Origin of the sequence: Dysgonomonas sp. PF1-14 (assembly GCF_029892965.1) — a bacterium.
Lineage (GTDB): Bacteria > Bacteroidota > Bacteroidia > Bacteroidales > Dysgonomonadaceae > Dysgonomonas.
This window is the reverse complement of the sequence record NZ_JARXWN010000001.1, coordinates 57,672-115,342: the sequence shown is the minus strand read 5'-3', so window position 1 is coordinate 115,342 and position 57,671 is coordinate 57,672. Positions and strand designations below refer to the sequence as shown.

Annotated in this window: 48 protein-coding genes (2 of these 48 cut by a window edge); 23 read left to right on the top strand and 25 right to left on the bottom strand. The window is 41.5% G+C overall.

The genetic code is table 11. The annotated features are described in order from the left end of the window. A protein-coding gene (gene ffh / locus M2448_RS00490) for a signal recognition particle protein (protein ID WP_280644278.1) crosses the window boundary here: on the bottom strand, window positions 1-29 show its 5' end (the start). The gene continues 1,291 nt to the left of window position 1, outside the view; the window shows 29 of its 1,320 coding nt (coding positions 1-29); its start codon is at window positions 27-29; the stop codon falls past the left edge of the window. A 113-nt stretch (window positions 30-142) separates the two neighbouring features. Beyond that, the gene (locus M2448_RS00485; protein WP_280644277.1) at window positions 143-1,135 is read right to left on the bottom strand and encodes a PhoH family protein; all 993 of its coding nucleotides are present in this window, start codon (window positions 1,133-1,135) and stop codon (window positions 143-145) included. Window positions 1,136-1,358: 223 nt separating this feature from the next. Here M2448_RS00485 and mutS point away from each other — a divergent pair, with 223 nt between their 5' ends. The 4 genes from mutS (at window position 1,359) to M2448_RS00465 (ending at window position 6,412) form a co-directional block, all read left to right on the top strand. Continuing rightward, window positions 1,359-3,941 carry a DNA mismatch repair protein MutS gene (mutS, locus tag M2448_RS00480; protein ID WP_280644659.1) on the top strand — a complete coding sequence of 861 codons (2,583 nt, stop codon included), beginning with the start codon at window positions 1,359-1,361 and terminating at the stop codon, window positions 3,939-3,941. Window positions 3,942-4,038: 97 nt separating this feature from the next. After that, window positions 4,039-4,980 (top strand): UDP-glucuronic acid decarboxylase family protein, encoded by a 942-nt coding sequence (locus tag M2448_RS00475; protein ID WP_280644276.1) that lies wholly within the window; start codon window positions 4,039-4,041, stop codon window positions 4,978-4,980. Between the two features lie 17 nt (window positions 4,981-4,997). Next, entirely contained in the window at window positions 4,998-5,687 is a 690-nt protein-coding gene (locus M2448_RS00470) for a porin family protein (RefSeq protein WP_280644275.1), read from the top strand. Between the two features lie 8 nt (window positions 5,688-5,695). Continuing rightward, the gene (locus M2448_RS00465; protein ID WP_280644274.1) at window positions 5,696-6,412 is read left to right on the top strand and encodes a glycosyltransferase family 2 protein; all 717 of its coding nucleotides are present in this window, start codon (window positions 5,696-5,698) and stop codon (window positions 6,410-6,412) included. 4 nt (window positions 6,413-6,416) lie between these two features. On the opposite strand, the gene M2448_RS00460 is transcribed toward M2448_RS00465, so the two are convergent. From M2448_RS00460 to M2448_RS00440, 5 genes are all read right to left on the bottom strand, one after another. Next, the gene (locus tag M2448_RS00460) at window positions 6,417-7,544 is read right to left on the bottom strand and encodes a glycosyltransferase (protein WP_280644273.1); all 1,128 of its coding nucleotides are present in this window, start codon (window positions 7,542-7,544) and stop codon (window positions 6,417-6,419) included. Next, a complete protein-coding gene (locus tag M2448_RS00455) occupies window positions 7,541-8,581 on the bottom strand; it encodes a glycosyltransferase family 9 protein (protein ID WP_280644272.1) in 1,041 nt (346 codons plus the stop codon). Before M2448_RS00455 ends, M2448_RS00460 begins: the two co-directional genes overlap by 4 nt. Before the next feature lie 42 nt (window positions 8,582-8,623). Continuing rightward, a complete protein-coding gene (locus M2448_RS00450) occupies window positions 8,624-9,235 on the bottom strand; it encodes a DUF4254 domain-containing protein (RefSeq protein WP_280644271.1) in 612 nt (203 codons plus the stop codon). 26 nt (window positions 9,236-9,261) lie between these two features. Continuing rightward, window positions 9,262-10,806: a YifB family Mg chelatase-like AAA ATPase gene (locus M2448_RS00445; protein ID WP_280644270.1), complete on the bottom strand. Its 1,545-nt coding sequence runs from the start codon at window positions 10,804-10,806 to the stop codon at window positions 9,262-9,264. Between the two features lie 70 nt (window positions 10,807-10,876). Continuing rightward, the gene (locus tag M2448_RS00440) at window positions 10,877-12,010 is read right to left on the bottom strand and encodes a TlpA disulfide reductase family protein (protein WP_280644269.1); all 1,134 of its coding nucleotides are present in this window, start codon (window positions 12,008-12,010) and stop codon (window positions 10,877-10,879) included. Between the two features lie 261 nt (window positions 12,011-12,271). Here M2448_RS00440 and M2448_RS00435 point away from each other — a divergent pair, with 261 nt between their 5' ends. The 6 genes from M2448_RS00435 to M2448_RS00410 all read left to right on the top strand — a co-directional run bounded on the left by M2448_RS00435 (window position 12,272) and on the right by M2448_RS00410 (window position 23,868). Next, window positions 12,272-14,485, top strand: coding sequence for a S9 family peptidase (locus tag M2448_RS00435; RefSeq protein WP_280644268.1), 2,214 nt, complete (start codon window positions 12,272-12,274; stop codon window positions 14,483-14,485). Between the two features lie 304 nt (window positions 14,486-14,789). After that, on the top strand, window positions 14,790-15,365 hold the full coding sequence (locus tag M2448_RS00430; RefSeq protein ID WP_280644267.1) for an RNA polymerase sigma-70 factor: 576 nt from the start codon (window positions 14,790-14,792) through the stop codon (window positions 15,363-15,365). Window positions 15,366-15,404: 39 nt separating this feature from the next. After that, entirely contained in the window at window positions 15,405-16,394 is a 990-nt protein-coding gene (locus M2448_RS00425; RefSeq protein WP_280644266.1) for a FecR domain-containing protein, read from the top strand. A 144-nt stretch (window positions 16,395-16,538) separates the two neighbouring features. Next, window positions 16,539-17,741: a carboxypeptidase-like regulatory domain-containing protein gene (locus tag M2448_RS00420; protein WP_280644265.1), complete on the top strand. Its 1,203-nt coding sequence runs from the start codon at window positions 16,539-16,541 to the stop codon at window positions 17,739-17,741. A gap of 155 nt (window positions 17,742-17,896) precedes the next feature. After that, entirely contained in the window at window positions 17,897-18,910 is a 1,014-nt protein-coding gene (locus M2448_RS00415; RefSeq protein WP_280644264.1) for a GldM family protein, read from the top strand. Window positions 18,911-18,945: 35 nt separating this feature from the next. Further along, the gene (locus M2448_RS00410; protein WP_280644263.1) at window positions 18,946-23,868 is read left to right on the top strand and encodes a SusC/RagA family TonB-linked outer membrane protein; all 4,923 of its coding nucleotides are present in this window, start codon (window positions 18,946-18,948) and stop codon (window positions 23,866-23,868) included. Window positions 23,869-23,966: 98 nt separating this feature from the next. Here the strand turns inward: M2448_RS00410 and M2448_RS00405 are convergent, their stop codons facing one another. Then, window positions 23,967-24,377 carry a hypothetical protein gene (locus M2448_RS00405; RefSeq protein WP_280644262.1) on the bottom strand — a complete coding sequence of 137 codons (411 nt, stop codon included), beginning with the start codon at window positions 24,375-24,377 and terminating at the stop codon, window positions 23,967-23,969. Window positions 24,378-25,149: 772 nt separating this feature from the next. On the opposite strand from M2448_RS00405, the gene M2448_RS00400 reads away from it, so the two are divergent. Both M2448_RS00400 and M2448_RS00395 read left to right on the top strand, forming a co-directional pair. Then, window positions 25,150-28,185 (top strand): valine--tRNA ligase, encoded by a 3,036-nt coding sequence (locus tag M2448_RS00400; protein WP_280644261.1) that lies wholly within the window; start codon window positions 25,150-25,152, stop codon window positions 28,183-28,185. 95 nt (window positions 28,186-28,280) lie between these two features. Further along, entirely contained in the window at window positions 28,281-29,012 is a 732-nt protein-coding gene (locus tag M2448_RS00395; protein ID WP_280644260.1) for a lysophospholipid acyltransferase family protein, read from the top strand. A gap of 24 nt (window positions 29,013-29,036) precedes the next feature. Here the strand turns inward: M2448_RS00395 and M2448_RS00390 are convergent, their stop codons facing one another. Next, window positions 29,037-29,606, bottom strand: a complete 570-nt coding sequence (locus M2448_RS00390; RefSeq protein ID WP_280644259.1) for a hypothetical protein — start codon at window positions 29,604-29,606, stop codon at window positions 29,037-29,039. Between the two features lie 190 nt (window positions 29,607-29,796). Continuing rightward, window positions 29,797-31,020, bottom strand: coding sequence for an S-adenosylmethionine:tRNA ribosyltransferase-isomerase (locus M2448_RS00385; protein WP_280644258.1), 1,224 nt, complete (start codon window positions 31,018-31,020; stop codon window positions 29,797-29,799). An 87-nt stretch (window positions 31,021-31,107) separates the two neighbouring features. On the opposite strand from M2448_RS00385, the gene M2448_RS00380 reads away from it, so the two are divergent. Genes M2448_RS00380 through M2448_RS00370 form a run of 3 tightly spaced genes read left to right on the top strand, consistent with a single transcriptional unit; the run spans window position 31,108 to window position 33,083 of the window. Beyond that, window positions 31,108-32,151, top strand: coding sequence for a DUF2027 domain-containing protein (locus tag M2448_RS00380; protein WP_280644257.1), 1,044 nt, complete (start codon window positions 31,108-31,110; stop codon window positions 32,149-32,151). Between the two features lie 31 nt (window positions 32,152-32,182). Continuing rightward, the gene (locus tag M2448_RS00375; RefSeq protein ID WP_280644256.1) at window positions 32,183-32,770 is read left to right on the top strand and encodes an LEA type 2 family protein; all 588 of its coding nucleotides are present in this window, start codon (window positions 32,183-32,185) and stop codon (window positions 32,768-32,770) included. Between the two features lie 25 nt (window positions 32,771-32,795). Further along, window positions 32,796-33,083: a GNAT family N-acetyltransferase gene (locus M2448_RS00370; RefSeq protein ID WP_280644255.1), complete on the top strand. Its 288-nt coding sequence runs from the start codon at window positions 32,796-32,798 to the stop codon at window positions 33,081-33,083. 52 nt (window positions 33,084-33,135) lie between these two features. Here the strand turns inward: M2448_RS00370 and M2448_RS00365 are convergent, their stop codons facing one another. From M2448_RS00365 to M2448_RS00335, 7 genes are all read right to left on the bottom strand, one after another. Next, on the bottom strand, window positions 33,136-34,269 hold the full coding sequence (locus M2448_RS00365) for a YARHG domain-containing protein (RefSeq protein ID WP_280644254.1): 1,134 nt from the start codon (window positions 34,267-34,269) through the stop codon (window positions 33,136-33,138). Between the two features lie 5 nt (window positions 34,270-34,274). Next, window positions 34,275-34,916 carry a DUF3256 family protein gene (locus M2448_RS00360; protein ID WP_280644253.1) on the bottom strand — a complete coding sequence of 214 codons (642 nt, stop codon included), beginning with the start codon at window positions 34,914-34,916 and terminating at the stop codon, window positions 34,275-34,277. 22 nt (window positions 34,917-34,938) lie between these two features. Continuing rightward, window positions 34,939-35,844 carry a DMT family transporter gene (locus M2448_RS00355; RefSeq protein WP_280644252.1) on the bottom strand — a complete coding sequence of 302 codons (906 nt, stop codon included), beginning with the start codon at window positions 35,842-35,844 and terminating at the stop codon, window positions 34,939-34,941. A 693-nt stretch (window positions 35,845-36,537) separates the two neighbouring features. Then, window positions 36,538-37,536, bottom strand: coding sequence for a malate dehydrogenase (locus tag M2448_RS00350; RefSeq protein ID WP_280644251.1), 999 nt, complete (start codon window positions 37,534-37,536; stop codon window positions 36,538-36,540). A 79-nt stretch (window positions 37,537-37,615) separates the two neighbouring features. Next, window positions 37,616-38,209 (bottom strand): sugar O-acetyltransferase, encoded by a 594-nt coding sequence (locus M2448_RS00345; protein WP_280644250.1) that lies wholly within the window; start codon window positions 38,207-38,209, stop codon window positions 37,616-37,618. Window positions 38,210-38,307: 98 nt separating this feature from the next. Next, complete coding sequence (locus tag M2448_RS00340) at window positions 38,308-40,290, bottom strand: transglycosylase SLT domain-containing protein (protein WP_280644249.1); 1,983 nt, start codon at window positions 40,288-40,290, stop codon at window positions 38,308-38,310. Between the two features lie 182 nt (window positions 40,291-40,472). After that, complete coding sequence (locus tag M2448_RS00335; protein WP_280644248.1) at window positions 40,473-41,777, bottom strand: anaerobic C4-dicarboxylate transporter; 1,305 nt, start codon at window positions 41,775-41,777, stop codon at window positions 40,473-40,475. Between the two features lie 277 nt (window positions 41,778-42,054). Between M2448_RS00335 and M2448_RS00330 the strand changes: the two genes are divergently transcribed. From M2448_RS00330 to M2448_RS00305, 6 genes are all read left to right on the top strand, one after another. Beyond that, entirely contained in the window at window positions 42,055-42,840 is a 786-nt protein-coding gene (locus tag M2448_RS00330) for a hypothetical protein (RefSeq protein ID WP_280644247.1), read from the top strand. Between the two features lie 140 nt (window positions 42,841-42,980). Beyond that, window positions 42,981-43,649 (top strand): DUF2625 domain-containing protein, encoded by a 669-nt coding sequence (locus M2448_RS00325; RefSeq protein WP_280644246.1) that lies wholly within the window; start codon window positions 42,981-42,983, stop codon window positions 43,647-43,649. Window positions 43,650-43,668: 19 nt separating this feature from the next. Beyond that, on the top strand, window positions 43,669-45,063 hold the full coding sequence (locus M2448_RS00320) for a nucleobase:cation symporter-2 family protein (RefSeq protein ID WP_280644245.1): 1,395 nt from the start codon (window positions 43,669-43,671) through the stop codon (window positions 45,061-45,063). Window positions 45,064-45,180: 117 nt separating this feature from the next. Beyond that, window positions 45,181-45,750, top strand: a complete 570-nt coding sequence (gene xpt / locus M2448_RS00315; RefSeq protein ID WP_280644244.1) for a xanthine phosphoribosyltransferase — start codon at window positions 45,181-45,183, stop codon at window positions 45,748-45,750. A gap of 19 nt (window positions 45,751-45,769) precedes the next feature. Then, window positions 45,770-46,861, top strand: a complete 1,092-nt coding sequence (locus M2448_RS00310; RefSeq protein ID WP_280644243.1) for a hypothetical protein — start codon at window positions 45,770-45,772, stop codon at window positions 46,859-46,861. 13 nt (window positions 46,862-46,874) lie between these two features. Further along, window positions 46,875-47,579 carry a 16S rRNA (uracil(1498)-N(3))-methyltransferase gene (locus M2448_RS00305; protein WP_280644242.1) on the top strand — a complete coding sequence of 235 codons (705 nt, stop codon included), beginning with the start codon at window positions 46,875-46,877 and terminating at the stop codon, window positions 47,577-47,579. A 3-nt stretch (window positions 47,580-47,582) separates the two neighbouring features. Here M2448_RS00305 and folP read toward each other — a convergent pair whose 3' ends face one another. The 8 genes from folP to M2448_RS00265 form a co-directional block, all read right to left on the bottom strand. After that, window positions 47,583-48,425 carry a dihydropteroate synthase gene (folP, locus tag M2448_RS00300; protein WP_280644241.1) on the bottom strand — a complete coding sequence of 281 codons (843 nt, stop codon included), beginning with the start codon at window positions 48,423-48,425 and terminating at the stop codon, window positions 47,583-47,585. 165 nt (window positions 48,426-48,590) lie between these two features. Further along, the gene (locus M2448_RS00295; protein WP_280644240.1) at window positions 48,591-49,025 is read right to left on the bottom strand and encodes a hypothetical protein; all 435 of its coding nucleotides are present in this window, start codon (window positions 49,023-49,025) and stop codon (window positions 48,591-48,593) included. A gap of 86 nt (window positions 49,026-49,111) precedes the next feature. Next, window positions 49,112-49,438 carry a hypothetical protein gene (locus tag M2448_RS00290; protein WP_280644239.1) on the bottom strand — a complete coding sequence of 109 codons (327 nt, stop codon included), beginning with the start codon at window positions 49,436-49,438 and terminating at the stop codon, window positions 49,112-49,114. Window positions 49,439-49,463: 25 nt separating this feature from the next. Beyond that, window positions 49,464-49,892 (bottom strand): hypothetical protein, encoded by a 429-nt coding sequence (locus M2448_RS00285; RefSeq protein ID WP_280644238.1) that lies wholly within the window; start codon window positions 49,890-49,892, stop codon window positions 49,464-49,466. Between the two features lie 55 nt (window positions 49,893-49,947). Next, on the bottom strand, window positions 49,948-51,123 hold the full coding sequence (locus M2448_RS00280; RefSeq protein ID WP_280644237.1) for a Xaa-Pro peptidase family protein: 1,176 nt from the start codon (window positions 51,121-51,123) through the stop codon (window positions 49,948-49,950). 4 nt (window positions 51,124-51,127) lie between these two features. Continuing rightward, a complete protein-coding gene (gene nadD, locus M2448_RS00275; protein WP_280644236.1) occupies window positions 51,128-51,709 on the bottom strand; it encodes a nicotinate (nicotinamide) nucleotide adenylyltransferase in 582 nt (193 codons plus the stop codon). Next, window positions 51,706-52,269: a guanylate kinase gene (gene gmk / locus M2448_RS00270; protein ID WP_280644235.1), complete on the bottom strand. Its 564-nt coding sequence runs from the start codon at window positions 52,267-52,269 to the stop codon at window positions 51,706-51,708. Before gmk ends, nadD begins: the two co-directional genes overlap by 4 nt. A 38-nt stretch (window positions 52,270-52,307) precedes the next feature. Then, the gene (locus M2448_RS00265) at window positions 52,308-53,180 is read right to left on the bottom strand and encodes a YicC/YloC family endoribonuclease (RefSeq protein ID WP_280644234.1); all 873 of its coding nucleotides are present in this window, start codon (window positions 53,178-53,180) and stop codon (window positions 52,308-52,310) included. 150 nt (window positions 53,181-53,330) lie between these two features. Here M2448_RS00265 and M2448_RS00260 point away from each other — a divergent pair, with 150 nt between their 5' ends. Both M2448_RS00260 and M2448_RS00255 read left to right on the top strand, forming a co-directional pair. After that, complete coding sequence (locus M2448_RS00260; protein ID WP_280644233.1) at window positions 53,331-53,690, top strand: arsenate reductase family protein; 360 nt, start codon at window positions 53,331-53,333, stop codon at window positions 53,688-53,690. Between the two features lie 73 nt (window positions 53,691-53,763). Beyond that, window positions 53,764-57,671 carry the 5' portion of a translocation/assembly module TamB domain-containing protein gene (locus M2448_RS00255; RefSeq protein WP_280644232.1) on the top strand. Its footprint extends 682 nt past the window's final position, so 3,908 of the gene's 4,590 nt are visible here — the first part of the coding sequence; it begins with the start codon at window positions 53,764-53,766; the stop codon falls past the right edge of the window.

The following is a 57,671-nucleotide window of genomic DNA, read 5'->3' as shown; positions in this document are numbered from 1 at the left end:
TCCAGTCTATTACTTAAGCTTTCAAACATATTGTATCGTTGTTATTTATTATCAAGATTATACGGGAGCACAAAGATATAAACTTTTGCTATAAAGTGAAAAACTGATTGTGGTTTTCTTGTTCTTTATCCTTCTGTTAATATCATTTGTCTGTACTCTTCTCTACACTCTCCTTTTTCTCCAATCTGATTTTATTCTCTCTTTTATCCTCTTTTTCGTAAGCATCAACTATGCTCTGAACCAGTTTGTGACGGACTATATCGGCTTTGTCGAATTCGACACGTCCGATACCTTTCACGTCTTTCAGTACGCGCAGGGCATGTTTCAGTCCCGACATTTGCGACGGAGGAAGGTCAATCTGTGTAATGTCGCCTGTAATGATCATTTTGGCGTTCATCCCCAAACGGGTAAGGAACATCTTTATCTGATGAGTGGTCGTATTCTGAGCTTCGTCGAGTATAATGACAGCATCACTCAGCGTACGTCCGCGCATAAAGGCGAGAGGTGCTATCTGTATCGTTTTATTCTCGATGTAGTCCTTTAGCTTGGCAGGAGCTATCATATCTTCCAGTGCATCATACAAAGGTTGCAGATACGGGTCTATCTTGTCTTTCATATCGCCGGGAAGAAAGCCAAGTTTTTCGCCTGCTTCTACTGCCGGGCGGCTGAGTATGATCTTTTTCACCTCTTTATTCTTGAGAGCTTTTACTGCTAATGCAATGGCCGTATATGTCTTCCCCGAACCCGCAGGACCAATGCCGAATACCATATCGTTTTTATGGAAGCTGTCGACCAGTTTTTGCTGATTGGGTGTGCGTGCAAAGATAGGCTTACCGTTGATACCGTATATAATGAGGTTGTCCTGTTTTACGACATTGGGCGATTTGCCTTTTACTATATCTATAATGTCTTCTTCGGTAAGCTTGTTTCGCTCGGTCGAATAGTTTTCCAGTTCTCTGATCTTTTCTTCAAAGAGCGGCACATCTTCGGCATTGCCAATCACTTTTATGGCATTACCCCGGGCGACGATACGTAGTTTAGGAAAAAGAGTTTTTAATAGCTGTATATTGGAATTATTGACGCCGAAGAACACAACGGGATCAATATGTTCTAAAATTATTATTTGTTCTATCATTCAATTCTATATCAACAAAGTACCATAATGAATTTAATTTGGTTTGTCGGGTGTTTTGTAATGGAACACAAATATAGGTATAAAATTTATATTTGATTATGCTTGTCTGATAATCAATTCACTTTCACTTATTTTTTTTATCTTTGCTTTCTTGTAATTTAACTATATAGAATACATCTAAATAACACCGGCTGTGGCAAAGAAAGTAGCAGAAACCCCATTGATGAAACAATATTTCGAGATCAAGAGTAAGCACCCCGATGCTATACTATTGTTTCGGGTAGGCGACTTTTACGAGACTTTCTCCCAAGATGCGATAGATGCTTCCGAAATACTGGGGATAACGCTTACCCAACGCGGTAATGGTACAGCTCAGTTTGTAGAACTGGCAGGATTTCCTCATCACGCACTCGACACATATCTGCCTAAGCTGGTAAGGGCAGGCAGGCGCGTTGCCATCTGCGACCAGCTCGAAGACCCGAAGCAGACCAAGACACTTGTAAAAAGAGGTATTACGGAGCTTGTAACTCCGGGTGTTTCTATCAACGATAATATACTGAACCATAAAGAGAATAACTTCCTGTGTGCTATTCATTTTGCAAAAAATAATTGTGGGGTATCATTTCTCGATATATCTACAGGGGAATTTATGGTAGCAGAAGGAACTAAAGAATATGTAGATAAGCTGCTTACAAACTTTTCACCTAAAGAGGTCTTGGTGGAACGAAGCAAGAAGAAGCTGTTTGAAGAATATTTTGGCACGCGTTTCTTTATCTTCGAACTCGAAGACTGGGTGTTTACGGAAGATACAGCACGTACACGTTTGTTGAAGCACTTTGAAACACGCAATCTCAAAGGCTTCGGCGTGGAGCATCTGACGAACGGTATAATAGCAGCGGGGACAATCCTGCATTATCTCGATGTCACGCAACATACACAGATAGGGCATATTTCCACACTTTCGCGTATAGAGGAAGATAAATATGTCCGTCTCGATAAATTTACTGTTCGCAGTCTGGAGCTTATCTCTACAATGAATGAAGGCGGTAAAAGCCTTCTCGATATACTGGACAGGACTGTTTCGCCAATGGGTGCACGTATGCTTCGCCGGTGGATGGTGTTTCCTTTGAAGGACGCCAAGCCTATAAACAGCCGGTTGTCGGTTGTCGAATATTTTTTCAAAGACATAGAGCTTAAGCAGCTACTCGAAGAGCAGTTGACGCTGATCGGCGATCTGGAGCGTATTATCTCAAAGGTAGCAGTAAACCGTATTTCGCCACGCGAAGTAGTGCAGCTTAAAGTAGCATTAAAGGCTATCGAGCCTATTCGCAATGCCTTTCTGGCATCGGACGAACCGAGTCTGCGGGAAATAGGGGAAAAGCTCAATCCTTGCCCTGTCATCCGCGACCGCATAGAAAAAGAAGTACAACCCGACCCGCCCGCTTTGCTGAATAAAGGAAATGTAATCAGGAAAGGAGTAAATACAGCTCTTGATGAATTGAGGGATATTGCTTTTTCGGGGAAAGATTATTTATTGAAAATACAGCAGCGAGAGACGGAGGCTACAGGCATATCGTCACTCAAAATAAGTTTCAACAACGTATTTGGATATTACATAGAGGTGCGCAATGCCCATAAAGACAAAGTGCCTGCTGAATGGATACGCAAACAGACACTGGTAAATGCCGAACGATATATTACGCAGGAGCTAAAAGAATATGAAGAGAAAATTCTGGGAGCCGAAGAAAAAATATTAGCACTGGAAACCAGCATATTCAATGACCTTGTACATAGCCTTGTAGAATATATCCCTACCATACAGGTGAATGCCAGCCTGATAGCACAAACCGACTGCCTGCTGTCATTTGCCAAGACGGCGAAGGAAAACAAATATATCCGCCCTGAAATAAACGATTCGGATACGCTGAATATCAAAAACGGACGTCATCCGGTGATCGAGAAGCAACTGCCGCTGGGTGAGTCCTATATAGCGAATGATGTTCTTCTCGATAACGAAAAACAACAGATCATCATCATAACAGGGCCTAATATGGCAGGTAAGTCGGCATTGCTCCGTCAAACAGCTCTGATCACACTCATGGCACAGGCAGGTAGTTTTGTTCCTGCCGAATCGGCGCAAATAGGGCTTGTAGATAAAATATTTACGCGTGTAGGGGCATCCGATAATATTTCATTGGGCGAATCTACCTTTATGGTGGAAATGAACGAAGCTTCAGATATATTGAACAACCTTTCGTCGAAAAGTCTTGTGCTGTTCGACGAACTGGGACGCGGAACAAGCACCTATGATGGTATCTCCATTGCGTGGGCTATTGTGGAATACATACACGAACATCCGAAGGCTCGGGCCAAAACGCTTTTTGCTACACACTATCATGAACTGAATGAGATGGAGAAGTCCTTTAAGCGTATAAAGAACTTCAATGTATCGGTCAAAGAAGTGGACAATAAAGTAATATTCCTGCGTAAACTTGTGAAAGGTGGCAGCGAACATAGCTTTGGTATTCATGTGGCTAAAATGGCAGGAATGCCGCAAAGCATTGTGAAAAGGGCGAATAATATATTGAGCCAACTGGAATCAGATAGCCGTAAACAGGGTATCTCCAAGCCGATAAAAGATATTAAGGAAAACAGGGAAGGTTATCAGTTAAGCTTCTTCCAACTGGATGATCCTGTATTGAGTCAGGTGCGCGATGAGATAAAGTCGCTTGATGTAAATAACCTGACCCCGATGGAAGCCCTGAATAAGCTAAATGATATAAAGAAGATTGTTTCCGGTAAATAAAATGTTAATATATTGCATTTTACTAAAGATTTTTCATTCCTTTGCAGTCTGAAACAGACTTACAACATCTATAAACTTGGAAAAATAACTCATAAAAATGAACCACAAGAAAATACTGGTTACCGGAGGAGCCGGATTTATAGGCTCTCATTTGTGCGAGAGGCTACTGAATGAAGGAAATGAAGTCCTTTGTCTCGATAACTATTTCACCGGATCGAAAGATAATATTGTTCACTTATTAGACAATCCTTATTTTGAACTGATACGGCACGATGTGGTTCATCCTTTTCATGTAGATGTAGATGAAATATATAATCTGGCATGCCCTGCATCTCCCGTCCACTATCAGTACAATGCGATCAAAACCATTAAAACGTCAGTGATGGGAGCTATCAATATGCTGGGGCTGGCAAAACGTCTGAAAGCGAAAGTGCTTCAGGCTTCTACTAGTGAAGTGTATGGCGATCCGCATGTACATCCGCAACCCGAATCGTATTGGGGAAATGTGAATCCGATAGGTATACGTTCATGTTATGACGAGGGAAAGCGTTGTGCCGAGACATTGTTTATGGACTATTACCGTCAGAACGGAGTGAGAATTAAGATTGTGCGTATATTCAATACTTATGGTCCACGTATGAATCCGGAAGACGGACGCGTGGTTTCCAATTTTATCGTTCAGGCACTGAAGGGTGAAGACATTACAATATACGGAGACGGTACGCAGACGCGCAGTTTCCAGTATGTAGACGATATGGTGGAAGCGATGGTACGTATGATGGCGACCGATGATTCGTTTACAGGCCCTGTAAATACAGGTAATCCGGGAGAATTTACCATGCTCGAACTCGCCAATCTGGTATTGGATCTGACCGGATCGAAATCGAAACTTATATTCATGCCTTTGCCGAGTGACGATCCGAGACAGAGAAGGCCGGACATCACACTGGCTAAGGAAAAACTAAACTGGGAGCCTAAAATACAGCTGAGAGACGGGCTGGTAAAAACGATAGAATATTTCGATAAAATATTAAAATAAATAAATACCTTACTCAAATGAAAACAAGGATTAAATCAATACTATTGAGTTGTCTGTTGATAACGACAATGTCGGTAAGTGCGCAATATCAGAATGTTTATGATTATGAAGACAAGCCTGTGGTCTTCGGTGTAAGAGCAGGGGTGGCAATGTCGGGACAATATAATCAGGATAGCGAGAAGTCTAAATTAGGAATAGATATCGGATTTACGGTCGATTTTCGCCTTGCCGATAAATTATATTTACTTACAGGCCTCGATTATGTAGTGAAAGGAACTAAGACAAAAGAAGGACATGAATGGGAGAGAGTTCATGATGGTAACGGGAGAGAATACAAAGGCTCTTTGGTTCGCAATCCGGCCTACCTCCAATTACCATTGCGCGTAGGTTATAAATTACCGGTGGCCGACAAATTTTATATTATGCCTTATGCAGGTCCTTACATCGCTTATGGGCTGGGAGGGAAAACAAAATATACATATACATACTTGGACAATGGAGATATTGAAACAGAGAAAAGAGATAGTTTCGATGGTAATGTAAACCGTTTCGACTATGGGCTGGGACTGGGAGTAAGCTTCGAATATAGCCAGTTTGTTCTTACTGCAGAATACGATTGGGGATTGCAGCGATATGTAAAAAAAGAACATGGTTATAATGATGCGAAGAACAAATGTCTTACTATAACATTAGGATATAAATTTTAATTTAATATATGAAATTATCTATTGTCATTCCGGCATATAATGAGGCCAGAACTATCCATTTGATCTTAGATAAGGTAATTGCAGTTGAACTGATTGGTAATTTCGAGAAGGAAATTATCATCGTCAACGATTGTTCAAAAGACGACACAGTGGCGGTTGTACAGGCTTATATTGCCTCTCATCCGCAAGCGGATATGAAGCTTTTCGAACAGCCTGTAAATATGGGAAAGGGAGCTGCCCTCCACAGAGGTATAGCCGAAGCTACAGGTGATTATATTATCATACAGGATGCCGATCTCGAATACGATCCTGAAGAATATAATATACTATTGAAACCGATTGTCACCGGATTTGCCGATGTAGTATATGGTTCGCGCTTTATGGGAGGAAATCCGCACCGCATCCTCTTCTTCTGGCATTCGATAGGCAACCGGATACTTACCTTTGTATCTAATATGTTTACCAATCTGAATCTGACAGATATGGAAACCTGCTATAAACTTTTTCGTGCCGATATAATCAAGTCTATTCCGCTTCAGGAAAGACGCTTCGGATTCGAACCGGAAGTGACAGCAAAAGTTTCCAGATATCCTAATGTAAGGATATACGAAGTTGGGATATCCTACTACGGACGTACATACGAAGAAGGTAAAAAGATTGGTTGGAGAGATGGAGTAAGAGCCTTTATCTGTATGCTTAAGTACGGATTGTTCAGAATGAAGTAAAAAATCAGGACGCAACTATTTCAGATAAAAAAGACTCGGTAGACATGGCAAAATTATTCCACGACAATCGGGTCTTTTCTTTTTTCAGGTTCACCAGATAGGTTCCGGACAGATCGGAAGAAAAGTATTCCTTTATGCCTGCGGCTATTTCCGGTGCCGATACAGCATCTATTACCATGCCAGTTCCAGAATCTCTTACAGTAGTACCCAGCGCCCCCACATTGGTTGCGATCATAGGTAATTCCATCTGATAGGCAAGAGCTACCACACCGCTTTGTGTAGCCGACCGGTATGGCAGTACCAATACATCCGATGCCGAAAACAGAGTAGAAACCATATCATCGGGAATGTATTGCTCGTAAACAATTATATTATCTTTCAGCAATGACCTGTCTATGGCCTCCTGATACTTGTCAAAACTCCCATAACATTCGCCTGCGATAATCAGTTGATACGAATCGTCCAGTTCCTGCATGGCTTCGATGAGTATATCAAGTCCTTTATAATCGCGTATAAGACCGAAGAACAGAAGGTTCTTTTTGTTGTCTTTTATACCCAGTTTGTGGCATGCCGATAGTTTATCGGTACGTTCGGCATACTGGTCATATATAGGATGTGGCTGTAGCTGTATTTTTGCATTCGATTTCAACGATAGCAGGCTGTCTCTGACCGGTTCGCTCATTACGATGAAAGCGTCGCACCTGTTGAAAAAAAACTTCGCCAAAGGCTTATCTATTACAGTCCGTTCGTGCGGTATAGCATTGTGCACAAGAGAAACAATCTTTATTTTCTTGTTCAGAAACAGGCAGACTGCACCGAATGCAGGAGCCAGAAATGACATCCAGTATGGTATGATCAGTATATCGGGCAAAAATTTGTTGATCCGCTTTGCTGTCCGTATATAACTGAACGGGTTGATGCTGTTCAATACCCTATCGGCTTCGATAACGGTGGCTGTGTCATCGTCCGACACATATTGCGTCTTTCCCGGGAAAAGAAAATTTGGATATAAGGTAGTAAAAGTGAAAGCTTTCACCTCATTGCGTACCGATAATTCAGTATAGAGGCGTGCATTTAATTGTGCCAGACCGCCCCTGTAAGGGTAAAAGGGTGAAAGAATTGCTATTTTCATTTATTCGCTTTTTCCAAAACAGCCTGAATCTTCTCAACTACAGACTGTTCGCTTATCTGATACATACAGGCATAGTCTCCTCTTTGGCAGGGTAGCTCTCCATATACAGAACATGGGCGGCAATCCAGATTGTTTATCTGTACGGTGTTCTCTGGATCCTGATTGAAGCCATAGAAACCCAGAGAAGGATGTGTTGCTCCCCAGACAGATACTACAGGCACCTGCACTAATGATGCCAAATGCATATTTGCCGAGTCCATAGACAACATTACGTCCAGATAAGAGATTAGCAATAACTCTTTATTGAGATTGAGTTTTCCTACAGGGTTGATCGTATTCGGATACTTGGCACTCCACATCGACAATACCTTTTGCTCCTCTCTGCCCGAACCGAAAAGAAAAAGTGTCGTATCCTCTTCTGCTGATAATATTTCTACGACTTTCTCCATTTTTTCCAGCGGATATATTTTCCCTTTGTGCTTTGAAAACGGAGCTATCCCTATCCACCGCCCTTTCTTTTCGGTTGCAACAGATCGAAGTTGAGAGAAATCTCTCGGGACAAAATCGAACAGATTATTGAATATCATCTGAGCCGGAAATCCCAATTGGTTGAAAACATCCTGATACCTTTTTATTGTATGTTCTAAGGGATGTGAGAGATTTTTATTCTCTAGCATCATTTTTTTTTCTTTCCTGCCCTTGTCTATGCAGGCTACTTTCCTGCCAGTCATTTTCATAAATATGCGTAGCCCTTTCGATCTGAGTACATCGTGCTCGTCCGCAACATGCGAAAATCCCTGAGTGGAAATTCGCCTCAGTGTGCGGAATAGCCCGACAATACCCTTATGCCTGCCGTTTACATCCAGAGGTATAACATTGACGTTGAAACCAAGATTCTCAAATAGCGGGGCAAAGGCTTTACGTGTCATTACAGAAAATCGGTCTTGTGGATATTTAGATGCCACAGAGAATACGACAGGCACAAGCATTGCCACATCTCCGAAAGACGATATTCTGATCACCAAAACTTTAGCCATAGTTAGAGTTTAAATTGTATATTTGTATGTTTGCGTGTTGTGTCATTTCTGTGACTTGGCATATAAAACCGGATTGAGTGCCGGGTCGTTATACATTTTCATCTGCTTGTAGACTTTCATGTATTTTGCACCCGACTCTATATCTTCCAGCAATTCTTCTATTGCAGTAGATAAATCTTCTCGCTGGGTGAGCAATACGCCGAGTTTTTTTGCCGATTGTTCATGATGCTCTGCTGTCGTATTCGTTCTGTCTGCCTCCTGCTTCATATGATATATCTTAAGAGCAAGAATAGAAAGGCGGTCGATAGCCCATGCCGGGCTTTCTGTATTGATGCGCGCATTGGGCAACACCACAATATCTTTATATTTGTCGAGAAAATAGCTGTCTATCAACTCTACCAAATCGGTCCTGTCCTGATTAGACTTATCTATACGTCGTTTTAGCAACAAGGCCTCTTTCGGGTCGATATCCGGATCGCGGATAATGTCTTCGAGATGCCACTGAACTGTATCTATCCAGTTTTTGAGATAGAGGAAATATTCTATAGATTTTTCCGGATACGGATTGTTAATAGCTGTATCCACATTATCTGTTTGGTGATAGTCGTTTATAGATTTTTCAAAAATCTCATTACTCAATACTGTGAAGTCCATAGATATATATTTTTTAAGTATTTAATTCAATTTTTATTAGCCCAGTTTTCCCTATCCAAATTTCGGTAATTAATTGCTTCTGCCAAATGTTTTGGCTGTATATCTTCACTATTATCCAGGTCGGCAATTGTACGCGACACTTTCAGTATACGATCATAGGCTCTGGCAGACAGGTTAAATCTATCCATAGCCACTTTCAGCAGTTCCAACCCGGTGTTGTCGGGCGATGCATATTTGGCTAATAGTTTGGGTGTCATTTGTGCATTACAATATATTCCTGTCTCGTCTTTGAATCGCTCGTGTTGTCTTTCGCGCGCGATAAGGACTCTTTCTCTGATCAGCCTGCTGGCCTCTCCCGGTGTTTTATCCGATATTTTATCGAAAGGGACAGGTATTATTTCAATGTGTATGTCTATTCTGTCTAACAATGGCCCTGAGATTTTGTTCAAATACTTTTGCACCGCACCGCCCGGGCAAACGCAGTTTTTCTCAGGATGATTGTAATAACCGCATGGGCACGGGTTCATCGAAGATACCAGCATGAAACTTGCCGGATATTCGATTGTGAATTTCGATCTGGAGATAGATATCTTCCGGTCTTCGAGAGGTTGACGCATTACTTCCAGTACACTTCTGCTAAATTCGGGCAACTCGTCCAGAAAGAGTACACCGTTGTGAGCCAGACTGATTTCGCCGGGTTGAGGGAATGAACCTCCTCCCACGAGTGCAACGTCTGAAATGGTGTGGTGCGGGCTGCGAAAAGGGCGTTGTGCCATCAGCGAAGTCTCCGAACCTATTTTTCCGGCGACACTGTGTATCTTTGTGGTTTCCAGTGCCTCGTGCAATGTGAATGGGGGTAGTATGGATGGGATACGTTTGGCCATCATGGATTTTCCTGCTCCGGGAGGCCCTATCATTATCAGATTATGTCCTCCGGCTGCTGCTACCTCCAGTGCTCTCTTTACATTTTCCTGTCCTTTTACGTCCAGAAAGTCGAACTCAAATGTTTCCTGAGCATTGTGAAATTCGGAACGCGTGTCTATTATTGTTTTCTCTAAAGCTTGTTCATCGTTGAAGAATCCGACAACATCTTTTATGTTTTCTACACCATACACGTCCAGATTGTTTACAACAGCAGCTTCTTTTGCATTTTTGAGAGGAAGTATTATTCCTTTAAACCCTAGCTCGCGTGCTTTTATGGCAATGGGCAGGACACCCTTGATAGGGAGTATGCTACCATCGAGCGAAAGTTCTCCCATTATCAGAAAGTCTTCGAGCTTATCTGTTTTCAGGCTTTCAGATGCAGCCATGATGCCTATTGCCAGAGGCAGGTCGTATGCCGTACCCTCTTTGCGTATATCGGCGGGCGACATGTTTATGACAATCTGTTGACGTGGGAATTTATATCCGTTGACCTGTAATGCCGATACGATACGCTCATGACTTTCTTTCACAGAAGCGTCAGGGAGTCCGACAAGCATAAATTTGATGCCTTTTGAACAATTGACTTCTATTGTAATCAAGGTCGCTTCTATGCCTTGTACGGCAGCGCCAAAAACTTTTACTAGCATTTTAAATTAATAGGCTCAGATGAAAAGCAAAAATAAGAAAAAAAGTGGCATCAGAGGTATTTTTCATCTCTTATTTTTTGTCCTCATTCATCACCTCTTCCAGTTTTTGTGGCAGGGCTAGTATATGTAAGTCGCGTTCGAGGATATAGCCTGTGGGTGATATCAATATGTTGTATGGAATTTCCCTGATATAGTATGTTGAGAATATCTTGGCAGACCATCCGCCCGAAACAGGGAGGATATCCCATTTTACCGAATCTGTTATGTTGGCAGATATAGGTGTCTGCTCGGAATCTTTTACTATTGTGACAAATTCTATGTTCTTTTTTTGCTTTTTCAGTTCGTTGTATATTGCAACCGCATCTTTTTTCTCTTCCCTGCACACATCGCAGGTAGTGCCGGCAAATGAGAGTAGCAGGTATTTTCCTCTGAAGTTGGCAGGTTGTATATTCTTCCCTTTCATGTTCTTTATGGAAAAATATGGAGCATGCGATCCTACAGCCGACATTTTTATTCTATTCTTAAACTCTTTCAGTTCGTTTGTGAGGGGAAAGTCAAGCGCCTTACCTTTCAGTAATTCCAGATTTTCTTCGAGGCGTGGAATAGATGTCTCATCTTTGAAAAACAAATTGATAAGCATAACACTTGCAATCTTTTCAGGATTGGCTTTTATATATGCTGCTGCAATGTTTGATAGCTCGAAGTTAATATTTTTCAGCTCTACCACATAATCCTTAACAGGTACGCTGTCGTTGTCACGCGCCATCTTTTCGGCCGAACTGAGGATGTCGGTGCGCGATTTCAGCAGCTCTTCGTTTTTATTCTTAAAATCTGTCAGATCGTCATTTACATTTCCGCCTTTCACGTTGATCAGGTCGGGATAGCGGATATCTCCTTTCATCTCTACATCCCATCCTTTGTCTACAAGCAGGAATGCATATTTTGAGTTTTCGTTGAAGTACAAGTGCATGACAGTAAGTGTATCGACCTTGCCCTTGAAGGAGAATTTTCCTTTATTGTCGATATATACTGTATCTATAAATGTAGAATCGCCTACTTCGTGCTTCATGAAGAAGTAACCGCCTTTTACATCAGACAGTGTACCGGATACTTCGTATAGATCCGTTTTCCTGTTACAAGATGTTGCTATTATGATAAGTAGCAGCAAAAGCCCGGTGTAGAATGATTTGTTTACCTTAGCCATCTTCTCGCTTTTATTTCTATATTTCTTATAAGTGTATGATAAATTGATAACCTTACCTTGTATTATAACGTACAAATATACCTTTTATTTTTTAAACGTTTAAAAAAATGAAATTGTTCTAAAAAAAATTAATTCAGCCCTGTTGTTATAGCGACTCTTTACTCAAAATTAATGCCTTATTTTCTAAATGTAACGCCTTTATAAAGCTGTAAATCATAAATTCACTATATTTGTTTATTCAAAACGCAAGAAAAGTTAATTATGAAGTTCTTTAATTCTGTTTTTTTAGCTATAAGCATTTTGCTCCCAATGAAATCATATAGTCAGGACATCCCTCTATCACTGGAAGATCTAATTCCCGGAGGTAAAACCTTTAACAAGTATCGTGCCGAAATGCCGCGTCAGCTGACATGGTTTGGCGATAAACTCACCTATGTGAAGGGCTATTCCATCTTGGTCGCTCCTTATACAGACAAAGGAAAACCCGAAACGCTGCTTACACTGCGGGATATTAACAATGGTCTGAAGCTGGGGGATGACGAATCGCCCAAAAGCCTTCGCTATATATATCCGGTATCGGCAGAATCGAATGACCTGATGGTGATTACCACCGGAAAAATATATTTGTATGATTATGTGAATAAAACAATAACTGCTACATACAGCTTGTCTGCCGATATGGCAAATCAGGATTTATCAGAGAAAAGCCGCTTGTTTGCCTATACCCGAAAAAACAACTTGTATGTGCAGACAGCTGAAGGTAAAGAATATGCTGTGACGCAGGAGGCTGACAGTAATATTGTTTGCGGACAGTCGGTGCATCGCAATGAGTTTGGGATTAACAAAGGTACATTCTGGTCGCCACAGGGAAACCTGTTAGCGTTTTACCGCATGGACGAGTCGATGGTAACTAACTATCCTCTGGTAGATATATCGGCGCGCGTAGCTAAACTGAAAGATATAAAATATCCGATGGCAGGCATGAAAAGCCATCATGTAACGGTAGGTGTCTACAACCCTGCGACACAAAAAACAGTATTTCTGAAAACAGGTACACCAAAAGAAAAATACCTGACAAATATAGGTTGGAGTCCCGATGAAAAGAGTATTTACATTGCCGAGATCAACAGGGGGCAGGATACCTGTGTGCTGAAATGCTATGATGCACAGACAGGAAGTCTTCAGAAGACACTGTTTACCGAGACGCATCTGAAATATGTAGAGCCTGAGAATCCTGTACTGTTCCTGAAAAACGATCCGACTAAGTTCCTTTGGCAAAGTAAAAGGGACGGATACAATCATCTGTATCTGTATGACACTACAGGCAAGGAATTGAAACAGCTTACATCCGGCACTTGGGATGTGACATCTGTACTTGGATTTGATGAAAAGGGCGAGAATCTGTTTTATGTATCTACTCAAAACCCATCTTTGCCTAAACAAGGAGCATTGGCAAATTATGCAGTGCCGTTCCCCGAAAGACATATTTACAAAGTGAATATAAAGACCGGATATGTAGCGGCAGATGCCGAAAACAGCTTATCGAAAGAAGAGGGTGTGCACCGCGCTACTCTAAGTGCTTCGGGTAAATACATCTGTGATACATACACTTCGCTGGCCAATCCGGGGAAGGTAGCTATAACGGATACAAAAACGAATAAGACACATATATTCCATACAGCGAAAAAACCGTTCCGTAATATACAGCTGCCGGAGATTACGTTGGATAACCTGCTGGCAGACGATGGCAATGTTTTATACACGAGGATGATAAAACCATTGAATTTCGATCCGAATAAAAAATATCCGGTAGTGGTCTATGTCTACGGTGGCCCTCATTCGCAGATGGTGGATAACTCATGGCAGGCACAGGCGCGCGGATGGGAAATATACATGGCAGAGAAAGGCTATCTGGTATTTGTGCTCGACAACAGAGGCACATCGTACAGGGGTGCCGCTTTCGAGAATATTACACACCGCCAACTCGGTGTAGTAGAAACGCAGGATCAGATGAAGGGCATAGAATACCTCAAGTCGCTACCTTATGTTGATGCTGACCGTATAGGTGTACATGGCTGGAGCTTCGGCGGATTTATGACGATTAACCTGATGCTTCGCCATCCCGAAACATTTAAGGTAGGCGTTGCCGGAGGTCCGGTTACCGACTGGAAGTATTACGAAATAATGTACGGTGAACGCTATATGGACAGCCCGCAGGAAAACCCTCAAGGCTATAAAGAAACCAATATGGTTGACCGGGCGGGCGACCTCAAAGGACGTTTATTGCTGATTCATGGTGATGAAGACCCTACGGTGGTAATGCAGCACAGCCTTCAGTTCCTCAACTCGGCAATAAAGAAAGGAACGCATCCCGATTTCTTTATCTATACAGGTCACGGACACAATATGACAGGCCACGACCGTGTACATCTGCATGAGCATATTACAAGGTATTTCGATGATTTCTTGAAATAAATAAATTATCTCAAAGAATCTATAATAAAATATTTTGGTCAACTTTAAACAGTTACTTAAACAGACTCTTATTATACCAGTCAGTATTTGATATTGTATTGAATAGAGGTTGGATTATTTTCTGCGCGTAATTAAAAAATTGCTTGCCTCATTTACATGCGCTGCACTCCTGTGACCGCTAGTTACCCCAAACGGTAAAGTAAGCAAAACACTTTAATTAAACGCACTACTCTTTTTAAATAATTTATGTACATTTGACTTTTATTAAATTACTAAACAGTCAAACATTACAACTATCTTAACCTTGGATGAATTTGAGTTGTTTGAAAGAATAAAGCAACGCGACAGACTGGCTTTTGATACGCTGTTCCGAAAATACTACACAGCCTTATGCCGGTTTTCTTATGCTATATGCCTTTCGAAAGAAGATGCAGAAGAAAGTATTCAGAGTATGTTTGTTTATCTGTGGGAAAAAGCTCCTGCAATAAATATCGATACCTCACTCAAAGCATATCTCTATACTTCGGCACGTAACTATACCCTGAACATAATAAAGAAGCAGCAAACCGAGTTGCATCATCTTAATGAATATTCGGAGTACAATAATCCGCACGAACCGGAAGAAAAGGCATCGGATGCCGAAATCAGCAAACTGATACAATCGGGAGTCGATACCTTGCCTAATAAATGCCGCGAAATATTTATCCTTTGCAAACAGGAAGGACTTACCTATGACGAAATCGCTGAATATCTGGATATTTCGAAAAAGACAATAGACAATCAGATGGGAATAGCATTGCGGAAACTAAGAGAGTACCTTCATCCCAAATTGGGAAAAATAGTGATTATCTTATTTTTTTACTTTCTTTTTTGGGGGTAATGAATTTCTGTGTTGTCATAAATATAAATAATATATAATATGAAAAATATTCCGTACGAACTGATTGCCCGTTATCTTGCAGGAGAATGCAGCGATGACGAGATACAACAGGTCTTGGAATGGAGTCGTCAACATCCCGACCTGATGGACGAATTTGTTAGTATGTGGCAGCAAATCCCTTCTGATGAATTCAGCCCCGATGTAGAACAGGCTTTACAGGAGGTCAATCAGCGTATCGATACAACTACTACTAAAAAGAAACCTAAACTATTCTATATGCTTGCCGGCAGTGTTGCTGCCGCAGCCCTTATCTTTATTTTGGTAAATATTATCGGGAGTTTGCCCCAAAGCACGACAGACGGATTGAAAAATGATACCGGATCGTTGCTTGCGTTGGCTACAGGTCTGAACGAAACTACCGAATGTGAATTATCTGACGGCAGTAAGGTGTGGCTCAATCAATCGTCAGCAATTCGTTATCCCGAAACATTTTCGGGTAATACGCGTGAAATATACCTCGAAGGGGAAGCCTTTTTCGATATCGCTCCTGATGCAAAAAAACCATTTATCATACATGCCAATAATACACAAACGCGGGTTGTCGGCACATCATTCGGCATCAGGGCTGTAGCAGAATCGAATGAAGTGATAGTCACTGTTTCCACAGGGATAATCAATTTTTCCACAGAAGGCAAATCCGACCACGTTGAACTCCGTCAGGGCGAGCAGGGCATTTGCAAACCTGAAGAGCAAAAACTGGAAAAAAGTACAAACCCCGACCCGAATTATCTGGCATGGAAAACCAAAGTAATGGTATTCAAACAATCGACATTGGCAGAAGTCGCCCGGGTTATAGAAGATGTATATCATACGCCGGTAACAGTAGATAGCGCAATCGCAGACCTTGAGATAACCAGCACATTCGATCAGTTAAGCCTCGACGAAGTTACACAAATCATCGGACTGACCCTAGGTGTAAATATCGAAAGTGGAGAAAAAGGAATAAACATAAACAGAAGTAAGGAATAAATACCATACCCTTACCTTAAACACAAAAATAGAGAGTATAATAAAGAATAAAAGTAGGAAATGAATAATTTTTTAATTTTTATTCTTTATTTTTTTAGGGGTATCAAATCCGGACATTGTCTAATGAGAAAAACAGTTTTAGTTTTGAGAATAATAATAGCCATAATGTGTCTTTACATAGGAGTCATTCCTATAGTTGCGCAAAATACGGTTTTAGAAAAACGTATCAGCGTAACGTTAAAGAATACATCTATGGAACAGGCTGTGGAAAAAATCGCAAAGGCTGCGGATATTCATGTATCTTATTCCAGCGACTTATTTGCAGATTGTGCGCCTGTATCAGTTGAGGAAAAAGACCAGATGCTGTTAACCGTTCTCAATAAATTATTTTCACCATACAAAATAGCTTATACCGTCCATGCAGGGCAACTGATAATCTTCCCTAAAAGAACTATGATGGTCAAAGAATATAGAATAAGGGGTTCATTTATAGATGAAGAGACACGCGAACCCGTTTCGTATGCAACGTTGCAGATTAAAGGGAAACCCAAAGGAGTGATTGCTGACCACGAAGGTTATTTCGAATTGATGCTGACCGAAATAGAATTGACCGATAGCTTAGCAGCCTCTTGTCTGGGATATGAGCGCTGTACATTTACTCCCGACTCATTACTTGCACAGCCGGAAGTAACTATTACGATGAAAAGCCGGTCGATAGATATGGAGCCTGTGGTTATAAGCGCAGGTAAGCAGACTAAGGATTACAAAAAAGTAGGAAACCGCAGTTGGTTTACCACCGGCTCGGTATATCTCGATACTCACGGACAGCAAATAGCATTATATATTGAAAACAAGAAACAACAGAAAGGATATATCCGTAAGGTAAGTTACCATCTCTCCGATAAAGGAAATGTAGAAGCACCTTTTCGCGTACGCATCCTCAGTCTGGATGAAGAAACCGGTGGACCCGGAAAAGATCTGCTTACAGAGATACTGGTTGTACAGCCACCACAAGACACGAAGGGCTGGTACGACGTGAATCTTGCCGAATACAATATATCGCTACCACCAGATGGCTTCTTCGTAGCCATACAAGGTGTTTTCCCGAACGATTACAGTTATTACGCGAACGAATCGGGAGCAATAGAAAGGGGAAAACGTAACCCTAAATCAAGTGCAAGTGACGACTTTGCACCCAAGTCGATCCATTACGGGCAACGGATCAATTATTCGGGAAAAGGCGGGGGAAATACATGGCATTATTCGCTATCCCATCAGTGGTTTCAGATGGAGAAAGATAATTATAGTGTGAAGATTTCTGCAGAAATCGGAATTTTAGGTCGTTGACCTATTTTATTATTTTGGCAAGTATAACAGCAACCGGGAATTAAGGCCAAATATAGTTGCACAAATACTTTCCGTTACTTATTTAGATAAATAATCATTCCGGTCTTAATTGGTACCAAGACCGGAATGAGAAGAAAGAGTAAAAAATAAAAATTATGAAACATATCAGTTTACTATGCCTAATAGCCATTTGCCTGTGTCTCTGTAGGGGACAGGCAAGCGCTCAGTGCGACAATACACTGGTAGATAAAGCCGTCATGCAAAGCGGTGCCAATGCAGTGTATCTGCGCGAATTTAAAGTAAAATTTGATGGGCTCGAAAAGGGGAAGATCCCCTCTGCGAAATATCCGGTTTTGCTGAGCAAGAATACCACCTATCGGTTCAATGTATGCGATGCCGAAGGATTTGACGGGGAGGTAATACTGGAATTATATCTGAAAGACAAACTCGTGGGTAGTACTTTCGAAACAAAGACTTCCTCCAACCTTCAACATTTCGACTACACATGTAGTAAAGCTGCTACCTACGAAGTTGTCATGTCTTTTCGCGATGGTAAGGCGGGCTGTGCAGCAGGCGTATTGTCAATGGTTTCCGAGAAAGATATTCAACCCGAAGATGGAGAGCTCGATATTTTGTATGCAAATGCCGACAATCCGATTATAATTTATGACGACAAGGATGAGTTTGCCGAAATAGATGTGGCCATAGATAATGGCAATATAACTAAAGCTGACGGAATAAACTACATTATCCATCCGCAGGAAACAGGAACGGCATTGCTGACCATACGTGTGCTGAACCGCAACGGAACGTTGAGAGAATTTAAACAGAAGCGTTTTGCCGTATTGAAGTTAGACAAACCTTATGCAACCCTTCGGGGAGTGAAAGGTAATACGATCAGTAAATCAGATTTGATTAACTCGGGACGGATCGACCTTTGGTTTTCTGAAGATATGAGATGCAATTACCGGGTAGTATCTTTTACCCTTTCCGACAGGGATGACCTTATCAGTGGCATGAGTTCCACTTCATCCAAATTCTCAAAATCACAGCGCGAATGGATAAAAGATCAGCCATCGGGCACACAGCTATATATAAAGAACATCCGTGTAAAAACATCAGAAAATACAGTGATGGATATACCTTCATTTGATTTTGAGATTGAATAAACTGTTGTATAAAGTTGAATATGAAAAATAAAACTATGAAATCCAGAATATTATATATATTGTTATTCCTGTCCATCAGTACAGTTGCTTTTGCACAGGAGATGCGTGTCGTATCGGGTGTGATCAATGATAGTAGCGGGGAGCCGATTATAGGTGTCAGCGTATTACAGAAAGGAACGACTAACGGAACAATTACCGATCTCGACGGAGCTTATGAATTAAGGGCGCCTTTGGGAAGTACCATTTCCTTTTCATATGTAGGGATGAAACCTTCGGAAATGGTGGTTACAGCCTCCAACTCAAAGCCTGCAGGTTCATTCATTCCTGTCATTAGTTCTGTAAATGAGAAAGAGAAAGCGGTAGAAAAACCAAAGGAACAGACAGCGAAGAAAGAGCCGGTAAAGCAAAAAGAAATTGCACCGAGCAGGGAAGACCAGTCTCTTTCACCTTATTTTCTGATAAAGAGCGATTCCCTTAAAGATGCAAGCATGCCTCTCAAAAGCACGAATGTAGAGGTAAATATTGCAGGGGTTATAGCTGATGTTCGTGTCAATCAGATATATATCAATGAAAGCCCTAACACGCTGGAAGCTATATATGTATTTCCCGGTTCTACCAGAGCGGCGGTATATGGTATGGCTATGACTGTCGGCGACAGACGGATCGAAGCTAAAATAAAGAAGAAGGAACAAGCGCGTCAGGAATACGAACAGGCTAAATCGGAAGGTAAGTCAACCACCTTACTGGAACAGCACCGTCCGAACGTTTTCCAAATGAATGTAGCCAATATTCTGCCCGGTGATACCATCATTGTAGAAATGCGTTATACCGAATTACTTGAGCATAACGGAGGGATATATGAATTTGTTTACCCTACAGTAGTCGGCCCGCGCTATACAGAAACAGGCGAGCAATGGGTCAACCGTTCGACAGCGGTATTTGAAAGCGGAAAGACTCCCCAGTTCTCCATCAAGACCATTGTTCAGGCAGGTATGCCTATACAAAAGATCAGCAGCATATCCCATAATCTGTCTATCGAATCTAAATCACCCGATCAGGCTATAGTAACATTATCCAACCCGAAAGACTATGAAGGAGATCGTGATTACATCCTTCAATACGAATTACAAGGCGGTAAAGTAGAATCGGGTCTGTTGCGCTACGAACATGGTGACGAGAATTTCTTCCTACTGATGATGCAGCCGCCAAAAGCTCCTACTTCTGACCAGATACCTCCGCGCGAGTATGTATTTATTGTCGATGTTTCAGGTTCGATGTACGGATTTCCGCTAGAAGTGTCAAAAACACTTATTCGCAATTTAATATCGGAACTACGTCCCACAGACCGTTTCAATGTCATGCTGTTCGAATCGAGCAACGATATGCTTTACAGTAAGTCTGTCGAAGCTACCAAAGAAAACGTGGACAAGGCAATAGAAGTTATCAACAGGCAAAGAGGAAGCGGAGGCACGCGTCTTTACCCGGCCTTGGTGAATGCGATGAACTTTAAAGAGACAGAAGGCTTCTCCCGCACTTTCATCATTGTGACAGACGGTTTTGTTACAGTCGAAAAGGAGGCATTCAATTTTGTACGCGACAACCTGAACAAGGCTAATTTATTTCCTTTCGGAATAGGGTCAAATGTGAACAGGTACATCATAGAAGGATTGGCTAATGCAGGTATGGGAACCCCATATATTGTGAACAACCACAGTCAGGCAGAAGCTATCGGGAAAAAAGCCATACAGGAAATATCCAAGCCTGTACTTACAAACATTTCTGTCGACTGGGGCGACTTCGATGTGTACGAAGTAGAACCGGTAGCCATTCCCGATGTATTTGCCGAACGTCCGATACTGATATATGGAAAATACAAATCACCTGCAAGCGGTACAATAGCCGTAAGCGGAATTGCAGGAAATACCACTTATGAGCAAAAATTCGATGTAGCGAAAGCGCGTGTCGAAAACAATCAGGCTCTGCGTTATTTGTGGGCACGCAATCAGATCCGTTATTATGACGATTATGCCCAGTACTATGAAAGCAGCAATAACCGGTGGGGCGACAACTATGGCAACCACCAACGCAGTGCAAGCCAGATAGAGCGTGTGACTAATCTGGGATTGAAATACAATCTCCTGACACAATACACATCATTCCTGGCAGTGGACGATGTTGTCAGGGTTCCTAAGGTTGAGAAGAGTGTTGAGACATCACAGTCATATAATTCATCACCATCGTTTAGAAAAACCCCAACACCGAAGAGAACTTCGACTCCGCAAACGTCAACTTCTCCTAATATTCAGATGGCAGAAGAACAATCAAGTCTGGATGAAGTGATAGTTGTCGGCTATGGAACACAAAGAAGGAGAGATCTTACAGGTAGTACATCTACAGTATCGAGTGAAGAACTGGCGAATGTCTCGGCCGCTCACGTATTGCAGGGAAGGGTTGCAGGAGTACAGATTTCGCAAACTTCGGGCGAACCGGGGAATCCTGCCAGAGTACGCATCAGGGGAGCAGCCTCAATAATGAGTAACAACACCCCGATGGTCGTATTGGATGGAGTACCGGTAGAATATTCAGACTTATCGAGTATGAACCCTAACGATATAGAAAGCATCACAGTATTGAAAGACGCATCGGCAGCTTCGGTATATGGAGCCAGAGGTGCAAACGGAGTATTGGTTGTGAGTTCGAAGAAACCAAAACAGCAAAAATATTCTATTGCGTTCTCTTCTTCCTTCTCCGTAGATAATCCGAACAGGTTGCCTGATATGCAAAGCCAATACGCACAGGGACGTCCGGTAGATGGAACTCCGGTATGGAACAAGGATAATGAAACATTTAGCTGGGGGCCAAGTGTAAGTTCTGCAAATGCGCCGATTTACGATGCTTATGATGTTTTTGAAACGGGATATACCGCTAAGAATCATCTGACATTGACAAGAAGAAACGAGAATCTTCATTATACATTGAGGTTAGGGAATAATACCCAACATGGTTTCATCCCTGAGTCGAAACAAAATGAGACGGTGATCGGATTCAAGCTAGGAAGCCAATGGAGCAACAAACTGGATTTCGATATAGATTTTGGTTACAGGAATATCAATGGCAACCGTTTACAGCGCGGATATAATATGTCCGGCTTTATGCAAGGTGTATTGCTTACCCCGCCTACATTCGACAACAAGACTTCTACCCTGAGTGACGGAAGCCAGCGCAGGGCAGGCGATGCTACCGACAATCCGTATTGGACTTCGGATAACAATCCGTTCAAGGACGAAACAAACAGATTTACAGGAAATGCGAATCTGAAATATAAACTGATCAATAATTTGTCGCTGAATTATCAGATAAACGGAGACTACCTGTTCGGAGATTCGAAAACAGCTCTGAACGTTGGTTCTGCCTATATCCCGACAGGGCATATCATGAACAGGAATGAGAAATTCAAATCATTGCAATCGAGATTCTTTGCCAAATATGATAAAAACTGGGATCATTTGACACTAGACGCAATGGCGGGTTACGAATACAATTATTCTAAACGCACCATTGAACGGATAGACGGTTATGATCTGGCTCAGTCCGGAGATTATAATATATTGAATGCAACAGATATTGAGCTTTACAACCGTTTATTCCGGCGTCATTCCAATGCTGTTTTTGGCAAGGCCAGTGTCAACTACCGACAAAAGTTTATTCTGGAAGCAGCGATGAGAGGCGAATGGAGTTCGGTAAGCGACAAAGCATTACTTTCACCATCGGTAGGAATAGCTACGAATCTGCACGAGATGTTCAATAGCGATCTGGTTTCATATCTTACATTGCGTGCTAACATTTCACGGGCTGATAAGGAGACTCCGTTGTATCTTGATCCGGTTTATTTCAACTCGGCTGTTTACAACCTGAATACAACATCTCAACATTTCGAAAGCCGCGAGATCATTTTACCAGATGATCTGGCTCCGGAAAGGATTCTGAGCTACAACATAGGAACTGATGTTGGTCTGTGGAACAACCGTGTATCGTTGGCAGCTTCACTTTACTGGAAAAAAGGAAAAGACCAGTTATTGCCTGTTCAGATATCAGAATCTTCCCTTCAGCTGGAAAACTCAGGTTCGTTCAGGACTCATGGATTTGAGATAGAGCTGGGTGCTTATCCTGTACGAAACCGTAATTTCTCATGGCAAACCCGATTGGTATTTGCACGCGAACGCAACAAAGTAACCAATCTGGGAGGAAGAAAACTGATGCTCTCCGGAATTGAAGATGCAGCCGGATCGTATGCCATAGAAGGGCAACCACTGGGAGTGCTATATGGAACGGTTTATAAACGTGACGATCAGGGGCGTATGATTATCGGAAATGACGGCTTCCCTGTCAAAAGCGATGAACAGCAGGTCATAGGTAATCCGAATCCCGATTGGCAGATGAGTTGGTCAAACACGCTGACATTCAAAAACTTTACCTTATCTATGTTGTTTGACTACAGAAAAGGCGGAGAAATATGGAACGGGACAAGGAATACCATGAATTATTACGGTACATCTCAATATTCGGCCGATCATCGTAATACTACTAATTATGTATTTCCGGGTGTATTGGAAAACGGACAGGCGAATAATATTCCTGTAAGTTTTTACGGTGACAATCTGAATGAAAACCGCTGGGTACGTTACGGACAATATGGAATCGGTGAAGATGGTATAGAAGATGCCAGCTACATCAAACTGAGAGAAATATCGTTGGGCTACCGCATTCCGTTGAATCTGCTCCGTAAGAGGTCTTGGTTGAAAGTATCTGTCCATGCAACAAATATATTGCTGTACAGCAAATACAAAGGTGTAGACCCGGAGACTAACCTTACAGGATCATCTAACGGATTCGGGTTAGACTACTTCAATGTTCCGGGTACTCGCAGTATCGGTATGTCATTGAACTGGGAATTCTAGTCCTGTTTGAAATATAGTGTGTCCCGTCCTAGAATAAGTCGCTTTATATTGGCTTATTTTAGGACGGACATAACTTTTATATAAAGAGGAAGCAGACGTTAGCCGTAGATATTGCTTATCAGATTATGGAAATCCTTTTCATCCATAGCCTTTCTGGGTTTCCCTAAAGACTCTATCATATCTTTGGGAAAGTCTTCTTCAGTCCCGTCTTTTAGCATGATCGGATAAAGTCCGTCAGGGGCATAAAGGATGAAATTGCCCAGTTCCATTATCTTATGAATAATAACATACAGTTCTACATCTTTTTCCGGTCTTGAGATCATCACTCCGGACATTTCTTTTACGGTAGCATCAAAGAAAAAACTAATTGTGGTATTCGACAATTTCACAAGAACGAGCCGAAACTCTTTATCAATCTCATAACTTGGGAATATTTCCAGCACATCCTTTACCGGAACATTCTGTTCTTCTCCTTTTTGATATGCGACAATGTACCATTCTGTTGCCATAGTATTACTGCTTATAGTAAGTAGGTAAAAATAATACTTTTAGCTTAACATCTGATTATTATATTTCACTTTATTAATTCACAGAAATTTTATCTATAGGGGAGAAAGTAGAGGTGCGCCTTTGTGGTCGCGCGAATAAAAAAAGCGGTCTTTGAAAAAATGGGAGAAAATATGTAGGGTTCGTAAGGTTTTAGTTAAAACTAGTGTACTGGCTGTAGGGGCAGTGGCTTGTCTCTGCCCGTTTATTTTACAATCGGGCACCCACAAGGGATGCCCCTCCAAAAAGCCGATTGAACTAGCAGGCTAGTAGACTAGAAACTAATAAACTTGTTATTTTTGTCAGGTTTTAGTTAAAATATCAATTGCCTCCTGCTTTAGCTGGAGGATAACAGAAATAGCAGATAAAAGGCTTCAGCCAAATTAGGATTTGACTAAAGTCTTTTTTTTAACAACCAATAATCCACGACTTAAAAGTCGTGGCAATTAAAAAGCGTGAGGAATGTGAGGTTTTAGTTAAAATCTACTTGTCATACAGAGGAACGAAGTATCTTTTATAGACAGGAGACTCTTCCCTGCGGTCAGAACGACAAGGAGAATAGAAGGAAAATTATTAGTTGTTAACTGATCACTGTTGACTGTTAACTATATAACTTTGTGAGGTTTTAGTTAAAATATTTTATGTGTTTGTATTAACTACGTATTTAAACTAAGAGGCTTTATACAAAACTATTTTGTATTTTTGTTCCCTCAAAATGACATTCAATTATTAATCATGGAAATTGCAAGTAAATACAACCCCGCCGAAGTAGAGGACAAATGGTATCAGTACTGGCTCGAGAATAAATATTTTCATTCGGAGCCTGATAACCGTGAACCATTCACGATAGTCATACCGCCGCCAAACGTCACCGGTGTGCTTCACATGGGGCATATGCTTAACAATACCATACAGGATATACTTGTGCGCCGTGCCCGTATGATGGGTAAGAATGCGTGCTGGGTGCCGGGTACCGACCATGCATCTATCGCTACAGAAGCTAAGGTTGTTGCCAAACTTGCATCCGAAGGGATCAGCAAGAATGACCTTACGCGTGAGGAATTTCTAAAACATGCTTGGGACTGGACTCACAAACATGGAGGTATCATCCTTGAGCAATTGAAAAAACTGGGTGCATCCTGCGATTGGGACAGGACTTGTTTCACAATGGACGAAAAACGCTCCGAAAGTGTATTGAAAGTCTTTGTAGACCTATATAATAAAGGACTTATTTATCGTGGTGTACGCATGGTAAACTGGGATCCTGCGGCACAAACAGCGGTATCGGATGAAGAGGTTATCCATAAAGAAGAGCATGGGAAGCTGTATTACATTAAGTATTACATAGCCCCCCCGACCCCCCAAGGGGGGAGTGAGAGTGAAGCCCCGAAGTATCAGACTGCGAAGTGGGATAACTACAATCTGTTGAAAAAGCATGCAAAGGACATGCGTAAATTCTCTACAGAAGCGGAGAGTGCTTTATGGGAAATGTTGCGTAAAAAACAACTTGGAGATAAATTCAGAAGGCAACAGATAATTGAAAACTTTATTGTAGATTTTGTTTGTCTTGATAAAAAGCTAGTTATTGAAGTTGATGGTAAATATCATAACGACCCGGAAATCGAACAAGCGGATAAATTAAGAGATGAAATTCTAACTGATCTAGGTTACAAAATTCTTCGTTTTACTAACGAAGAAGTAATAGCAGACACCGAAAATGTCTTAGAAAAGATAAGTACCACACTTAATAGCTCCCCCTTCGGGGGAGTTGAGGGGGCTCCTTACATCGTTGTAGCTACCACCCGCCCCGAAACTATTTTCGGAGATATTGCCGTATGTATCAATCCGAATGATCCGAAAACAGCCTATATGAAAGGAAAAAAGGTGATTGTACCTATTGCCAACCGTGTAGTGCCGATCATAGAGGACGATTATGTAGATATGGAATTCGGGACAGGATTTCTGAAAGTGACCCCTGCGCATGATGTAAACGACTATATGCTTGGCGAAAAGCATAATCTTGAAGGAATCGACATATTGAATGATAATGGTACACTCAACGAGTACGGACTTCAATATGCGGGAATGGATCGCTTCGATGTGCGTAAGAAGATTGAAAAAGATTTGCAGGATTCAGGCTTGCTTGAAAAAGCCGAACCATATACCAATAGTGTAGGTTACTCGGAACGTACGCATGTACCTATCGAACCGAAACTTTCAATGCAATGGTTTCTGAAAATGAAACACCTTGTTAAACCGGCATTGGATGCTGTAGAAGATGACACAATTAAATTCCATCCTGCGAAGTTCAAAAACATGTACCGTCACTGGATGGAAAATATCAAGGACTGGAACATCAGCCGACAATTGTGGTGGGGACATCAGATTCCTGCATATTATCTGCCGGAAGGAGGTTTCGTAGTAGGTGAAACTCCTGAAAAAGCACTGAATGAAGCTAAGAAGATCAATCCGAATCTGAAAATGGAAGACCTTCGTCAGGATGAGGATTGCCTTGACACATGGTTTTCTTCGTGGTTGTGGCCGATCTCTGTTTTCGATGGTATCAATAATCCGGACAATAAGGATATCAGCTATTACTATCCGACAAATGACCTTGTAACTGCTCCCGAAATCATTTTCTTCTGGGTGGCACGTATGATCATGTCGGGATATGAATATCGTGGCGAAGCTTGTTTCAAAAATGTATATTTCACAGGTATCGTCCGCGATAAGCAGGGACGTAAGATGTCAAAATCACTTGGTAATTCGCCCGATCCTATCGAACTAATGGAGAAATACGGTGCCGATGGTGTGCGTATGGGTATGCTGCTGACATCGCCTGCCGGAAACGATTTGCCATTTGACGAAAGCCTTTGCGAACAAGGACGTAATTTCAATAACAAGATATGGAATGCTTTCCGTCTGGTAAAAGGATGGGAAGTAAGCGATAGCATAGAGCAACCCGAATCGGCGAAAACAGCGATAGAATGGTTCGAAAATATATTGGCTAAGACCATTGCTGAAATGGACGATTCTTTTGGGAAATACAAACTATCTGAAGCATTGATGACTATTTACAAACTGTTCTGGGATGAATTTTCATCATGGTATCTGGAAATGGTGAAACCTGCTTACCAACAACCGATAGACAGGAAGACCTATGAGGCCACACTCGGCTATTTCGATTCGTTGCTTCGTTTGCTTCACCCGTTTATGCCGTTCATTACCGAAGAACTGTGGCAGGTGCTTACTGAAAGAAAAGACGGGGAAAGCATTATGATATCCGATATGCCAAAAGATACAAATTTCAACGCTGATTTGCTCGCCGCATTCGAAAAAGTGAAAGAAACCATTGCCGGAGTACGCACTATCCGTTTGCAGAAGAATATTCCGAATAAGGAAGAACTAACTTTGGAAGTTACCGGAGATTATAATACTGCATTCAATAGTGTTATACTGAAAATGGGTAATCTTTCCGCTATCTCGGAAGTAAAAGAAAAAGACCCTACTGCTGCATCTTTCCTTGTAGGGACGACAGAATTCTCTGTTCCGCTAGGTAACAATATCGACATAGAAGCCGAACTGAAAAAGCTGAATGACGAGCTTGTCTATTTGCAAGGTTTCCTCAAGTCGGTTAATGCGAAATTAAGCAATGAAAGGTTCGTAGCTAATGCAAAACCTGAGATTGTTGATAATGAGCGTAAAAAGCTAGCCGATGCCGAAAGCAAGATCAAAACGATAGAAGAAAGTATCGCTAATCTAAGTAAATGATAATCACAGATATGAAAGGGAGTTGTGAAAAGCAACTCCTTTTTTAATATCCAATTGGAATTGTTAAAAATGAAACCGTTTAAAATTTAACTATAATGATTCGCATCTTATATCTTATATACCAGTGGCTTATCTTTGTGCCGTTGCTTATTCTTGCCACTATCTGGTGTACCCTCACTATCATTATCGGGTCCACATTGGGTAACAACAAATTCTGGGGCTATTATCCCGGAGTGGTATGGGGCAGGTTCGTATGCATGGCAGCCTTACTGAGGGTAAAGATTAACCGGAACGACAAACTCGATAAGAAGCAGTCCTATGTCTTTGTTGCCAATCATCAGGGGGCATTCGATATATTCCTCATATACGGCTATCTCAACCACAACTTTAAGTGGCTGATGAAACAAAGTCTGAAGAAAATGCCTTTGGTCGGGTTCGCATCGGCTAAAGCAGGGCATGTATTCGTAGATTCATCGAGCCGCAAAGGGATTGTCGATACCATGAGGAATACCAAGAACACATTGAAAGACGGTATGTCCACAGTTGTATTTCCCGAAGGTCACCGGTCTCCTGACGGGAAGATGGCTGAGTTTAAGAAAGGTGCATTTCAGACTGCACTTAGCCTTAAACTACCGATTGTACCACTGACCATCGATGGAGCATATAAGGTATTACCTATTCACTCATGGATAATGAATCCTGCTAAAATAACCCTTACATTTCACGATCCGATAGAAACTACAGGTGTGAAGAATGATGATCTGCCTGAATTAATTGACAAGGTCTATTCAATTATACAATCTTCATTGCCGGAGGATAATAGATAAAGGTAACATTCTATTTGTTACTTGCTATCGGTATTTATAGTCGAGTTCTTCTGTCGACACCCACAGACCTGTTTTCATATCTCTTATTAAAAGAGATGGTAATATAAGCCTGTTCCCTTTTTGGAGCAACTCTTTTCCTTCTTCGGCATCCATATAAAACTCAATCTCACCAATAGGGTTTTCATCCATAAATATCTTTATCGAAGGTGGAAGAGCGCCTATAGAATAGCGGGTTCCTTTTATAGATTTTGAATTGTCCTCAAACACAATATCATATTCTAATACGGAGCTGTCTCTGAGCAGCTTGGTGTCAATTACTGTTTTGAACTTGGGAGGGGTAATTGCTTTAAAGGTAGAGACACCTTTTATAGTATCCGGTTGCTCACCAAATCCTGTATGTATAGTGTATATATTAACTGTTCCGTTTCTATCTGGCTTTACATAATACTCTGTATAATCATCACCTGTCTTAGCCACAACACCATTGTCAGTCCATATTTTCAGTAGATCATTGGGTGTATAGATCGGATTCTCTTTCCCTGTCCAAAGATGAGTAATTGCGGATTTATCCGAATAACCATCACTTATTGGCACGGAAACATAGCTGTTATGTTTTGTTGCACACGAAATGGATATACAAGCTAGGATAAGGATTATTAGAGTGTATTTTTGCGGCATTATTACTGTTTTTGAAATAAAGATGTAATCTAGTAGTTATTTTCATCGCTCCAAGTTAATCATTAAACCCGAACGACTAATATAAACAGCAATAATTTTCTGAGGTTTACTCTCTCAGCAGCAGTGAACTATCCCCATAACTGAGAAAGCGATAATCATTCTCCAAAGCATGTGTATATATCTGCTTCCAGTTGTTGCCACCTACAAAAGCCGACACTAGTAATAACAGCGTGCTTTGCGGCTGATGAAAATTAGTAACTATTCCGTCAACGATCTTGAACTCGTAGCCCGGTGCAATGATGATTTGTGTATCGGCAATAAGTGTAGTCAGGTTATTCCTTTCCAGATAGTCAAGCAGGTTTGATAAGGCTTCTTGTGGCGATAGTACATTTTGTCCTTCCTGATAAGGCTGCCATTGAGAAACTTTCATCTCAGGGTTTGTGTTGTCCTTTAGCGATACTCCCAGATAATGCAGGCTCTCCAATGTGCGAACAGATGTAGTTCCTACAGCTATGATTTTTCCTTTATGGTTTAGTAGTTGTTCTATAACGTCTTTCCTTACCGAGATAAACTCTGAGTGCATCACATGGTCTTTTATCTGCTCCGACTTCACAGGGCGGAATGTGCCTGCCCCTACGTGCAAGGTGATCTCAGCAGTCTTTACCCCTTTTTCGTTCAGTGTGGAAAACACTTCCGGCGTAAAGTGCAAACCTGCCGTAGGCGCAGCGACCGATCCATCTATTTTGGAATACACAGTCTGATATGTTTGTTTATCCTGTTCTTCGGTGTCCCTGTTGAGATAAGGAGGAATAGGAAGTTCACCGAACGCTTCCAGTAATTCCGAGAAGGCAAAATCTGCATTGTCCCAAGCAAAGTCCACGATGTGTGCATCCCCATGTGATTGCAATCTCTTGGCTCTTACGCTGATCGTTTGTCCTCCAATGGTAATTTCTTTTACCAGCTCACCTTCTTTCCACTTTTTCAAGTTACCTATCAGGCAAACCCACGAGCAGTGTTGTGTCTGCTGAAAGTTGAGTAGGTAATCATTCGGACTGTGCGGTTCCAGACAGAATATCTCTATCTCTGCTCCTGTAGGCTTGCGGAAGTGCAGGCGCGCCTGTATCACCTTTGTGTTGTTGAATACCATCAGGCTATCTTGCGGCAGATAGTCCGGCAGACAGATGAATGCGCTGTCTGTAATTTCTCTGCCTTTATGCACAAGAAGCTTCGAGTTGTCGCGTTTTATCAAAGGGTATTTTGCGATTCTGTTGTCGGGGAGGTTGTAGTTGTAGTCCTCTATATGTATTGACTGGGGATTCGATATTTCCACGATTTGCTTTTTTTATCCGACAAAAATAAGCAACTTTGTGTGAATATAAAAGCTTGCGAAGAGTTAGAATAAGAATTTGGAGATATTATGAAGATAGGGGATAAAGTTCGCTTCCTGAATACAACAGGAGGCGGTGTCGTAAAAGGATTTCAGGGAAAAGATGTTGTGTTGGTAGAAGACGGGGACGGATTTGATATCCCCGTACTGATACGTGAGACGGTAGTTATAGAACCTGCTAACGATGCACAGGTGCGTCAGTCGTCGAAACCGACAGATGAACTTCAGCAGAGAGTATCAGCCAAGCCTGTTCCGGTGGAAGAAGAATATATACCCGAAGAAACGAGGGAAGGCGAACAGCTATCGGTACAGTTGGCTTATCTGCCTGTTGATATAAAGAACCTAAGTACTACCGCATTCGAATGCTATTTGGTGAATGATAGTAATTACTACCTGTCGTTCAACTATATGAGTCGCTCCGATGAGGGATGGACAAGCCGCAATACCGGACTGATAGAACCTAACACAAAACTGTTTCTGGAAGAGTTCGACAAAACGGAACTGAATGCTATAGAACATATCTGCCTGCAATTTTTTGCTTATAAGCAGAATAAACCTTTTACCATTAAAAATGTCTATTCTGTAGAGGTACGCATCGATACGGTGAAGTTCTATAAGCTGCATAGCTTCAAAGAGAACGATTACTTTGAAGACGAAGCTATTGTATATCCGGTTGTGCGACGCGATCTGGCAGAAAAAGAGTTGGTTGTATCGGCAGAGAAATTGGAGATAGCGATGAAGCAAAAAGAAGGACGCCCCCGTATACAACCTATTGTGAAGAAAGAGAAGAATGCTATTCTGGAAATTGACTTGCATGCCGATGAACTTTTAGATAGCACAAACGGTTTATCTGCTGGTGACATTCTCGAATATCAACTAAAGACATTCAGAGATACAATGGATGAAAATAAACGCAACAAGGGGCAAAAGATCGTTTTCATACATGGCAAGGGAGACGGAGTCCTTAAAAATGCCATCTTGAAAGAGTTGAAGACAAACTATAAATCGGCCTACTATCAGGACGCGTCTTTTCGCGAATACGGGTATGGGGCTACCATGATAACAATCAGATAACAACTTTTTACTACACGAAAAACGAAACAAAATGAAGAAGAGAATTTTAGCGTTATTGGTAATAGTAGCTACATTCGTTAGCTGTGATAGTGTACAGCAAGGTTTACTCGGTACTTACAATATGGTAAACTGTAAGTATAATTATAAATCCATATCGGGGCTTACGGTTTCGGGAATGAATCTGTCTAATGGCCTTTCATTGACATCTATTCCGAAGTTGACATCTATACTGTCGGGGAATGCATCATCTATTCCTTTGGACTTTACATTGAATCTGAATGTCGAGAATCCAAATCAATCGGCTGCCATGCTTCAGGGGTTACAATATGTATTGAGTATCGACGGCATACAGTTTACTACCGGTTCATTGAACCAGTCACTGAATATCGGCGCAGGACAGTCTCAGACTTTGCCATTGAAGATTGGAGTCGATCTGGCTTCTCTGATGAAAAGCAACTCTAAAGATGCAGTTGTAGACATTGCCAAAAACTTCTTGGGCATAGGTTCGAAAGCATCGAATGTAAGCCTTCAGCTTAAACCATCATTCAATATAGGCGGACAGAATATCACTTCTCCGGTATATATCCCTGTAAGCTTTAGCTTTGGCGGAAGCAAATAACTATCCATCATAAATTCAATACTCTATGGAATACAATATTGTACACAACGAGGCTGAAAGCCGTTTTGAAACACAGATAGAAGGCCTTACTTCCCTTGTGGATTACAAAAAGCGTGAGAACCTCTTTCTGGTGACGCACACCGAAGTTCCTCCGCAACTGGAGGGTAGGGGTATAGCTGCCGCTCTGACAAAGACCTTACTGGATTATATCCGCGAAAACGGATTTAAGGTGCGCCCTGTATGCCCATACACAAAGGCATATATACAACGTCATCCTGAGTACAACGATATTGTAGCAGGGCACGAAGGATAATAACTCCCCAATAATATATAGAGGGCAAATGCAATCGTGTATTTGCCCTTCTTTATTTTGAATAACGCATCACCCATTCCTGCTCTTCCTTTGGTAAACCCGAAAGCACTGCTTTGTAGCTCGGATCGGGATTATACCAGAGTTGCGCGGAATAGTATTCTTGCAGGTCACGTGAGGAGAAGATATATCCCCTGCGGGCAAAAGGCAGATTCTTTAGTATTCTTTTCGAAGTCTCATCTGTGGTTTCTATCGTGTAATCCTCAACATCCATGATAGTAAAAGATATTGAAGGACTTTCTTTATAATCGAAAGGCTGCGGAGTGAATGCTATGGCACGAAAAGCCCTGATTGCCAGTTCCCCTTTAGGCTTGAATTTCTTGGCTTTATAAATAACCTCTCCGCTTCTCATAAGAAAGCTGGTTCGCGTTCTTTTCTGCTCATTATCGGAACTATAGTCAATATAATCGTCCGTAGTTATACTTAGCTTCCGTCCTTTAGCAGTCCATTCCGGATGATCTCCAAAAGCAGTGTCATCAATATAGAAGCTCTGAAATTCCCCCATATCTACGATCAGGGTAAAGTCGTCTATCTGCTTGTTACCCCAACGCATAGCAGCAGTCAGCACATAGTCGAAAGAGTATGAGTAATCTACACTGCCCGACAGGTCACACGTGTAAGTATGTTTGACAATATTCAATCCTTTCTTAAAATTCGCGCTGAAATGATACACATAGAAGAAATCGGCACTCATCCATCCGTAATCTTCCATTGATTGATTTATCTCTTCCGAAGTGATCGCCTTAAACTTTCCATTCTGGTAATACATGGTATCTCGTACCATAGCAACCTTATATGGTAGTTGGATATCATTCATCTCTACAGTAAAGCCATATATATTGGGATGCTGTCCGTTTCTGGGATTCGGATCTACATCGCCACCGGGTGAGAAAGCTTCAAAACCCACAACCACCTGTTTTGCGTTACCCGGATTGTAGAATTCGTAATACACCGATACTTCTACCTGCTTTTTATTCTTCCGCTTGATGGTCAGTACTTCCTTCTTTACCATTATATCTGTTTCTGTAACAGGAATCAACTGGTTGCCACTCACATAATAAGCACCATCGTTAGCATACAGGCTTATTACAGAAAAGAGTAGTAAGGTTAGTTGTGTCAGGCGTTTCATAAAGTCTATTTATACGAAGACTTGTCCCATGTGAAGACTTTAGGTTCTCCGGTCAGGTAAGGTTCTATCTTCTTGTAATCTTCTTCCGATAGATAGTCCTTGATTTCGTATTCTGCTGTCAGACTTGTCGTATTGGGCGACAGGGTGAATTTCATCGGCGTCATATCCAGTGCTGCATACGCATTTATAAAGTCCTGACTTTGTCTGTCTACATCCGGTTTTATAAACCAGTCCTTATTCTTCGCAGGGAACAGGTCAGCCTGTGGAATAGGTATCCACGTTGTCGTATAAAATTGCATCTGGCTATCGCAGACACCGTTGCTGCCACATACGGTTTTTACAAGACACACTATTTTTGAATCATTGATGAGTGGCAACAGCTTTATCTGTATTGTGCCCGCTTCCGATGTTTGCAGAGCAATGTAGTCCGGTGATATTGCCAGTCTTTTCATATCTCCGTATGTTCCCCTGTCTACCACGATCTGTGTCGTATCTTTCGTGTCACTTATCAGCAAATTCTTCTGGGCGGCTTCCAGTCCGAAGACGATGCTTTCAGGCATTGGGAGTAATACACTACCTATTTCCTGTGCCGAAACTGTGAGTATGGTTGTGATAGCAAAAGCTATTGTAAATATCAATTTTCTCATTATTGTCAAATTCTATTCATTGTTAACTGTATACAGTCCCCAAATATAGGAAAAACATTGCTACAATTATTAAAACGAGGTCGAGAGCTTTCCCTTTTAAGTTTTTTTCATGGAAGAAGATCACTCCTCCCATAAACGATATAAGAACACTACTTCGCCGCACCATTGATACGATGGAGATCATCGCATCGGGGTCGGTAAGTGCATAGAAATACACAAAATCGGCAATGGTGAGGAATACCGAAACCAGTACAATACTCCATCGCCAGCTGAAAGGTGTATTCCTCTCCCGCTTAGGGTACCACAATACGGCTACTACAACAAGCATCAGCAGGCACTGATAACTGTTGAACCAGAATTGCACCGCTGTAGAGCTAAACCGTTGCATCAGGTATTTATCATATAGTCCACTGGCGGCTCCGGCTATAGCAGCCAGTATCATAAAGAAGACCCATTTATTCTTGTGAAAGCTGATACCTTCTTTCTTTCCCGACAATGACAGCAGGAAGAACGAAATGATCGTAATAATTACCCCTATCCATTGATACAGGTTGAGCCTTTCGCCGAAGATCAGTAATGCACCTACCAGTGTCATCACCGGACGGGTAGCATTTATCGGTCCTGTGATGGTAAGAGGCAAATGCTTGATAGCGAAATATCCGAAAATCCATGACGTGAGCACAATCACCGATTTTATAAAAATATACCCGTGCGTTTCCCACGAAACTGAAGGTACATAGCCTATCGTACCGATCAGCGTATCAGGCGATGCCTTTGATATAACGACTAAAGGCAGTAGCAGCAAGGAGCAGAAAAGTGTATTGAGAAACAGTACGGGGATAACAGCATTCTCGTGAACCGATTTCTTCTTACATATATCATAACATCCCAGAAAGAACGCCGAAACAAAGGCCAGTGCTAACCACATATTTTATAATTACTGCTTTTATATAAAAGGTTACAAAGGTAACACTTTTGCACCGTTTTTATACTTGGAACTTTCTTTAATCGCCACGACCTAAAAGTTGTGGATTACCAATTTTCTCAAGAAAGACTTTAGTCAAAAGTCCATTTTGGCTAAAGCCCTTTGTTTATCAATCTTGTTGTCCTCCAGCTAAAGCAGGAGGCAATTAATTTTAACTAAAAGCTGACAAACATTACTAGTTTACTCGTTTTTTCAGTCTACTAGCTTGCTAGCATTATTTTCTGTTTTTCGGGCGAACACATGGGTTCGCCCCTACAAGCTCATTCCCTTTTTAGGCTTTGCCCCCCCTCTCACGTTGGAGAGGGTCGGGGTGAGGTGAATTTTAACTAAAACCTGACAACTCTTACAAGTTTATTAGTTTATAGTCTACCAGCTTGCTAGTTCTAAATTTTCCTCCGCCGATTACTTTGCAATTCTTTTTTCTAGTAAACTAGAAACATCGTTCAGCGGAACAAGGTGTAGCTAACTCTATAATCTAGTACACTGGTTATTCAAAGACCGCCTTCTCTTGTTAACTGATCACTGTTGACTGCTAACTGACATATAGATAAACCCACAGAGAAAAAACACATAGTGCATTAAAATCTTAATGACTCTAATGCACTACACAAAACAGATATAGTATCAAATACTATTCTATAAATTATTATTAATGCTTTTCCACTCGCTGATTGGTGGAATCACTTTTGAGCCGATCAACGAGTCCCTCAAGTCGCAAAGATGCTTGTAGCTCTCGTTCAATTCCTTATGTTCTTCGGGTGTTCCCTTTATAGCTTTATAATGTACACCAGCTTTATCCAAAGTGGTTTCCATAGCCATCATAATATGGTTATACTCGCCATCTGACACATACGCACCTACAGGCCAGTTAAAGGTTGCGCCACCCATCGCAGCCTGTATCATTCCCAGTGAAAGTACAGAAGGGCTCTGGAAAGAAGAGCGCCCGCGAAGGTCTATGATTGCTTTTCCTCCCTGTATTACTCTTTGCTTTATATCATTCCATTGTACGGATGTCAAAGCCGATGTCCCTATCAGTTCATCTAATGGTTTTCCATCAACTTTGGTTGTAGATGAAAATACGGCCATCTGTTCGCCATGTCCTCCATACGTACGGCAATTTTCAACCTTATCGGGATCTACATTGAAGTGTTTCGATAGCTCGTTACGCAATCTGGTGCTGTCCAAAGCTGCAAGGGTAGTCACCTGTGAAGGTTTCAATCCTGAATATAAAAGAGCCAGAAGCCCTGTTATATCTGCCGGATTAAAGATAACTACAATATGCTTTACATCGGGGCAATATGCTCTTACATCTTTCCCGAATTGAATAGCAATTTCAGCGTTCCCTTTCAGCAGGTCTTCGCGAGTCATTCCTTCCTTGCGTGCAGCTCCTCCCGAGTTGACTATATATTTACTACCTCTCAATGCTTCTTCAATATTACTGGTATAAGTTATATTCACACCATTAAAACCACATTGTAGCAATTCTTCGGCAACCCCTTCCAATCCTTTTGCATAAGGGTCGTATAAACAAATATCCGAAGACAATCCCATTAAAATAGCCGATTGAGCCATATTAGACCCGATCATACCCGCTGCTCCCATTATTGTGAGCTTTTCAGATGTTATAAATCCCATATTGTTCTGTTTAAATTAGTTTCCTTTTATAACAATCCTTCTTCTAGTATAGTTTGGTATGAAAGAAAAACAAAAGGCTTTATTTAAGATACTTTATCACTCGGGCAGGATTTCCGGCAGCAAGACAATTAGCAGGGATATCTTTAGTGACTACACTCCCCGCTCCTATCGTTGCATTATCACCGATGGTAACACCAGCCAGAATAATAGCTCCGCCACCGATCCAGACATTAGAACCGATTGTTACCGGAGCCGAATATGTTTTCCAGAAAGACGGTGCATCGCCATCATTAGCAGAGCGTGTCAGCCGTTCGTCCGGATTTACAGGATGGGTTACTGCATATATCTGTACGTTGGGGCCTATGCCTGAATTATCTCCTATTGTGATCGTATTGCAATCGAGAAAAGTACAGTTCATGTTTATCTCACAGTTATTACCAATATGGATATTATCACCATAGTCTACATGGATGGGTGCGGATATCCATACATTTTCCCCTCTCGATCCGATTAATTCATCCAGTATCTTGTCAAGCAAAGCTTTGTCTGTAGTATCTGCCAGAAAGTATTCTTTCATCAGCTTTTTTGCCAGATGCCAACGTGTGATCAGTTCTGTATCGCCGGCATCATAGAATTCGCCTGCCAGCATTTTTTCTTTTTCCGTTCTTTTCATAAGGACTGCTCATTTAGAGTTAAGTATCTGCAAAAGAAGAAACCGATTTACCTCCGCAAAAGATAAACCGGCATCTTAGATATTTAAATAATAGATGATTACAAACTCACCAAAGACGAAACCCTGTTTTCGGCTAACCGGTTATCCTTTGGTATAAAGATAAGCAATCTCTGGCTTATTCTTGCTGTACCTGTATTCAGATTATTCCATGCTATAATATCATCTTTGGAAACTTTATAGCGTGACGCTATTTTGGTTACTGTCTCCCCTATCCTTACCTTATGGTATATCTTCATCAAACTGTTATCGTTGGATGCGAGATCTGCCGGAGACAGGGTTGTCTGAACCAACAATGTTTCTTCGGCCTTGCTCTCAGTCACCACGTCTTTTACGGGCTCTGCTAATGCAACAGCTTTTTCTGTTTCGGCTTTGTTATTGTCTGCCAGATATTCTTTAGGCTGCCTGTTATTTCTGAATTTATCGGAAACAGAGTCACCCCAATCTTTTACCGCATTGAGAGCAATGTTCACACCTTTGTTCACACTATTAGTCAGGCGCGACCATATATTTTTCTTCTTTGCTGTATGAGTAATGGTTTTATATTCATAGCTATTGGCAGCCGCTAGCAGCTGTATATGCCTGTAAGCATCTTCATTGTCCCATACTTTCTGCATGGCTGATTCGACCTCTATTTCTTTCAGATAATTATCTATTACGTCAGAAGTCAATGATTCATCGACTGAGATTACCAATAACTCGGGTTCTGACAACTGAGGTTTTTGCGGTTCCTGAACGGCAACAAATTCTATGCGGCGTATTTCCAGTTCCGAACCTGTGCGCACTTTATTCGATTTCAGTCCGTTCCAGTTTTTCAGCTCTGCCAATGTTACATCATTCTGTTTAGCTATTGCCTGCAATGTCTCACCTTTAGCAACTCGGTGATATGTAACCACCATCTGAGCCTGTTTAACACCATAAGTCACAGTTTCGTCTGTCTGAAATATATCTTGTGCATTCTCATCTTCAGCAACCTTATCAGACCTAAAAGACAACTCTGCCAGCATATTGTCATCGCTGTTATCTGAAACAGCCAAAGCATACTGGCTAGGCAGGCTGATTATGTATTCTTTCTTTGATCCGGGAATAATATCATTCTTGAACTGTGGATTGTACCTGCGCAGATCGTCTACCGACAGACCCGTAGCATCGGCAATCTGCTTGAAGCGGACATTCTGATTTACACGCAACATATCCATCGATTCGGGAAAATTGCTTTCAGCCGGATATATATTATGTGTATTGTAGTAGTTCATAATATATACGGCAGCAACAAATGACGGAACATAGTTCCTCGTTTCTTTCGGCAGGTAAGGATAAATCGCCCAATAGTCCTTTTTACCTCCTACGCGGCGGATAGCTTTGTTGATGTTCCCTGCCCCGCAATTATATGCGGCGATAACCAGATTCCAGTCTCCGTATGTAGCATACAGTTCTTTCATGTACCCTACAGCTGCATAAGTAGATTTTACCGGATCGCGGCGTTCATCCACCTGATTGTTTATCTCCAGGTCGTATGCCTTCCCTGTTCCCGCCATAAACTGCCATAGTCCGGTCGCACCCATTCTCGAACGTGCATTCGGATTCAAAGCCGATTCTATGATAGGTATATATTTCAGTTCGGCAGGAAGCCCTTCTTTTTCGAGGATATCCTCTATCAGTGGAAAATAGTATTTGCTGTCTCTCAATATCTTTCCTATTTGCTTACGTCCGTGCTTCACATATTTCTCTATATGATCGCGTACAATAGGATTAAATGATAACTCCATTTCCGTATTCAGAGAGTTTATACGGTTTATATATGTGGAATCGTGAAATGTGACAACAGTTCGGGATGAACAGTTTTCGGGATATACTATATTTTTGTCGTCAGTAAGTAAATGTTCATCATAACTCTGAACAACTTCGTTTGTGGTTAATTGATCCTCTGCTACCAATAAATTGCTATCGCTATTTTGTCCTGCAACAAATAAAGAAAAGACGATAAATAGTCCTGTAAGTGTTAGTCTCAAAATATCTCGCATGCACTTCTGGGTTACATAAACAACAGTCTGTCAAGCATTTTCTTTCGAGTTAGTTGCTTAAACGACGACTGTTATCAATTTAAATTTTTCAAAAGTACACATTAATTTTTAACACAGCACTCAATATTTATATTTTTTATAACTTCGCGATTATCAACGCTTCTGTTTATATTCACCCCATTTCACACTCCCATGACGGTAATAATCAGCAACCCGACACATACGGCGGCAATGGTAGCAACCAGTCCCGGCAACATAAATGAATGGTTCAATACCCATCGCCCGATACGCGTTGTCCCTGTACGGTCAAAGTTAATGGCAGCAACTACCGTAGGATAATTTGGCAAAAAGAAATATCCGTTAACAGTAGGGAAAAGCGCGATAAGCATCCAGGGGGAGATACCTAATGTTATACCCAAAGGCATCAGTGCCCTCACCGTAGCAGCCTGACTGTATAGCAGGATAGACATAACAAACAGGGCTACACCGAATATCCATGGCATAGACCGTACTACGCCTTCGATAGAGGTGCGGAGTTGCTCCATATTTCCATTAATAAATGTATCGCCCATCCACGCGATACCAAATATGGCGACTACAGCCTGCATACCTGCAACAAAGACCGAGCCCTGAGCGGCTTTTATACCATTGGTTTTAGTCGTGAGCAAAATAAGCGCTGCCGCCGAAAGCATAAGTATCTCTATGATAACAGGCATATTAATTTCCTTACCGCTAATATTCCGCAGACTCTCTACCGAACCGAAAAGAATGATAAGGACAGTAGCCAGAATAAAGATAAGTACTGACAGCCCGGCTTTACTCCTGAGTTTATAATCGCCTTTTTCTGCCAATGAATGATTTGAAAATTCACCGTTCTCAAGTCTTTTCAGATACTCGGGGTCTTCGTGTAGCTCCTTCCCCAGTCTCATACTGACCAATGCACCGACCAAAACGCCTGCCAATGTTGCAGGAATCGTGATCATCAATATATCGAGAAGGGAAACATTAAAGCCTGTCAGCATACTCAGTAAGGCCACTGTAGCTGCCGAAATCGGGCTTGCCGTTATTGCCTGCTGCGATGCGATAACCGCAATAGAGAGAGGGCGCTCAGGACGGATTTTTGTTTCATGTGCCACTTCTGCTATTACGGGAAGTACCGAATAGGCAACGTGCCCCGTTCCGGCAACAAAGGTGAACAAGTAAGTCACCATAGGGGCAAACAGCGTAATGCGTTGCGGATGTTTCCGCAAAAATTTTTCTGCGAGAGAGACCATCAAATCGAGACCTCCCGCAGCCTGCATGCATCCTGCTGCTGCTATTACGGCAACTATCATCAGCATTACGTCTATAGGAGGAGAGGTAGGCTCCAGCCCGAAGCCGAAAACCAGAATAGCCAGCCCCAAGCCGCCCATAACCCCCAGACCAATGCCTTGCATGCGGGCTCCTATAATAATGGCAACAAGAATAAACAGAAATTGTATCAGCATATTATCCTATATTTTTTCATCGATATTCATCCCAATCCCTCACAACAAAGCTATGCGGAATATATTAAAAACAAAATAGATAATCCGATGTTCAATGACATATCTATTTGTCTCAAAGATAGCTTTTTCAGCGAATAGCCAACGAAGGATTTTCGAATAAAACCTAACGAAACCTACAGGTTTTCACATCAATAATATTGTCTGGGAATAGAATGATACATCTAAGATTGTTTAATTCCTTTTAATTATTAACTTAGATAACTGATAATGAATCCATATGAAAAATATATTCTTAGTCATACTCTTTTTGTTACCGATAAATATTTCAGCACAAATTTCTCAATCAAGTTACTTAGAGGGAACTTGGGGATTAACAAACTATTTTGATTCAATTGCCTTCAACAAGAAATTAGCAGAATATAGGATTCAACCACCGACATGGTTTGCAATTCTTATAAAAATAGATAGGGATTCTTTAGAATGTTTTGGTTCGATAGAGACAGCTAAATATCCTCTAAATAGAAATAATGACACATTAGTCATCTTATCTTCATCTATAACCGGAGATAATTGGCATTTGATAAGAAAAGACCTCTCGCTATGGCTTATTCCTGTTATAAATAAGGAAAATACAGACACCACAGTTTATACTTTCAGAAAAAGAGACGACTTAAAACCTTGTTTTGAAAACATTGGTTTCTATAGAATAAATGTTGCTCAGTATTTTAATGAGATATTATTCAAGGGAGTATACATAGACATAAAAACAAATCATAAAATCGAATTTGCCGATAATGGAAGATTAATTGGAATTGAAGGATTTGATACATATCAGGTTCGTGATTATTTCGGCACATCGCACCCTCATTATAACATGGATGTAATAACATTCTCAAATACGGATAACAATGAGTTTAAACAATACAATTGGGTGTTTTCCGGAGATGAACTGTTATTAACTGAATTTGTCCGGGAGGAATTAGCCGATGAGAATGGAGACTCCTATGAGGGAGATTTTTTTGTTCTGGGTAAAGAGGAAATAATATTAAAACGCATCAAATAATTCTCGCTGGCGCGGACATCTAGTCATGTCTTACTTAAAAAATCTACGCGAGCAAACTACCAATCTTTATTCTTTCCTTTTTCATATAGAAAATCTCTATAATTATAACTACTTTTGCACCTTATTAAAAAATTGTACCTATGCGTACACTGCAAGAACTCATAAATACGGACGATCCGGCTTGGCCGCTCGTAAAAGAATGGATCGGACTGGCTAAAAACAAGGTAGAAGTATTACCTTGCGATCGCGAACGAGCCGAAAAATGCCTGATCAATACACAAGTTACTACCCGCTCGCCAATGGGCGCCATAATCTACGAAACAGGAGGCTTACTGATAGACAACGGCTGGATACGCATACTCGGCTCAGGAAGTGACAGACTGAAAAGAACGCTCCCCGACTGGAACAAAGGGAAAACATTCCATAATTTCGGAGAACCTGCCCCTTATCTCTTGGTAGCAGATGATGCCATCGGAGGATTTTATGCGATCAATGGGGGATTTCTGGGGCAAGACGCGGGTAATCTGTACTACTTTGCTCCTGAAATGCTGAAATGGATGCCTTTGGAGATGGGCTACAGCCAGTTCCTGCTGTTCTGCTTCGAATCCGACATGAACGATTTTTACGCAGGAATGCGATGGAAAGGATGGGAACAGGAAGTCAGTGAGCTGAATCCTGATCACTCTATCAGCTTTTACCCTTTCTTATGGACAGAGCAGGCTAACGACATCGAGCAGGTTCAGCGAAAAGCGATTCCCATAGAAGAGGTCTACAGCTTCAACATGGATGCAGCAAATACATTTAAATAAACGATAAATAAAGTACAAAATGGAAATGACGGAGAAAGAAATGGATGAGATCATTCAGCCCATACAAAAAACAGATCTTATTTATGGTATAGAAGACAAACCGCCTTTCCGCGAGGCAATGTTTGCAGGCTTGCAACACCTTCTGGCCATATTCGTTGCCATCATAACCCCTCCGCTCATTATTTCCAAAACACTTAATTTCTCCGCTGAAACCACAGGATTCCTTGTCTCTATGGCTCTGCTTGCATCAGGGATTTCCACCTTTATACAGTGCCGCCGTTTCGGGCCTGTAGGTTGCGGGTTGTTATGTATTCAGGGAACAAGTTTTTCTTTTATCGGCGCACTCACCGCTAGTTTTGCCGCAAAGGGAGATATGGGAGAAGCAGCTATACTTGCCGCTATATTTGGAGTGTGTATCGCAGCGGCACCTGTGGAAATGATCGTAAGCCGATTGCTGAAATACACGAAAAAGATCATAACACCGCTTGTTTCGGGCATTGTGGTAACTATGATAGGACTTTGCCTCATCAAAGTGGCCATTGTATCGTGTGGTGGCGGATACGGCGCAATGGCTGTCGATCCGACAGTCGATCCGTCAAGGACCTTCGGCAGCTTGCAAAATCTCGGACTGGCAGCACTGGTATTGGTTTCTATATTAATACTGAATAGCATAAAAAATAAATATGTCCGCATGAGCTCTATTATTATAGGGCTGGTTATCGGATATGTTACTGCATACTTCATGGGATGGGTAGATTTTTCCAATATGGGCGAGGTAGGAGCAATAACGATTCCTCAACCGTTCAAATACGGATTGAGCTTCGATCTGTCCGCTTTCATCGCTGTTGCACTCATTTATTTCATCACATCCATTGAGGCTTTCGGAGATATTACGGCTAATTCGATGATCGGAGGCGAACCGATAGAAGGGCCTAAATTCATGAAACGTGTACAGGGTGGCGTATTGGCAGATGGTATCAACTCAGCCGTTGCCGGAGTATTCAACTCGTTCCCCAATTCTATCTTTGCACAAAACAACGGATTGATCCAATTAACCGGAGTCGCAAGCCGCCGCGTAGGATATTATATTGCTGTATTCCTCATTATACTCAGTGCATTCCCATTCATTGGAGGTATATTTTCCATTATGCCCGAACCTGTTCTCGGTGGAGCTACATTATTGATGTTCGGAACGGTCGCTGCATCGGGTGTACGCATTATAGCATCGCAAAACATCGATAGAAAAGCTATTCTGGTACTCGCGGTCAGTTTTGCCTGCGGACTGGGAGTAGAACTTGTACCGAATATATTATCACAAATGCCAAGCACTATAAGTGGTATCTTTTCGTCGGGAATCACTACCGGAGGTGTTGTGGCAATCATAGCAAATGTTGTTATCCGTATTAAAGAGTAGGACTACTAGTTTTTAGTTGATAGTATACTAGTTTACTAGAAAAAACGCCAAAACTCTAGTAAACTATGAACTAGTAAACTAAGATACTTGTAATAGAAACCAATAAATAATATAGTCATGAAACTACTGAAAGATCGTATCCTGAAAGACGGGAAAAGTTACGAGGGAGGAATCCTCAAAGTAGATAGTTTTATCAATCATCAGATGGATCCTATCCTGATGAAATCCATCGGCGTGGAATTTGTACGCCGGTTCGGGAATATGCCGATAAACAAAGTGGTGACAATAGAAGCCAGCGGTATAGCTCCTGCGATCATGCTCGGCTACCTGCTAGAACTACCAGTTGTCTTTGTAAAAAAGGCTGTACCAAAAACCATGTCGAATATGCTCTCCACGACTATCCATTCTTTCACTAAAGATAAAGAATACACAGTGTCGGTGAGCGGTGATTTCCTTACAGCTAACGATAAAGTCGTTTTTATCGATGATTTCCTTGCAAACGGCAATGCCGCTATCGGGGTTTATGACCTGATAAAACAATCGGGAGCGGAGCTTTACGGTATGGGATTCATTATCGAAAAAAGCTTTCAGGATGGCGGACGCAGACTGCGTGAACTGAATATACATGTGGAATCTCTGGCAAAAATTAAGGAACTGGGAGAAAATAAGATTATCTTTGAAGACTGAAAAATCTAAACCTTAAACGATGAACAGAGAACTGAAAGAGGCTACAGATGAGTACATCAGGGTAATGTCTGACGTATTGTCTACTAACGAAGAAGTAAATGCTGCTTTGCAACCATGCTTCAAAGCCTTGCCTGACAGCAATGAGGATGATGTAAATGAGTTTATGAAACACGTATTTTCGCTTAGCTCGTTGCAGGATATAGAAAGAGCCTCGCTTGCCACTACAATTTGTGGTTATCTCATAGAAAGAGGGTTTCCCGGTGAGGCGATTCTAGGCGATTTCATCGACCTTTATGACAGCTTGCTTAATAAGGCGCTCCCATTCTATAAAATACTTTTCTATCAGCTCAGCAAGATAGATCCGGAAGATGAAGAACGAAATGAGAAAGTAGATGAATTATACTCCGATCTTATCAATGATAAAGAATTGGTGAGTGACGAAGTTTATGTAGCCATCACAGGACTCGATAAATTCTATGCCTGTGGAATCTCCCTTTTCTCCATCAACAAACAGAATTTCTATAAAGCAAAAGAACGCCTACAAGAGAAAGTTGCTTATGTAGGGAATTACAATCAGGGATGTTATTGGTTCAGTAAGCTGTTCGATGTACTTTTTGATGAACCTGTTGTAGTTATCGATATCGACAATAAAGTCGGATTCACCGGAAAAATAAGCGGAATAGCCGATAATTACCAGTTGCAACACCTACTGATGGGCATTCCTCAACTCAACAATGGAGGAAAAGCCATAAACGACGAAGACCTCGCTGTGGTCAATGGTAGTGGTGAGCAGATCACCGAAAGGTCCATAGAAAGCAAATGGAATATGTATAACCTTGAGCTATGTGCGGAGCCGGAATGGAAATCAATCGTGGGGAATAAGGAAAATCCCGGCTTATCCATTGCCTACCGCGATTCTTGGATATGGAGTGAGGGAACACCTAAAGATATTACCATCCATAATGGTTATCGTGTTATACTGCTTGGCATTCCGTCTGTAAGCCGGAGCAGCCGCGTACAGCGAACATTTAAGAACCTGAAAGCTGGCATTGAGATAGAAAGAGAACTGTCAGCCGATGAAATCGACAAATGGCTTAACCATACAATCTGAATACAGACCAATAATGGAAAAGACAATCTTCTATACACCTGATATATTGAGTAATCCCGAACTGCCTGTAGAGGAAGTACAGCATTGCATAAAAGTGCTGAGAAAGAAAGAGGGTGACGAAATATTTCTGACCGATGGAAAAGGGCATTTCTATGATGCACAGATAATACAGGCAAACCCGAAACATTGCATTGTGAATATCCTGAAAACGATAGATCAGCCAAAAGGTTGGAACTTCGATCTGCAAATCGCTTTTGCCCCTACCAAAAATATAGACCGTATAGAATGGTTCGCCGAGAAAGCTACTGAAATAGGAATAGATCGCCTATCACCATTACTTTGCCGGCACTCGGAGCGAAAAGAAATAAAGCCTCAGCGGATAGAGAAAATACTGGTTTCAGCGATGAAACAGTCACAAAAAGCATTGCTGCCACAGCTGGATGAGATGCAAGCCTTCTCAAAATTTATCAAACAGAATTTCAACGGACAGAAGTTTATAGCTCACTGTTATTCGGGTAAAAAACCGCTATTGAAAGAGGTATATAAAAAAGGAGGGAATGCGCTTATCCTCATTGGCCCTGAAGGCGACTTCTCCGAAGAAGAGGTAAGCGAAGCTATACAAAACGGATTCATCCCCATTTCACTGGGAGAAAGCCGACTGCGTACAGAGACGGCAGCACTAGTTGCCTGCCATACGATTCATGTGTTGAATCAATAGTTATCAGAATTTATATTCTTTGAGTTTTTTCATTATTTTCACCGCTTCCACCGCTTCTTTTACATCATGCACCCGCAGTATATTCGCTCCGTTTTCCAAAGCAAAAGTATTGAGTATTGTTGTACCGTTCAGGCTCTCGGCGGGAGTAGTATCGAGCAGATTCGCTATCATTCTTTTACGCGATATGCCTACAAGCAAAGGCATTTCGAAAATAGAAAAACCACGTAGGGCAGCCATCAGTTCATAGTTCTGGTCTATTGTCTTACTGAATCCGAAGCCCGGATCGATAATAATATCATTCAACCCTAATTCGTGCAATTCAACAATTTTCCGGGAGAAATAGAGAAAAATATCCTGTATTAGATCGTCATAATCGGTCAGGTCGTTCATCGTCTGGGGAGTACCACGCATGTGCATCAAAACGTAAGGCACATTGAGCTGTGCAGCAACAGGGAACATTGTTTTGTCCATTTCACCGCCCGAAATATCATTTATAATAGCTACGCCATGCTCTTCGACACAAAACCGCGCTACATCGCCATAAAAAGTGTCTATGGAAAGAATGGCATCGGGAAGTTCGTGTGTGATGAGCGGTAAGGCAAAACTAAGCCGCTCTATTTCCTCTTTTGCGGATAACAGAGTAGACGACGGGCGTGTCGATTGTGCGCCGATGTCTATTATCTGCCCTCCCTGATCAAGTATTTCTCGTGCCCGCTCAACAATTTCGGCCTCCGATTCCTTCCTGCTACCGGAGTAAAAAGAATCGGGTGTAACATTCAATATCCCCATTACAACGGGAGAAGAAAGATCGAGCAGTTCGCCTTTTATGTTAATTGTTTTATTCATTTTCTTGTGTCAGTAGAATAAAGTGAATCAAAGGTAGTATTTTTTCAGTATGCATTACGATATTGAAAAATCCATACGGCATTATTATGCTCGACGGGCTGCCTCACTATCTGGATGAAATGAAATATAAACGGAAAAGCGGTATAGGCACTTTTAAAGTTATGCCTAAAACAACTTAACCCATTTAATATCAGACACTTCGTGTTCTATGTAAAAAAAAGCACAATCAAGATAGCTTGGGAAATATTTAGCTAAGTATTTATCAACTTTATCCCTATCTGTATCTTTGTAAAATATTTTCACTTCAAATGAGTGATTATTAGCTTTATTACCCAAAAGCATGTTATCCACTTCTTTATATTCATGGTTGTATATACTTTCCAAATATTCTTTATTGGGAACATTCTCAATCTCAGGGTATTTGCTTATTTCAAATACATTCTTATTGTTGAAAATTTCAACATCACTATATACATAGGAGGTGAATTTTACGCTCCAATAACCATGTGTTACTTTATTATCATTTTCCTCATCATCCGATGAACACGAAAACGACAGTACAGACAGTAAAATAATTGAAATAATTAATGTTGGTTTCATATCAGTTTATTTTATTCATTTTCTTTATTAGTAGAATAATGTGAATCAAAGGTAGTGTTTTTTCGAGGAAGAGTAAATGTAAATAATTAATATCCCCTATTCTCTTTTAGCCATACGGAATCTCTTGCTTTAAGCGTATAGTTCCACATTAATTCCTTCTCTGAATACTCTTTAGAATCAATATAGATTTTACCATCTTCCACAAAATAGTCAGCCTTATAATTTTTCAGAACATACTTAAAATTCTCAAACTCGGATTGAGGTATGGAATCCTCCTGAATAAAGCTAGGAGAGCGAGGATGATCATCTCCTGCAACAATCGGCTTAAAGACAAGATACTCTTTGGTTCTGCCCCTGTTACCACAAGATAAAAGAAGAAGAATTATGATGGGTATAAATAGTTTTAGCTTCATAGTAGTTAGTTGCTATATTAATTTTTCATTCACTCACCTCATAATAAAAATCCTCCATTATCTCCCCTTCTGTCAATCGTTTCCGGAATCGGATAAAATAATATGTCTGAGGAATCAGAAATGGAAGTGCAACAAGCGGTATAGCCAACACCCCAAATATGCGACTAAACAGCATAATAAAAACAGCAAAGATAACCGGAAAATAAAAAGACAGGAATGACAGGGAAAAGTTTTCACGTACCGACTGATAAAGATTAAAACAAACAGAAAACGACCCGAGAGAAAACAAAATATTCGGGAAGATCAGAAATCCGTAAACCATCAGATACATTGTCTCGCGTGCATCCCGCTCCATGATCTTAGCGGCAATAAATGCAGCAATGAATGCAATGACAAAGGATATTGCCAATACCCTCAATGGTGTATATACGCAGAATTTATGGAGCTTGGTCATTTGTGTACCAGTTTAGAAGTGTGTCTTTCTCTGATCACAAATATATACTTTATTTTTACAGTTCTACAATATTTTCTTCCAATATGGTAAGTTTCTCTATTCCGTCTCCGGTGATCAGATAAGTATTCTCTATACCCACAGCGCCCACTTCGGGAATTACGAATTTGGGTTCGAGTGCAAAAACAATGTTCGGCTCGAGTATTTCTTTTGAGCGCGGAGTCAACACAGGCGGTTCGTTTATCTCCAGTCCTACCCCATGCCCTACAAATTTAGCCTGTTGTTTTGTACCCATGAAATACGGTTCAAGATTGTGCTTTTTCACCATTTCCATCGAGATATTATACAATTCGGCACAGCTCACACCGGGCTTAGCGATATCCATTATATGATTGTGTATATCAATAGATACCTGATGCGCATCGTAAGCTATATCCAATGTTTTTCCAGCAGAAAATACGCGGGTCATGTCTGTCATCCAAGGAGTGTAGTTGCCTGCCATATCCACCATGATAGTTTGTCCGTCTTTTATTTTCTGCCCCGAAGCTCCAAGTGGAATAATCGGGGTAGTACCCGCACCACCCAGAGCAAAATCGAATGGAGAAGGAACTTCGGCATTTTCGCCTACTAACAGGCTGCCCATGTAGATATCCATATTTTCGCCGTAACTACGGAACAGGCCTAATGAACCGTGTTGGCGCATCACTTTTTCTATCTCTATCTGCAATTCCATATCGGTCATACCCTTACGGTAAAGCGAAGGGATGAGTTTATATACAGCTTCGTGACGGCGTGCACACAATCTGACTTGCTCTAGCTCGAAATCAGTCTTCACACTACGCAGGCGGCGCATCAGCACCGAAGCATTTGCAGCCTCAGCAATCCCGAAAGTACCAAGTAAACGGGTGCACTCGCCATAGGGAATAACGTCTGTTTCCAACAATAATGTTTTCGGATGGGCGAACCCCAGATTCTGAAGTTCTTCGGTTATTTGTTCCGGCTTGCGGACATATATCGTATTCTCAAAGTCGATTCCTTCCGGTCGTTTCACAAAGTGTACAGGCTTTCCTTCGGCAGGCAGATAAAAGTAACCGTTATATACCTTGCCTGTCATGTAAAATACATTTACAACAGTAGTTAATACACATGCTTCTATGTTCATTGCCTGCATAGCCTGTTGCAGACGTGAACGCCGTATCTCCAAATCGTTTGACAATGCTTCCAGATAATTCATTTTCTTATTTCTGTCTATATAGTTTGTTCTCTATAATATAATCGTACACTCCTTCGGGTAAAAAAGCCCGTACATCCTTATCTCCGGAAAGACTTTCACGTATGAAAGTAGACGAAATCTCCACAATAGGAGAATCCAACGCCTCTACCCTGTTTTTCAGCTTATTGGGTATAGATATGCGTGATCCGAGACGCGGATAGACTTTCAGCTTATAATTATCGAGAATTGAATTGGATTCTTTCCAGTTCTCGAAGATATTCCAGTTATCTGCTCCGATAATCAGTGTAAAATCGTGCTGTGGATAAGCCTTATTCAAAGCTTTCAGCGTATCTATTGTATAAGACGGTCGTGGCAGTGAAAACTCAAAATCGCTCGCTCTGAGCTTGGTATAACTCCTTAGTGCTATATCCACCATTTCTAAACGGATATTCTCATCGGAAAGTTCATTCTGTAATTTCAACGGATTATGCGGACTGACAATAAACCACACTTCGTCTATATCGGTAAACTCCACAATATAGTTTGCAAGTATCACATGCCCTATATGAACAGGATTGAACGAACCGGAGAATATACCTATATTCATTTCGACAAAAATTCAGTTACAACTTTCAACGCTTCTGCTTTCGCCTCTTCCAGATCATTATTTACTATAACGACATCGAAACGTGGGGCAAACGTCATCTCCAATTCAGCCTTCGCCACACGCGCATCTATGACCTCAGGCGAATCGGTCGCTCTTTTTTCCAGACGGTCGCGCAGCGCAGCAATGGATGGCGGCTCTACAAAGATAGACAAAGCCCTGTCGCCATAATAGTCCTTTATATTGCATCCTCCTACTACATCTACATCGAAAACGACATTTCCACCGTTACTAAAGATCCTTTCTACTTCGGACTTTAATGTACCGTAAAACTTATCTTTATATACTTCTTCGTATTCGAGGAATTCGTCATTCTCTATCTTTTGCCTGAACTCGTCGGGACTATGGAAATAATATTCCACGCCATGCTGCTCCGTTCCTCTCGGTGGACGGCTGGTCGCTGAAATGGAAAATTGCAGATTAAGCTTTTGCGACAACAAATAATTTACGATTGTAGATTTACCAGCTCCCGATGGTGCGGAGAAAATAATCAGTTTACCCATTCTATATTTTTATTACTCTCTTTACTGTAAAACTATTATTACAATACGTTCAACACCTGTTCTTTTATCTGTTCCAGTTCGTCCTTCATGCGAACAACGATCTGCTGCATATCGGCATGGTTAGATTTCGAACCCATCGTATTGATCTCACGTCCCATTTCCTGAGCAATGAATCCCAATTTTTTACCTTGTCCGGTACCCGATTGCATTGTTTCCAGAAAATAGCTCAGATGGTTTGTCAAACGTGATTTTTCTTCATTTATATCGAGTTTCTCGATGTAATAGATCATTTCCTGTTCGAAACGATTCTTATCATAATCAAAGTCTTCTATTTTATGTAATGCTTCAGTTATACGGACTTTTATCTTTTCTACCCTTTCGGCCTCAAAAGGCTCGATGTCAGTCAGTAAAGATGATATATTTGCTACCTTTTCTTTAAATAGATTTTCAAGCATCTCACCCTCCTGTTTACGGAAAGCCAACAGTTGTTTGACCGCTTCGTCTATCACCTGCGATACAGCATTCCATTCCGACTCGTCTACCTCCTGCGATTCATACTTCAGCACATCGGGCATACGCAGTATAACCTGATACCAGTCGGCAGGAGTATCTATTCCCAATTTACGCGCCGATTCTTTTATCTGGTTGTAATATCCTTCTACTATACTCTGATTTATCTGTGTAGGAGTTTCATTTCCTATATTCTCCACATATACAAGAAAATCCACTTTTCCGCGTTCTAATTGACGGGAGAGCCTGTTACGGATTTCCATTTCATGCTCTTTATATAGATTAGGCAGACGTACTGACAGATCGAGCTGTTTGCTGTTAAGGGATTTTACTTCTACGGTTACCTTCCTTCTCTCAAGTTCGGTAGATGCTTTACCAAAGCCTGTCATTGACTGTATCATGCTGTTATTTTTTTGATTTTTAAATTACAAAAATAAACAAATATTATGCGCTTTGGCTAAAAAGGACGAACTTTCGATGCTGAAGCAGCGTTATTCAGTAGTAAATCTTTAAATTTGCATATTGTTAAAACCCAAAAGACAACATATAACATGGCGGATATCCTCTTTTTACAATACCCCAAATGCAGCACATGCCAGAAAGCAGCTAAATGGTTAAAAGAAAATAACATAAGCGTAGACAGCCGCGATATATCGAAAGATAATCCGACTAGGGACGAACTGAGTGCATGGATAAAAAAGAGCGGGTTACCCATTGCGAAGTTTTTCAATACTTCGGGGAAAATATACAAAGAAGAAAACCTGAAAGAAAAAGTAAAATCGGCATCAGAAGACGAATTGATCGGAATATTGTCATCGAACGGCATGGTTGTAAAACGCCCTATCATTGTTGCGAAAGGCTTTGTGCTGGTAGGATTCAACGAAGAAGAATGGAGCAGTAAACTGAAATAACGACCGTCTTCATTATTGCTCGGAATGTATTACTGCTAAAATAAAGAGAGAAAGGTAAGATCAAAGAGAACAGATGGAAGTAGAAGAAAAAGTTCAGGAAGAAATACAACCACCTAAAAAGAAGAGTTTTGCAAAAAAGCTTTTCAGGATACTTATATATATAGTTCTGGGCATTATAGGACTGAATGTACTCTTGTACGCCTTACTCTCTATTCCTTCCGTACAGCAGAAAGCGGCAGACTTCGCTATAGATGAACTAAAGAAAATGCTAAAAACCGAAGTCTCTGTCGACGAAGTGCGTCTCAGCCTGTTCAACCACGCCACACTTAAAGGTATTTACATCGAAGATCAGGCAAAAGACACCCTGCTTTACGCCAACAGCCTCGACGTCAGCCTCAGTCCATGGGAACTGCTGAAAAGCAGTAAGCTGGCGATAACCGGAATTACTGTTGACGATTTTCTGATCAATGTAACACTGAAAGACAGCATCAGTGATTTCAATTTCCAATTTATCATAGATGCCTTTTCGAGTAGCGATACCACAGAGGTAGATACCACAAAGAGTTCCCTCGTTATTGTCATAGAAGATGTGAGCCTCAACAGAGGGCGGCTCAATTATGATGTACTTTCCGACACCATTACTCCGGGTATATTCAATGCCTCACACATTGCCCTGTATGATGTAAATGCAAATCTCGACCTGAATTCGATAGATACTGACAAGCTGGATATTGCGCTCAACAATCTGAGGGCAAAAGAAAAAACAGGTATAGAAATAAAAGACCTGAAAGGACATCTCTATTCAGAAAGAGACCAAATGTGGGTAGAAGGGCTTACCCTCACCCTGCCGCAATCGCATCTGATAACGAGCAAAGCAAGATACAATCTGGCTACAAACCAGTTTGAAGTAGGAACGAATGATACAGAGATCGCGCCTGAAGACCTTATCGCCTTCATGCCGGAGCTTAAATTCCTGAAAAACAAAATTGGATTGCAGACCGATATAAATGGTACACTGCCGGCTGTGCAGATAGAAAAGATCAACCTGACATATGGAGAAGATTTCTATCTGAGTGGAAAGGCAGGTATCGCCGATTATTCAAAATATGGCACATCCGATATACTAATCAATATAGAAAAAGCCAAAGCAAGCCCGGATGCCATCAATTCCTTTGCCAAGCTGGGCGATTCTACATTCGTTTCTCCCGACATACTAAAAGACATGGGAGACATCTTCCTGAAAGGACAACTGACCGGACAGCTAAACAAATTCAAACTGGATGCCGAAGCATGGTGCCGTCAAGGCTCCATAAACATGTTGGCTACAGGTAAGGTAGATACTACCTTCACCAACTTTGACGTACTGGCAGGACTGAAAACACATGGTTTCAATCTGGGCAAGCTGCTGGGTGAAGATACAGGACTGGGTAACCTCACTGCCAACTTAGACATAAAAGCTCACCAAAGCGAAAAAGTGCCGCTATCGGCAGAGGCACAGGGAAGGATAGAAGCTTTGGGTTATGAAAAAGAAACGATTAAAAATCTGCCATTCCAGGCTTACTACAATGCCGATGAAATGGGGATTTCTGCAAAAGCTGATTGGAAAATAGGCAAGATAATGGCTGTGGCGAGTATGTCGCAGGATGAAGTGCCCGACATAAATGTAGAACTCAAAGTAGATACATTACATGTTGATTATTTCTATAAAAATCCGGATTGGGTAAATCCGCGCCTGAATCTTTCCCTGAACGGAAATATAAAAGGGCTCGATATAGATCAGGTAACCGGACTGGTGAATGTAGACAGCCTCCGTTTCTATGATGCCAATTTCAATTTTCATCCGGGAAAGTTCACATTGGAAGCAGGCAGAAAATCGAAGACAGACAAATTCATCAACCTTACCTCTTCGCTACTCACTGCAAACATATCGGGATATTACACATTTACGACTCTTGCCGATGAAATGGCACATGTAATGCACGAATATCTGCCAAACGTATTCCCGCACGAACATAAGGGTAAAAAAAAGCCCGACCAGAACGACTTTACGTTTAGCCTGAAGACTAATAATACAGAAGAGCTTGGACGCATCTTTGCCCTGCCTGTAGATGTAATAGAGCCGGCTAGCATAAGCGGGCGCATCAGTACGATAAATAATATAGTCAAAATAGACGGAGATGTCCCTTACATCCGTTACGGAGAATACGATATAAAAAATACCACGCTGAATATATCGAATGTAGATTCGGCATTCAATGTTGTAGGCAATAGCCGTATGCTGATGGACAAGGGTGAATACAAACTATCGCTGCTTGTAGATGGCGCTCAGGATGCAATACATGCTGTTACGAACATTTCCAGTGATAAGACTGACATCGGCATCAACGGGTATATGGAAGCCCTCGCCGAATTTAGCAGAAATGAACAGAACGAACTGGTATCGTCACTGAAAGTATCGCCATCAGACCTGATGATAGACAAACTGGCATTGAACCTGCTCCCTGCCGAAATAATAAATACAGGCAGCCGCACCGAAATACACAATGTAGGCATCGGGCTGAATAAGAAAAGGTATTTCGGGCTTGACGGTGTTGTCTCCGATCAGAAGTCCGATAGCCTGAGAGCTTACTTCGACCATGCTGAGATCGGTGACCTGCTCGAAGCTTTCGATATAAAAAACATAAGAGGGAATATACATGGCAATGTGCTGCTTACCAATCTGCTCGATCAGCCCGAAGTGTACACACGCGGACTGGAGATGTCCGACATTGTGATGTTTGCCGACACACTGGGAACCATGCACCTCGAAAGCGCATGGAGCGATGAATTCGGCGGAGCCAGACTAAATGCAACATTAATAAATAAGGGTGAGACACATGCCGAAGTAGACGGAACGGTATATACGAGTCAGGACTCACTCGACCTGCAAATACGTATGCTGGAAATGCCGTTGCGCTGGATGCAACCTTTCGTATCCGATATGCTGAACAAACTGGACGGAAGCATCAGCACCAACCTGATGGTGGAAGGCAGCATGAAAGCTCCTAAGGTAAAAGGATTTTTAGGATTCAACAATACACAGATAGGGGTAGACTATACCAATGTGACATATACCATATCGGATACGATACGGGTAAGCCCCGACAGAATAGGGTTTGACCACCTTACACTAAAAGACAGTCATGGGAATACCGCAAATGTAAGCGCTACACTTACACATAAAAACTTTGAGCAGATGAAATACTCGCTCAATATGCAGATGAATAAGTTGATGGTACTCAATACCGAAAATCGTACCGACAGCCTGTTCTATGGAAGAGTCTTTGCTTCGGGTTCACTCAATATAAATGGTGATGACAACGGCATTAATATGAAGATGAACGTAACAAATGATAAGAATTCGAGGCTGAATATATTACTGCCCCAACATTCCGAAGCTTCGGACTATAAAAGCGTAGTGTATATAAATGTACCGGAAGAGAAGCTAAAGGATGAACTGAAAAACGCTATAAAATCGAGAGTAAGCGAATCGTTACCACTGAAATTGGATGTAAACCTGAATGTAACACCCGATATATTGCTGGGAGTAATAATAGACCCGACTACAGGAGACGAATTACAGGCTCGGGGTTCGGGATCGAATATCAGATTCACTTATGATATGCAAACCGAAAACATGACCGCACGCGGAGATTATGCCCTGTCGGACGGATTCGTCAAACTGAACCTGCAAAATATAAAGAAACTCCAGTTTAAGATACAACCGGGAAGTAAACTTTTCTTCGAAGGAGACCCATTGAAGACAAGGTTTGACATTACCGCCTACCGCAGGGTAAAAGCCGACCTTAAAACACTGGATATGAGCTTCGAGAATCAGAACTATTCATCAAAAGTGGAAGTAGACTGCATACTGGAAATATCGGGTAATCTGGATGGGATGGAAGTTAAATATAACATAGCCCTACCGAATGCCAATGACGA

What these genes read in the sequence shown, in the direction of transcription:
- M2448_RS00485 (WP_280644277.1), bottom strand. Translation starts at nt 1,135, where the DNA reads ATGATAGAACAAATAATAATTTTAGAACATATTGATCCCGTTGTGTTC.
- mutS (WP_280644659.1), top strand. Translation starts at nt 1,359, where the DNA reads ATGAAACAATATTTCGAGATCAAGAGTAAGCACCCCGATGCTATACTA.
- M2448_RS00475 (WP_280644276.1), top strand. Translation starts at nt 4,039, where the DNA reads ATGAACCACAAGAAAATACTGGTTACCGGAGGAGCCGGATTTATAGGC.
- M2448_RS00470 (WP_280644275.1), top strand. Translation starts at nt 4,998, where the DNA reads ATGAAAACAAGGATTAAATCAATACTATTGAGTTGTCTGTTGATAACG.
- M2448_RS00465 (WP_280644274.1), top strand. Translation starts at nt 5,696, where the DNA reads ATGAAATTATCTATTGTCATTCCGGCATATAATGAGGCCAGAACTATC.
- M2448_RS00460 (WP_280644273.1), bottom strand. Translation starts at nt 7,544, where the DNA reads ATGAAAATAGCAATTCTTTCACCCTTTTACCCTTACAGGGGCGGTCTG.
- M2448_RS00455 (WP_280644272.1), bottom strand. Translation starts at nt 8,581, where the DNA reads ATGGCTAAAGTTTTGGTGATCAGAATATCGTCTTTCGGAGATGTGGCA.
- M2448_RS00450 (WP_280644271.1), bottom strand. Translation starts at nt 9,235, where the DNA reads ATGGACTTCACAGTATTGAGTAATGAGATTTTTGAAAAATCTATAAAC.
- M2448_RS00445 (WP_280644270.1), bottom strand. Translation starts at nt 10,806, where the DNA reads ATGCTAGTAAAAGTTTTTGGCGCTGCCGTACAAGGCATAGAAGCGACC.
- M2448_RS00440 (WP_280644269.1), bottom strand. Translation starts at nt 12,010, where the DNA reads ATGGCTAAGGTAAACAAATCATTCTACACCGGGCTTTTGCTGCTACTT.
- M2448_RS00435 (WP_280644268.1), top strand. Translation starts at nt 12,272, where the DNA reads ATGAAGTTCTTTAATTCTGTTTTTTTAGCTATAAGCATTTTGCTCCCA.
- M2448_RS00425 (WP_280644266.1), top strand. Translation starts at nt 15,405, where the DNA reads ATGAAAAATATTCCGTACGAACTGATTGCCCGTTATCTTGCAGGAGAA.
- M2448_RS00415 (WP_280644264.1), top strand. Translation starts at nt 17,897, where the DNA reads ATGAAACATATCAGTTTACTATGCCTAATAGCCATTTGCCTGTGTCTC.
- M2448_RS00410 (WP_280644263.1), top strand. Translation starts at nt 18,946, where the DNA reads ATGAAATCCAGAATATTATATATATTGTTATTCCTGTCCATCAGTACA.
- M2448_RS00405 (WP_280644262.1), bottom strand. Translation starts at nt 24,377, where the DNA reads ATGGCAACAGAATGGTACATTGTCGCATATCAAAAAGGAGAAGAACAG.
- M2448_RS00400 (WP_280644261.1), top strand. Translation starts at nt 25,150, where the DNA reads ATGGAAATTGCAAGTAAATACAACCCCGCCGAAGTAGAGGACAAATGG.
- M2448_RS00395 (WP_280644260.1), top strand. Translation starts at nt 28,281, where the DNA reads ATGATTCGCATCTTATATCTTATATACCAGTGGCTTATCTTTGTGCCG.
- M2448_RS00380 (WP_280644257.1), top strand. Translation starts at nt 31,108, where the DNA reads ATGAAGATAGGGGATAAAGTTCGCTTCCTGAATACAACAGGAGGCGGT.
- M2448_RS00375 (WP_280644256.1), top strand. Translation starts at nt 32,183, where the DNA reads ATGAAGAAGAGAATTTTAGCGTTATTGGTAATAGTAGCTACATTCGTT.
- M2448_RS00370 (WP_280644255.1), top strand. Translation starts at nt 32,796, where the DNA reads ATGGAATACAATATTGTACACAACGAGGCTGAAAGCCGTTTTGAAACA.
- M2448_RS00365 (WP_280644254.1), bottom strand. Translation starts at nt 34,269, where the DNA reads ATGAAACGCCTGACACAACTAACCTTACTACTCTTTTCTGTAATAAGC.
- M2448_RS00360 (WP_280644253.1), bottom strand. Translation starts at nt 34,916, where the DNA reads ATGAGAAAATTGATATTTACAATAGCTTTTGCTATCACAACCATACTC.
- M2448_RS00355 (WP_280644252.1), bottom strand. Translation starts at nt 35,844, where the DNA reads ATGTGGTTAGCACTGGCCTTTGTTTCGGCGTTCTTTCTGGGATGTTAT.
- M2448_RS00350 (WP_280644251.1), bottom strand. Translation starts at nt 37,536, where the DNA reads ATGGGATTTATAACATCTGAAAAGCTCACAATAATGGGAGCAGCGGGT.
- M2448_RS00345 (WP_280644250.1), bottom strand. Translation starts at nt 38,209, where the DNA reads ATGAAAAGAACGGAAAAAGAAAAAATGCTGGCAGGCGAATTCTATGAT.
- M2448_RS00340 (WP_280644249.1), bottom strand. Translation starts at nt 40,290, where the DNA reads ATGCGAGATATTTTGAGACTAACACTTACAGGACTATTTATCGTCTTT.
- M2448_RS00335 (WP_280644248.1), bottom strand. Translation starts at nt 41,777, where the DNA reads ATGCTGATACAATTTCTGTTTATTCTTGTTGCCATTATTATAGGAGCC.
- M2448_RS00330 (WP_280644247.1), top strand. Translation starts at nt 42,055, where the DNA reads ATGAAAAATATATTCTTAGTCATACTCTTTTTGTTACCGATAAATATT.
- M2448_RS00325 (WP_280644246.1), top strand. Translation starts at nt 42,981, where the DNA reads ATGCGTACACTGCAAGAACTCATAAATACGGACGATCCGGCTTGGCCG.
- M2448_RS00320 (WP_280644245.1), top strand. Translation starts at nt 43,669, where the DNA reads ATGGAAATGACGGAGAAAGAAATGGATGAGATCATTCAGCCCATACAA.
- xpt (WP_280644244.1), top strand. Translation starts at nt 45,181, where the DNA reads ATGAAACTACTGAAAGATCGTATCCTGAAAGACGGGAAAAGTTACGAG.
- M2448_RS00310 (WP_280644243.1), top strand. Translation starts at nt 45,770, where the DNA reads ATGAACAGAGAACTGAAAGAGGCTACAGATGAGTACATCAGGGTAATG.
- M2448_RS00305 (WP_280644242.1), top strand. Translation starts at nt 46,875, where the DNA reads ATGGAAAAGACAATCTTCTATACACCTGATATATTGAGTAATCCCGAA.
- folP (WP_280644241.1), bottom strand. Translation starts at nt 48,425, where the DNA reads ATGAATAAAACAATTAACATAAAAGGCGAACTGCTCGATCTTTCTTCT.
- M2448_RS00295 (WP_280644240.1), bottom strand. Translation starts at nt 49,025, where the DNA reads ATGAAACCAACATTAATTATTTCAATTATTTTACTGTCTGTACTGTCG.
- M2448_RS00290 (WP_280644239.1), bottom strand. Translation starts at nt 49,438, where the DNA reads ATGAAGCTAAAACTATTTATACCCATCATAATTCTTCTTCTTTTATCT.
- M2448_RS00285 (WP_280644238.1), bottom strand. Translation starts at nt 49,892, where the DNA reads ATGACCAAGCTCCATAAATTCTGCGTATATACACCATTGAGGGTATTG.
- M2448_RS00280 (WP_280644237.1), bottom strand. Translation starts at nt 51,123, where the DNA reads ATGAATTATCTGGAAGCATTGTCAAACGATTTGGAGATACGGCGTTCA.
- nadD (WP_280644236.1), bottom strand. Translation starts at nt 51,709, where the DNA reads ATGAATATAGGTATATTCTCCGGTTCGTTCAATCCTGTTCATATAGGG.
- gmk (WP_280644235.1), bottom strand. Translation starts at nt 52,269, where the DNA reads ATGGGTAAACTGATTATTTTCTCCGCACCATCGGGAGCTGGTAAATCT.
- M2448_RS00265 (WP_280644234.1), bottom strand. Translation starts at nt 53,180, where the DNA reads ATGATACAGTCAATGACAGGCTTTGGTAAAGCATCTACCGAACTTGAG.
- M2448_RS00260 (WP_280644233.1), top strand. Translation starts at nt 53,331, where the DNA reads ATGGCGGATATCCTCTTTTTACAATACCCCAAATGCAGCACATGCCAG.